A 57,671-nucleotide genomic window follows, 5' to 3' on the forward strand; every position below is an offset into this window, starting at 1 on the left:
CCAGGAGGACTCACATGACCCACGCGACACCTACTACTCGGGAGGACGAGCCGGGTCAGAAGATCTGGGCTCACTCCGGAGACTCCCATCTCATGGAGCCGGACGATCTCTGGACCTCTCGGTTACCGAAGCGACTCGCCGATCGTGCACCGCGTTCCGAGCGTGGCGAAAAGTACGAAATCGTCTACATCGATGGTACTCAAATCGACCGTCAGCTGAATGACTTCATGGACGCGATGCGCCCTCCGGGGGCCAAGGATCTCGACCTCCGACTTCAGGACCTCGACAAGGAAGGAATCCGCTCGCAGGTCGCCTTCCCGTCGATGGGGTTCTGGATCTGCAACATTCGAGACCCCGAACTGGAGAACGCCGTGGCCCGCGCCTGGAACGATTGGGCGCTGGAAGAAGTCATGAGCCGACAAGACCGGGTATTCGCTCCGGCCATCGTCCCGCTGATGGATGTCGAGAACGCAGTCGCCGAGGTAGAGCGTGTAGCCGAACTCGGATTCCAGGCGCTGTACTTCCCCTGCGGCATCTCGGACGACCGTGCCTGGGGCCTCGACTTGTGGGAGCCACTCTGGACCGCAGCCGAGGAACTTCGACTTCCCCTTGCCTTCCACATCGGAACCGGTGGAGAAAACGTGGTGTATCGCGGCCCAGGCGGCGCCGTCGTCAATTACACCGAGACGACGTACCCGGCTATGCGTGTTGTTACACATCTCGTCGCCGGCGGTGCACTCGACCGTCATCCCGACCTGAAGCTTCTCGTCGCAGAAGGTGGCGCAGGATGGGTGCCGGCAATCGGAGACCGAATGGACGAGGCGTACCGGCAGCACGGGATGTTCGTGCGTCCGCGGTTGTCGCGGTTGCCCAGCGAGATCATCCGCCAGCAGGTCTACGCCTCCTTTCAGCACGACATCAGCGCGGTGCAGGTGATCGAGGACACCAACTACGACAATGTCCTCTGGGGTGATGACTATCCGCACCTAGAAGGCACCTACGGGCACACCCAAGAGACACTCCGAGCCGTCTTTACGGATGTCGACACCGCAATCCGAGACCGAGTCCTTCACGGTTCGTTCGAGGAACTGTTTCCAGCGACGGCAGCGACGGCAGCGACGGCATCCTGACCACAGGAAAGACGCACAAACCAGTGATGCGTGGAGGCACCTAGTCGTCCGACCCCGAGGGTGGCCTGCACTCGCTTCCCGCAACAACGTAGCGTGAGCCCGGCGGCGCTGAGCCTTCCTGTCGCCCACAGTCCCGGAGCCATAGAATCCGAAACTTGCAGTTACAACTACACAGGTCCCGGAGACGCCAAGATTGCGGCACAGCAAAAATGCGAAGGAGACATTGTGACAGTGGATCTCAGTGATCTGAAGAATCGGTCGGTCCTTGTGACCGGCGCAACCGGGATGCAGGGCGGGTCCGTCGCACGTGCACTCAGCCGCGGCGGGGCTTTCGTGTCAGCTCTTGTCCGCGACCCTGGATCCGAAGCTGCCACGGAGCTCGAGAAGTCCGGGATACGCCTGGTCAAGGGCGAACTCGAGGACAGATCCTCGCTGCGGGCAGCATGTGCCGGACACGACTCCGTCTTTTCAGTTCAACTTGCTTCGAGTCCAACCAACCCAACTTCCGAGCGAGACCACGCACACAACCTGATTACGGCTGCGAGAGACTCGAAGGTCTCGCACTTCGTGCACAGCTCAGTATCCGGAACGGGCTGGCGAAAGTCTCATTCGCAAGCACATTCTGGTGGGACAGACGCCTATTGGGACAGCAAGGAGGCCGTCGAGGATGCCGTACGCAGCGCCGGGTTCCCAGTCTGGACCATACTGAAGCCAGCATTCTTCATGGAGAACTTCATGGCGCCCAAAGTCGCTCACATGTTTCCCTTCCTGAGCCATGGCGAGATCGTCGTAGCGTGTGGAATCACCACTACCCTGGCCATGGTCTCGGGTGACGACTTCGGCAAGGCAGCCGCCGCTGTTGTCGCCGACCCCGCCCGCTTTGCGGAGGCGGAAATCGAGCTTTCCTCCACGGCACTGAGCTTTGCGGAGATTGCGGACACCTACGGCGATGTAACCGGTGTTCGCACCAAGGTCTGTTCGGCGTCTCCAGAGGAGATCGAGGAGCGGTTGGGCAACAGATCCTGGTCCGGCATGCAAATTTGGCTCGCCGCTGTGGGCTACCCAGCTCGACCTGAACACGCTGCCGAATACGGGATCGATATCCGCACAAGCTTCCGAGATTGGCTTTCTGCACACCGGTGATCACCCATGGAAGTCTGTAACCGTCGAGCATCTCGAACACTCCGCTGTTGCACGCCAACGAGTCGAATGGTTCACTCCCGGGCGACTCTATCCTGACCTGTACGCAGAACCTCCTAGGGAGAAACCGTTGCGAAACATCAATTTCAGCGGCCGCGTTGCGATTGTTACCGGCGCCGGCCGAGGGCTGGGGCGATCCTACGCAGAAATCCTGGCCGCGCGCGGTGCGATAGTGGTCGTCAATGACGTGACGAATCCCGGCGAAGTCGCAGACGCCATCCGAGACGCCGGCGGATCATCTATCGCAAGCGACCATGATATCTCGACACCAACGGGCGCCAAAGGCTTGATCGATTTCACCGAGGCGCAATGCGGAGGCGTCGACGTCCTTGTCAATAATGCCGCTGTCGGTCGGTATTCCAGCTTTCTGAACGTAGAAATCGAAGAGTATGAGTTGGTGCGCCGAGTTGGACTCGACGGCACATTCTACGTCACGCGAGCTGCGTGGCCCATCATGGCCGCCCAGGGGTACGGTCGAATCGTTATGACCACTTCAGGCCACGGTCTGCTAGGCGGCAGAGATTCCATCAGTTACTCGGCTACCAAGGGCGGGGTATTCGGCATGATGCGTTCGGCTGCACTCGACGGCAAGCCCTTCGGAATCATGGTCAATTCCATCTGCCCAGCCGCGTATACGCCAATGGCCGAGTCTTACGTGAGCGAAGAATGGGCGGAGAAGATGCGAGTGGAGTCGCCCACCAGCCTGGTGTCCCCTCTCGTTGCTCTACTGTGCAGTGAGCAGTGCCCCACGACGGGCGCCAATTTTGACGTCGGGTCGGGTCGGGTTGGCATGGTCACTCCTTTCACAAACGCGGGATATTACGACCGAGACCAGACACCCGAGTCGATTCTCGAGCACTGGTCTGAAGTAACTGATACGGCGGTACAGACCGCGTATACCAGTTCTCGAGAATCCACCGAAGCAGTAGGAATAGCTCGAAGGAGAACAGGGGCAGACGCGACTCACTGATCCGTGAAGGCGACTAATACTGCTTCGTTATCAACTCCAATCGAGAGTCTGTCGAACCGCTTCGGCAGATTACCGCCATTAGGATTCCGCATCTATCGACCCTGATGCCACCTGGAAATGAAAGGAGCTCGACATGGGAGGTCGACTCGCAGGAAAGTCTGCGATCGTAACTGGTGCAGGTTCTGGTATCGGACGCGCCATCGCGTTACGATTCGCGACAGAAGGCGCTGAGGTTCTTGCGGCTGACATCAGCGATAGCGTCAGAGAAACTGCAGCTCAGTCGAACGCGATCACTCCGATCTTGTGCGATGTAAGCGACCAGGAACATGTTCAGCGCCTGGAGGAGGAGGCCCGAAAGCGATTCGGGGGCCTCGATGTCTTGGCAAACAACGCCGGCATCGGCGGCTTGAGCGGAGTGCCGCTTCACGAGTACCCGATCGAGGCATTCGACAGAGCGCACGCTGTAAACGTCCGCGGCGCTTTCATGGTGCTTCAGTCGGGGATCCGTCTCATGCTCGATAGCGGCGGGGGAACGGTCGTAAACACCGCATCGACCGCCGGATTCCGAGCCACCCCCGGGTCTTCTGGATACGTCATCGCGAAGGGTGGTGTAGTGATGATGACGAGACAAGCCGGTTACGAGTACGCAGACAAGGGAATCCGCGTGAATGCGGTCGCTCCTGGGACCATCCAGACACCCATACTCGACGGCATCTCGGACGAGCTCATGGAAGAGCTTCAATCCCGTTCACCGGAGAAGCGACTGGGTCGGCCGGAGGAAGTAGCCTCGCTGGCGCTCTTTCTCGCATCGGATGAATCGTCCCACATCATCGGGCAGTGCTACTTGATCGACGGCGGTCGTACTGCCGGCTAGATTTCCGACGTTTCGGAACGGTGGGTGTTTGCCCGGGCGATATCGGTGACCATTGGTAGGACTTGTCTGGTTCGACACTTCGAGGCGTGTGGGCTCGAGATCTCACATGATTTCCGGACCGCGGCCAGCGTGGATGCCGCAGCCCTGACCGATATCAGTGAAGTCACCGTGGGATGCCGCCCCGGTACGGAAAACCCTGTCCCGCAGGGTGTGCGACCTGAAGACGTCGGATGTGTGGGTGATAGACGACACCGGGTTCACGAAGGACGGCGACGCTCCACCAAGTGTGCCCTACAGTCTTCAGGCGCTCTTGGCAAGATCGGGAACCTGCAAGGTCGCGGTCAGTGTGCACGCCGCCACCGATGCCGCGTCCGCGCCGGTGGATTGGCGGACCGACTGACCACTGGTCGCCGATGCGGGCCTACGCCAGCAGGGACTGTTGCGTCGCGGGGCCGGAGTGCCCATAACGGGGGAGATTATGCGAACAGCCGTCTGAAGCAGGTGATGGCCGCGGCAGTGCGAACGGTCTCGCCGTGAACTCTTCGCGACCGCCGATCGAACGTTTCATCGTCTACCACAACACATCCCACACCTCTACATGAGACACGCTCCAACCAGGGGCCGGCTCTCGTCTCCAGCTCGACGCAGTTATCGTTACCGTCCGGCCGGTTCTGAGGCAGATCTGTCCTCGAGGTCCTGTTACCTGACACCCGAAAGGCGCTTACACGAATCGCGCTTGGTGCAGCGGAACGGATTTGGCTCACGGTCGCGGAGGCTGTGCCCGATCCCCCGAGTCGGGGCATAAGGGTGCGCGATCGTCCGTCCGAGCCCGGCACCGGAGGAAGAATGCACAGCTCCCGCCCGCCTTCGGAGTGCCGATAGGTTCCACCGCGGACGGGCGGCCCCATTCGCAGCGGCGTCGCACCTGGCTCTCACCGACCGTGCATGGAAACCGGCTTTCATTGCCCAACAGTCGATCCCGGTCTCTACTCGATGTCTCCCGAGGGCCGCGAGACCTGAGGCCGCCTTCCAGCCGAATCGCATTCCGAAGGTCCGCCCGAGGCCGTTATCCGATAGATACTTAAGCTTATTGAATCGTTGCTTGCGTCACATTACGCTATGTGTAGGTTTGCCGCTCCGCGTGCGGTTGGACGAAGCGCGCGACCTCTAAGCACCCACGGACGGAGTTGATCTTGACAGCACAACGTAGCCCACTCGCCGAAGGCAGGGTGAGTGCTCGGCGGCATGACAGCGGCGCACTGCTGGAGCCAGCGGTAGAGCTGGCTTCGCGTGCTGAGATTGAATCGAACCAGGAACAAAAGATCCTGGAGTTGGTCCAGTATGCCTGGGATCGTTCAGCCTTCTACCGCGAGTTCTGGGGCGCTAGTGGCATCACGCCGGACGACATCAAATCCGTTCGCGACTTCGTCGAGAAGGTGCCTCTGATGACGAAGGACGACATTCGCGCGTTTCGCGCACGAACTGGCGATCCGTTCGGTGGACTCCTGTGCGTCGATCCGTCCGAACTTACTTCTGTCATCACAACTTCGGGGACCACCGGTGAACCCGAGCCGGTGGCCGAGATCTGGGATGAGATTCCACCGATCCCGACTGCGTGCCTTCGTGACCAGTGGGAGTGGGGTTTGCGACCCGGCGATCGCATTATCGTCCCGGCGGGGACGTTCAAGAACTACTGGGACACGCTCTACAACGCCATGGGTCTGGTTCCGATCTTTGTGGATACGTGGATCGGGCACGGTGAGCGGGTCCTGAACGTGATCAAGCGCCACAACGTGGCGTACATGCTCCTGCCGATGCCTCTCATTCTCGAGTTCGAAGCTCTCGAGGATCGCTACAACCTGCGGGAGATGCTCTCGTCGCTCAAGTACGTGTCTTTCTCCGGTCAGCCGCTCGGCGCAGTACTCCGGCGGAAGATCACCGAGGACTGGGGTGTGGAGATCGCCACGTTCACGAGCGCCGGCGACTGCGGTTTGGCGTGGGAAGGCACAGATCAGGATGGGTTCTATCTCTGGGAGGACACGATTCTTCCTGAGGTGATCGACCCGGTCACTCACCTGGAGGTCGGGGACGACGAAGTTGGTGAACTGGTGACCACTGACTTCGACAATCGAGTCGCGCCGTACATCAGGTTTCGGTCAGGTGATCTCGTCCGCAGAACCAAGAAGAAATCGTCGCTCGGCCGCCACCAGGCTCGGATGTGGGTAATCGGACGAATGGGCGACCAGACGATGATCGACGGACGAGCCGTCGTCGTCAGCGACATCTGGGCAGCCATCGAGACCCTGAACGAAACCAGCGACGGAATGTTCCAGATCGTGCAGTATGCGTCGAAGATGGACCGGCTCAAGCTGCGCGTCGGCTATGCGCCGGAGCGAACCAGCGACATCGACGACCTGGGTGAGCGGGTTTCATCCCTCCTCGAGCAGAGGCTCCGGGTTGGCGTGGACGTCACTCTGATGACAGTCGACGAGATTCTCAAGTTCAGTTCAAGTGTGGCCAAGTTCCCGAGAGTGGTGAAGCAGTGAGTCGGCGTTCCATGGTTGAGGCGATCCGCAAAGTCCCCGCAGCCCCCATTTACGGCATTGTCGTTACTGATTTCGGCGGTGAGCCATACGAGTACGAGGTGGGCTGGGATGATGCTGAACGAGACTTCCAGTGGGCACTGCATATTCTGAGGCGCGCGGGCGTTGCCTCGGATGACTACATCCTGTGCACGACGCCCAACCACGAACTTCCATGGACCAGCCCGTTCATCCGCGCATTTCGCGAGATCGGCGCGACGTACGTTCCAGCGGAGCAGCATAGTTGGGACTCCCGCCGATTTCTTGCGATGCTCGACAGGCTTCCCGTCACGGTCGTGTTCGGACTGTGGCCAGAGACCCTGAATGCGATTGCGGACAGTAGGCCCGATCTTCAGGAGGTCTTCTCCGACACCCGGCTGATTTGGGCCAGGCCCGAGGCCCGTCGGCAGCTGTCGGCCGCGGGAGTGCAGTCTTTGCCGTTCGCACTGTTGGGTCCTGCCGTCGGGATCGGGTTGCCCGACGACGACGGCATGCAGGTCAACGGGAATGAGTGGGAGTTTCGCTCCCAGGACGGAGATCTGGTCGTCTCCGCCAAGACGCAGCGGAGGGCCAGGCTAGTGGAGGTTCCGACAGGGGTCCGCGCTACGGTCACCGCGACCGAGGGCGGCGGAACCCTGGTTCGGCTCTCCTGACTCCGGCTCCGGAACCCTGAGTGGGTGCAGCGGTGCGCCTTCGGGTATCCGACCCGTCGGCGCGGTGGATTCGACACAGGCAGCCAACCGAAGACGCGTCGCGTGTCTGTTTCTTCCCCGGAGATCGTGTCTGCTCCTCAACTCGGCAGCGCCTGAGTTGCACCAGGTGAACCGGTTCTCGGGGTGGTCCCGCGTATCTGCGCTGGTAGAGGCGGTGCGTGTTCGGAAAATGGCACACTAACGGCTCGATAGACTCCGCCCTGTGGCCGCCTACATCCGCAAAGTCCGCACCGCCTCGGGAGCAACCGCGGTGCAGATCGCGGCCAAGCAAGGCCGCCGGGACAAGGTCCTCGAGCACCTCGGGTCCGCCCACACCGACAGTGAACTCGCCGCCCTGCTCGAGATCGCTCGAACAAAGCTGCTCGCCGGCCAGCAAGAGCTCGACCTCGGCCTCGGCGCCACCAGCGGTGCACCGACGATCACCGGGAAACGATCCCGCTGGCTGATCGAGTCCATCGCTGCTGCGTGGCGACACCTCGGCTTCGACGTGGTCGACAACGAAGCGTTCTTCCAGCTGGTCGTGGCCCGGCTCGTCGAGCCGACGTCGGTGGCGGACGCGGGCAGAGTGCTGCGCGAGATCGGGATCGCCCCGGCGCACCGCAACACCTTCGTGCGGACCCTGCAGCGATGCACCGCCGACGGCTACCGCGACGACATCGCGCAACGCTGCTTCGCCCATGCCGCCACCGCAGGGGACCTGAACCTGCTGCTCTACGACGTGACCACCTTGTACTTCGAAGCCGACAAGGAAGACGACCTGCGCAAGGTCGGGTACTCCAAGGAGCGCCGGGTCGATCCACAGATCGTCGTCGGGCTGCTCGTCGATCGAACCGGATTTCCGTTGGAGATCGGGTGTTTCGAAGGAAACCACGCTTCAGACCCGCACCATCGTGCCCATCGTGCGGCAGTTCCAGGCCCGCCACAGTATCGAGGGTGTGGAGATGGTCATCGCCGCCGACGCCGGGATGCTGTCGGCGACGAACCTGAAGGATCTCGATGCGGCCGGACTGAAGTTCATCGTCGGCTCGAGGGTGACGAAGGCGCCGGCGGATCTGGCCAGCCATTTTCACTGGAACGGAGACGTGTTCACCGACGGACAGATCATCTTTCGCCGTGACCCCACGGCACGCCAAGAGCACGGTCAACGACATCGGTCGCCGCGGCGAGCCGGTGTGGGAGCCGACCGACACGTCGGCGTGACGGGCGATCTGGGCGTACTCGGCCACGCGTGCCGTGCGGGACAACCAGACCCTGAACGCGCAGGAAACCCGGGCCCGGGAGGTCATCGACGGCACCCGCACCACCCGCACACCGCGGTTCGTCAAGACCACCACGAAGGGCAAATCCCTCGACACCGACGCTCTGGCCGGGCGCGGTCACTCATCGGGCTGAAGGGCTACGTCACCAACCTGCCTGTCTCGCTGATGAATCCGCGGGAAGTGATGAAGAAGTACCACGATCTGTGGCACGTCGAGCAGTCGTTTCGGATGTCGAAGACGGATCTGCGGGCCCGCCCGATTTTCAGCCACACCCGGGAGTCGATCGAGGCGCACCTGACCATCGTGTTCACCGCATTGGCGATCTCACGGTATCTGCAGGATGCGACCGGGATATCGATCAGGAAGATCGTGCGGACCCTACGACCTCTGCAGGAAGTCACCGTCACCATCGCCGGCCACGAGCACACCGCCTTCGATCCGCTCACCGACGACGCCGTACACATCCTCGACTCCCTCGGCATCGCGAATCCCCGGTCGAGGTTGGCACACTAATCTGGTGCAACTCGGGCCGGAGATCGTGTCTGCTCCTCAACTCGGCAGCGACGAATCGTTCGAGCATGAACAAGGTGCATGTTCGGATGTGGTTCGAGACGCACACGAGCAGATCGTCGGTTCTTGTGCCGGCTGCTACATAGATGAGGTGATGTGCACGTGTGCCTTCCATCTTCCCGCTCGGCTCGATTAGTGGTTCCTCGACTCACACAACCTGTCCACTGGTTGCGTCGCGACTCGTTTGCTGGCTCTTTGCAGTGGTAGGTCGGGTGTCGACCGATCCCGTTGGCGTTTCGATGACTGAGAAAGGCCCGCGCCCCTTCTGCCGCCGTTCCGGGAGGGGAAACGTCTTCGGCCGGCCACCGGCGTTCTTCGGGTAGAGCGAGTCGAACCGTCGGTATTGAAGTTGTGGGTCACATCCCGGACGCGTTCGGCACTGGAGAAACTGACCTCGGCGATCTTCGGCACCGGCATGCGCTGCGCGGAGAGAAGAACCATCTGCGCCCGCCGCTGGGTCACCACCGACCCGATTCCGCTTCGGGTGATCCGCACCAGGCGTCGGCCTTGATCGTCGAATTCTTGCACTCGTAGTCGTTCTGCCACTCGACGAGGCTGGTCGATGCGGTGGCCGACACGCCGCAACCGGATGGCGTGTGGGCCACAACTGGGCAAAGGTTCACGGGTGAATGAGCGAGGTCTCCGGTATCTGGGTTCAGCAATCAAGCAAAACCCTGAGTACGAGACCTCATGCCCAGCCTAGCGGTGCCGGGCCGGGCAGACCTGACCGACGCGCAGTGGGCGCGGTCGGCTCCGCGGCTGCCCGGGGAAGAAGACAGGCCGCCGGTCGAAATGGACGAAACGCCAGTTCATCGACGGCATCCGGTGGCGGGCCCGCACGGGTACCTCCTGGTGGGACGTCCCGTCCCGGTACGGACCGTGGCAGACGGTGTACGGGATGTTCCGGCGCTGGCAACGCGTTGGACTGTGGGCACAGATCCTGACGGCATTGCAGGCACTCGCCGACGCTGCCGGCGCCATCGTGTCGGACGTCGGCGTCGACTCGGCCATCGCGGGCACATCAACATGCGGCCAGGGTCCGCGGGGACGGCGATCAGCAGCGAGCAGGGCCGCAAACCGTTGTCGATCGTCGTCACCGCCGGTCAGCGTGGGGACAGTCCACGGTTCACCGCGGTTGGGACTGCTGTAGGAACAGGTGACATCTGAACTGTGGTGCCGTGAGGCACTGCTGGAAGGATGGACCCCGTGCCCAAGCCTTATCCGAAAGAGTTCCGCGACGATGTCGTCCGGGTGGCCCGAGGTCGCGAACCAGGTCAGCACCTGCGGCAGATCGCCGCGGACTTCGGCATCAGCGAATCCTGCTTGACGAACTGGCTCAGGAAGGCTGACGTCGAAGAGGGCATCAAGCCAGGGACGACGAACGAGGAGTCCAGAGAGAACCGCGAGCTGAGAAAACGGATCCGTTTGCTCGAGCAGGAGAACGAGGTGCTTCGGCGGGCCGCAGCCTATCTGTCGCAGGCGAATCTTCCGGGAAAATGATCTACCCGCTCGTCCGCGAGCTGGCCGCCGGCGGGATCCCCGTCGCGGCGACGTGCCGGGTCCTGGGGATCGCCCGCCAACCGTACTACCGGTGGCTCGTCCGTCCTGTCACCGATGCCGAACTCGAGGAGGCCTATCGGGCGAACGCCCTGTTCGACGCCCACCGCGAAGACCCGGAATTCGGCTACCGGTTCCTCGCCGACGAGGCCCGCGATGCGGGTGAGTCGATGTCGGACCGGACGGCCTGGCGGATCTGCTCCGAGAATCGGTGGTGGAGTGCGTTCGGCAAGAAACGTGGCTCGAAGAAGGGTTGTTCCGGGCCACCGGTGCACGACGATCTCGTCGGCCGCGTCTTCGCCTCGAACGAGCCGAATCGCTTGTGGCTCACCGATATCACCGAGCACAGAACCGATGAAGGCAAGCTCTACCTCTGTGCGGTAAAGGACGCCTATTCGAACCGGATCGTGGGTTACTCGATCAGTGATCGGATGAAGTCCCGGCTCGCCGTGGCCGCCCTCGAATCCGCGGTCGCCCGGCGGGGCTCTGTCGCCGGATGCGTGGTTCATTCCGATCGCGGATCGCAATTTCGCAGCCGGAAATTCGTCCGCGCTCTGGACCGTCACGGCTTGGTCGGATCGATGGGACGTGTCGGTGCGGCCGGCGACAACGCCGCGATGGAATCGTTCTTCGCGCTCCTACAACGCAACGTTCTTGACCGGCAACGCTGGACCACACGTGAGCAGCTACGCATCGCCATCGTCACCTGGATTGAGCGGACCTATCACCGCCGGCGACGGCAGCTCAGACTCGGCAGATTGACGCCTGTTGAGTTCGAGACAATCATGACCACACCGGCCGCACAGGCCGCGTGACCGAAACTGTCACCGGATCGTGCATCAGTCCCGTTCTCGACGGGATCGGTGTGCCGCGGACCAGCCGCGGTCGGCTGCGTACCCGGCCGGATCGTGTGCTGTCCGACAGAGCATACTGCAGCACCGGAAACCGCGCCTACCTGCGCAAACGCGGTAGCGTGCGACCATTCCGGTCGAGGACGATCAGGCTGCCCACCGGCAGCGGAACGGGTCGCTCGGTGGACGTCCGCCAGAGTTCGACACCGAGCACTACAAGCAGCGTCATGCTGTCGAAGGCGGTATCAACAAGCTCGAGCAGAACCGCGCGGTGGCAATCAGTACGACAAGCTTGCGGTCCGCTATACCGCCACCGTCCGAATCACCGCTGTCAATCAGTGGCTCCGGCCCGACCGCTTGTGAAACACGCCCTAGATGGCTGGTGTCGAACGGCGCCTCGAGGCGCCGGATCGCTCACCTTCGCCGGGCAGGATGACCGCCGATGGTCGGTGTGATGCCCGGGTGACGGCGTCAGCACTCGTCCACGGGTGTGCGTCATGACCGCAACGAGGAGCAGAACCGGCCCGTCGTCCGGATCAGGCGATGGCCACGGTCCACTGTCCTGCCCGGTGGGTGATTCCGAAGGTGGCCAGACGAGCGAGGTTGACCGCTGCAGCGAGCAGACCGAAGTCAGCGGCGATCTTCGTGGTGCCCCGGACACGTACTCGACGACCGCCGTGGCGGCGACGCATGAGATGACCGATCTTGCGTTCGACTTTGGGTCGGGTGGCCCGGTACTCGGTTTTCCAGAGCGGATCCTGTTGCCGGATACGTGCTGTGGCCAAGTGCTTCTCGTGTGGGCCGACTGTGATGGTGCGGCCGTCGGAGGCCGAGGTGCACTGCGCTCGCAACGGGCACCGGATGCAGGCGGCACCGAACGAGGCCGCCCCGGCCACGCGGGTGCCGGCCCGGGGCCGGATCGGCACGGTCTCCCCGGCCGGGCAGGTCACCGACATCGCGTCGAGGTCGATTCCGAACCGGTCCTTGGAGAAATGGCCCTTCACCGCAGGTGACGGCTGCACCTTCACTCCGTTGTGAATCCCATTGTCGTCCAAACATTTCAACAACTCTCCGGCACCGTATGCCGCGTCACCGAAGACACGCGTCTCGGCTTCGGCTTCGGCTTCGGCTTCGGCTTCGGCTTCGGCTTCGGCTTCGGCTTCGGCTTCGGCTTCGGCTTCGGCTTCGGCTTCGGCTTCGGAAGGCAGGATGTCGGCAAGCAGGCCCGCCGCGAACTCCGCGTCGCCGCCGTTGCCCGGTGTGACCTCGGTCGCGGTGATGATTTCACTGTCGGGATCGATGGCGATGTGACCCTTGTAACCGTCGAAACCGCGGGCCCGGGTCTTGTGGCCGTGGCGAGACTGCGGATCGACGGTGGAGATGACCCGGTCGGCGGCGACCCTGCGCACGATTCGGAACACCCCGTCGTCGTCGGCAGCGAGGTCCTGACCCAGCACGGTGGCCAGCAGCGTCGAGGCCCGCTCGACCGAGTCGTCGAGTTCGCGGCCGTCGAGATACGCCAACACGGCCAGACCGTCGCAGGCCCGGGAGTCGATCAACTGTGCGCGGGCTGCCTCGTCGTCCCAGTCGATGGACGGTTTGGCGGCACTGGCGTAGTCGTCACCGCTGGTGAGTACCGCTCGCAGCTGCTGCGCCAGGTTTGCATCGACGGCCGCGAGCAGCCCTCGAATCGCCGAACGGACCAGCGTGATCGTGTCCATCGTGGCGACCGCGTCGTACAGCGGAGTCGAGTCCAGCACCCGCTTGCGGCCGATCACCCCGGCCTGGTGGGCCACCTCGAGCACCGCCTCGAAGACCCTGTTCGGCCGAGTCGAACGGGCCAACCTGGCCCGCATGTCCACCAGCACCGTGTGCACGAATCCTGGATAGTCGAAGTCCAATCCACCTGCGGCGTACTTCCACCGAGCATCGAACGCGAACCGATCGACCGCCTCACGATCGGACAGGCCCTCGAGTCGTTGCAACACCATCACCACCGCCACGATCATCGGCGGCACGCTACGACGCCCGACATCGGTGAACAGGTCGGCGAACATCTCATCCGGGAACAACCGGAAGCATTCCCGGTGCAGTACACCGTAAATCGAGTCCTTTCCCACCCGGTCCTGGCAATACTCCACCGTCGAGCGGAGCAGACTCGACTGACCGGACACCCTACCCAGACTCACCCCTTCATTCTGCTCGAGCCGCCTCGATCAGCGCGGCAACGCCACGCGAAAAACACCAGCCATCTAGATGGCTGGTGTCGAACGGCGCCTCGAGGCGCCTGATCGCTCACCTTCGCCGGGCAGGATGACCGCCGATGGTCGGTGTGATGCCCGGGTGACGGCGTCAGCACTCGTCCACGGGTGTGCGTCATGACCGCAACGAGGAGCAGAACCGGCCCGTCGTCCGGATCAGGCGATGGCCACGGTCCACTGTCCTGCCCGGTGGGTGATTCCGAAGGTGGCCAGACGAGCGAGGTTGACCGCTGCAGCGAGCAGACCGAAGTCAGCGGCGATCTTCGTGGTGCCCCGGACACGTACTCGACGACCGCCGTGGCGGCGACGCATGAGATGACCGATCTTGCGTTCGACTTTGGGTCGGGTGGCCCGGTACTCGGTTTTCCAGAGCGGATCCTGTTGCCGGATACGTGCTGTGGCCAAGTGCTTCTCGTGTGGGCCGACTGTGATGGTGCGGCCGTCGGAGGCCGAGGTGCACTGCGCTCGCAACGGGCACCGGATGCAGGCGGCACCGAACGAGGCCGCCCCGGCCACGCGGGTGCCGGCCCGGGGCCGGATCGGCACGGTCTCCCCGGCCGGGCAGGTCACCGACATCGCGTCGAGGTCGATTCCGAACCGGTCCTTGGAGAAATGGCCCTTCACCGCAGGTGACGGCTGCACCTTCACTCCGTTGTGAATCCCATTGTCGTCCAAACATTTCAACAACTCTCCGGCACCGTATGCCGCGTCACCGAAGACACGCGTCTCGGCTTCGGCTTCGGCTTCGGCTTCGGCTTCGGCTTCGGCTTCGGCTTCGGCTTCGGCTTCGGCTTCGGCTTCGGCTTCGGAAGGCAGGATGTCGGCAAGCAGGCCCGCTGCGAACTCCGCGTCGCCGCCGTTGCCCGGTGTGACCTCGGTCGCGGTGATGATTTCACTGTCGGGATCGATGGCGATGTGACCCTTGTAGCCGTCGAAACCGCGGGCCCGGGTCTTGTGACCGTGGCGGGACTGCGGATCGACGGTGGAGATGACCCGGTCGGCGGCGACCTTGCGCACGATTCGGAACACCCCATCGTCGTCGGTAGCGAGGTCCTGACCCAGCACGGTGCCCAGCAGCGTCGAGGCCCGCTCGACCGGGTCGTCGAGTTCGCGGCCGTCGAGACACGCCAACATGGTCAGACCGTCGCGGGCCCGGGTATCGATCAACTGTGCGCGGGCTGCCTCGTCGTCCCAGTCGATGGACGGTTTGGCGGCACTGGCGTAGTCGTCACCGCTGGTGAGTACCGCTCGCAGCTGCTGCGCCCGGTTTGCATCGACGGCTGCGAGCAGCCCTCGAATCGCCGAACGGACCAGCGTGATCGTGTCCATCGTGGCGACCGCGTCGTACAGCGGCGTCGAGTCCAGCACCCGCTTGCGGCCGATCACCCCGGCCTGGTGGGCCACCTCGAGCACCGCCTCGAAGACCCTGTTCGGCCGAGTCGAACGGGCCAGTCGGGCTCGCATGTCCACCAGCACCGTGTGCACGAATCCCGGATAGTCGAAGTCCAATCCACCTGCGGCGTACTTCCACCGAGCATCGAACGCGAACCGATCGACCGCCTCACGCTCGGACAGGCCCTCGAGTCGTTGCAACACCATCACCACCGCCACGATCATCGGCGGCACGCTACGACGCCCGACATCGGTGAACAGGTCGGCGAACATCTCATCCGGGAACAACCGGAAGCATTCCCGGTGCAGTACACCGTAAATCGAGTCCGCCCCCACCCGGTCCTGGCAATACTCCACCGTCGATCGGAGCAGACTCGACTGACCGGACACCCTACCCAGACTCACCCCTTCATTCTGCTCGAGCCGCCTCGATCAGCGCGGCAACGCCACGCGAAAAACACCAGCCATCTAGCATCATTCATCCGAGATGGCACGGTCCTCGTACGGCACTGCGATCGGATCCTCGAGACTCCCGGACCACCGCGGCGGACGCTTCTCCAGGAACGCACTTACGCCCTCGAAAGCGTCCGACTCGCGGGCCAAAGCGATGAACAAGTCCGATTCGTACGCCATCGACGACGCGAACCTGTCCTCGAGACTGTCGAGCAGGAGGCGCTTGGCAAACCCGACAGCCCGGGGAGCAGTCCGAGACACAATCTCCCTGGCCATCGCGAGTGCCTCCTTCTCAACTTCCTCCCGCGGTACCGCCCGAGTACAGATTCCCCAACGTTCAGCCTCAACACCTGAGAATCTTCTACCCGTCAGAATTAGTTCCGAAGCTACGGTCAGTCCAGCGAGGCGGGGAAGTGTCCAGTGAGATCCCAACTCTGGAACGACACCGAGTCGAGTCATCGGAATCGCCATACGCGCATCGGTTGCAACAATCCGGATATCGCACAAGAGGCTGAGAGTAACACCCATCCCAATTGCGTCGCCGTTGATTGCCGCTATCACTGGCTTGTCGATATGCCGCGGTGTCACCAAGTCGTGTAAGACGTTCTTCTCTCCGCTCTCTTCCGCGGAAGCGCCGAATCCCTCAGCCAAATCTGCTCCGACCGAGAAGAAATTCCCTGATCCGGTGAGGATTACAACCCGCACTTCGTCTGCATTCGCACACCAGCGGAGAGCATCGCTCAACGCCCGCACCATGGGGACGGTCCATGCGTTTCTGTGCTTCTCACGGTCCAGGGTGATCGTGGCGATCTGCTCGGACACTGCCAAACCTATGCCGTCTCGGTGATCGAGTATCCGCGGTGACATCAAACTCCTCCCATACCGACGGACGCGATCGTCTGTTCTCGCAACTCATGCTTACGCAGTTTTCCGGTCGGTGTCCGGGGTAGCTCTTCGACGATCCGCACTTCACCCGGCACCTTGAACCCGGCCAGCCTTTCCCGGGCATATACGATCAACTCTTCTTCGAGCCCCGACAGATCCTCCATCGAGGCCGGTTGAACGACTGCTACGAGTCGCTCGCCCATCTCCGGATCCGGCACTCCCACGACGCCGATATCAGCCACTCTCGGGTGCATGACGAGTGCGTTCTCGATCTCCTGCGGATAGATGTTGACACCGCCCGAGATGATCAGATGAGGGCGCCGGTCGCTGAGGAAGAGATAACCGTCCTCATCCAAATACCCGAGGTCGCCTACTGTGGCCCCGCCCCTCGAGTCGCGACTGTCCGCGGTCTTCGCCGGATCCTTGTGGTACTCGAATCTCTCACCACCCGTGAACCAGATGGTGCCGATTTCACCTGCCGGAAGAACGTTGCCTTCGTCGCCCTTGATGTACGGCGTTCCCATGACAGGTCGTCCTACAGAGCCTGGCTTGCGCAGCCACTCCTCCGAGGTAATCGCCGTAGACCCCATACCTTCTGTACTGGAGTAGAACTCGTACAGTATCGGACCGAGCCACTCGATCATGCGGCGTTTGACTTCGATCGGACAGGGCGCTGCCCCGTGGATCGCATGACGCAGGCTGGACAGATCGTAAGACGTCCGTACCTCTTCTGGGAGCTTGAGCATACGGACGAACATCGTGGGGACCCACTGCCCATGGGTCACCCGGTGTTTCTCCATGATTCGGAGGGAGTGTTCCGCCTCGAATTTGCGGAGAATCACGGAGGTTCCACCGCTTCGATGTGCCGACATCGACCATGCCAACGGCGCAGCGTGATAAAGAGGTGCCGGAGACAGGTAGACGTCACCGGGTCGGAATCCGAGCGTCTCGCGCAGCCACCGTCCGGGCAGATCGGGATACGTTCCCATGGGTCCACCAGGCAGTGGACGTTTGATCCCCTTGGGTCGCCCGGTGGTGCCCGAGGAGTACAGGAGGAAATCACCCTCACACTCGTCGTCGATCGGCGAACTCGGGTAGTCGGTCAGGATGTCTGCATAACATTCCCATCCCTCGCGCCTGTCGCCGATGACGATTCTGCGTAGCGAAGCCAGTTCCAGGCTACCCAGTACATCCTCGGACAGGTCGACGAACCGATCCGACACGAAGAACACACGCACACCGCTGTCCGCAACAAGATAAGAGACCTCCGGCGCGGTCAGGTGCGTATTGATGCCGACATAGTAGAGTCCCGCACGCTGTGCTCCCCAGGCGATCTCGAGATACTCAGCCGAGTTCTCGGACATGATGCCGATACAGTCGCCCGGCCGCAGCCCCGCCTCGCGCAGGTAGTGCGCGATCTGATTCGACCGCGATTCCAACTCACCGAATGTCACCACGTGCTCGTCCGGTTCGACGATGATCGCGGCCCGGCGCCGGTCGAATCGAGTCAGGATTCCTCTATCCTCCAATGTTCACTCCTCCAATCGTTCGGACCCGGATCGGTAAGAACCTGTGCATGAATCGGATCAGTAACCGATCGACAGAGTTTTTCGACCTCGTCCAGGATCCGTCCCATGTGTCGGGCACCCCAGCGCTTGCGCTATAGCCCGACACATAGTCGACGAAGACCTACGCGCGCGTCTCGGCCTCAGCGGCAGCCTGCGCCGCCAATGCCTTGGCGTGCTTTGCCTGGGCCGCTTCGACCCGTGCCGGCAACCATTCGGTCGGATAGTCGCCGGGCGCGGGCTCGTATCCGCGGAGAATCAGACGGGCCGCGGTGGTGGTGTGAACCTCCGTGGGGCCGTCCCAAATACCGTACGCGGCTGCAAGTGCCCACAGCTCGCCGAACGGCATCTCGTTGGAGACTCCGAGTGCGCCGTGCAGGTGCATCGCACGCTCGACTACGTCACGAACGACACGAGCCGACAGCACCTTTGCGACGGCGATGTCACGGCGGACATCCTTGCTGTAACCGTGGCCCTGGTCGATCATCCACGCGGTCCGCAGGACGAACAGCCTGAACTGCTCGATCTGGGCGTAGCTCTCCATGATCGCCTGCTGAACCAGCTGGAAGTCCCCGAGTCGGGATCCCCGGCTGATCCTGCTCAGCACTCGCTCGCAGCCCATGTCGAACGCGTAGCGCGCCTGGCCGACACCACGCATGGCGTGGTGGATGCGACCGCCCGAGAGTCGGGTCTGTGCAATTTCGAAGCCCTGACCGGGTTCACCGAGCAGGTTCTCCGCGGGGACGCGGACATCCGTGTAGCGGACCAGAGCGTGGTCCATCGCCGCTTCGGCCTCGCCCATGAACTGGGTACGGCGGACCGTCTCGATCCCTGGGGTGTCCCGAGGAACGAGGAACATCGACATGCGCTTGTAGGTCGACGCTTCGGGGTCGGTCACGGCAAGCAGCATGAGGAAGGCTGCTTCTTCGGAGTTCGACGTGAAGAACTTCTCCCCGTTGATCACCCAGTCGTCGCCGTCACGCTCTGCGCGGCAACGGAACCCGGTCGGATCCGAGCCTCCCTGAGGTTCCGTCATCGAGAACGCCGAGAACAGCTCACCATCCAAGAGCGGTTGGAGGTACCGCTCCTTCTGCTCCGGGGTCCCGTAGTGCGCGATTACCTCGGCGTTGCCGGTATCCGGACCCTGAACACCGAAGATCGTCGGCCCCCACTGATAGGGGGCGAGAATCTCGTTCATCAGGCTGAGCTTCACCTGGCCGAAGCCCTGGCCGCCCAGCTCGGGACCCAGGTGGCAGGCCCAGAGTCCACGCTTTCGGACTTCGTCCTTGAGGGGGTCGATGACCTCTTTGAGCCATTTCGCCGGGGCCTTGTGGTGGTCGTGCGGCCACAAGAGATCAAGAGGGGCAACTTCCTCGACCACGAAGGAGCGCATCCACTCCAGCTGTGCTTCGAACTCGGGTTCGGTACTGAAATCCCACATAATCGTGCTACTCCTCGTCAGTGGTTCTGTCGGTAGAGGCCGCCGTCGACCCGAATGTGGGTCCCAGTGACAAAGGCCGATGCCTGGGTGGCCAGCCAAAGGGCAGGCCCCACGAAGTCCTCCGGCGTGCCCATCCGGGCCAGAGGCATGCCGTCGACCGCACGGGCGCGAAGCTCGTCGCTCCAGCCGGACGAAATGTCCGTGGCGACCGGCCCCGGAAGCAGTGCGTTGACGCGGACCGTAGGTCCGTAAGCCTCCGCGAGGCCAACCGTCAGTGCGTTCAGTCCGGCCTTCGCGCAGGCGTAGACCAGCTCGTCCTTGCCCGGTCGCAGAGTTCCGATGGTGCTGACATTGATGATCGAGCCACCGTCACCGGCCTTCATCTGCTCGGCCAGTAGGACCGACAATCGGAACGGCCCCTTGAGGTTCACGCCGGCGACCTTGTCATAGTAGGCCTCATCGATCGAGGGCAGGTCCGCGTAGCGAGGGGTCATTCCCGCGTTGTTCACAAGCACGTCGCAACGGCCGAACTCGCGGTCAATCGTCTCGGCGAGACGGTCGGAGTCCTCCCAGTCCGCGGCCTGGTAAGCGACCGGAAGCGCCCGGACACTGTACTTGTCGCTGACCTGCTCGGCCGCGATCGCACACGCGTCGAGCTTCCGGCTGGCGATCACGACATCTGCGCCGGCCGCAGCGAATCCGTCGACGATGGCGCGGCCGATACCTCGGCTACCGCCGGTGACGACCGCCACCCGTCCTGTCAACTCGCCCATGTCAGACCCTTTCTCCGCGTGCGAACTCCGCAGCAGCAACCATGAGGCGCTCCACCAGCGGTGCCATAGTGTTGTCCTTGTCCGGAACCCCGTTCGCGATGGCACGGGCGACACGGCCCTCGAGGATCACCGCGAGCTTGAACAGGGCCAGGGACTCGTAGTATGGCAGGGCCGACAGGTCGCGGCCTGAACGCTCGGCATAACGGGCCGCCAGCTCGGCGCGGGTCGGGTAGTGATCGACCCCACCGGCCTGCAGGGTGAGAACCGGTTCCTCGCCGGGATTCGTCCAGCGAGCCAGCAGGTGACCGATGTCGAGCAACGGGTCGCCGATGGTACCCGTGTCCCAGTCAATAATTGCCGCCAGACGCGCCGGCGGCTCCGGAGCGACCATCACGTTGAATGGGCTGTAGTCGCCGTGAAGGATCGCTGCAGGACTCATCGTCGGCCGATTACGTTCCAGCCAGTCGGTCACGAAGTCCAGCTCAGGCAGGTCTCGCGTGCGGTACCGATCGAGCTGCGCAAGCCATCGCGACACCTGACGCTCCAGGAAACCCTCCGGTTTGCCCAGCCCCTCCAGACCTCGCTCCTGCCAGTCGACGGCGGCCAGTTCGACCAGCCCATCGACGTATGCCTCGGCGAGCCCCCGGCGCAAGCCGAGATCCGAGCGGAATGGCTCGGCCAACTCGTAACCAGGGGTAAAGCCGTCGACCCTGTCCATGACCAGGAACGGAGCGCCGATGACAGTGGGATCCTCACAGAGGAGCCGCGGGGTCGGGTGGGGCACAGCGGTGCCCTCCAGCGCCTCGAGGATGCGCCATTCCCGGACCATGTCGCCGGCGCTCTTGTCGTTGAGAACCGCAGGCGGTCGCCGCAGAACGAAGACATCGTCTCCCCGGCGCAACTCGTACAGCGCATTGGCGATGCCAGTCGCCGCGCCGATGCGTGTCGCGGTGATGGGCTCAGACGCATCACCGAGAGCGTCGCCCGCCCAGGCGGACAGCGCCGCCAGATCCAGCTGGGGATCGTCCACCGGAACTGCGTCCTCAGTGGTTCCACTCGAAGCCGACACCAGACCTCCAGAAAGATTGTTTGACGGTGACTGACACTATTGCCGGTGTACGGCAATAAGTCAAATGATTTACCCTTTCTGCCTATCGGTGATCAGTGACAGACTGGCGATTCGCCCCGCCCAATAACCGAGAAGGGAAGTGACGAGGACGATGCAGCAGCGCGATGCCCTGACGTCCGATCTGCAGTCCGCCGCCGTCGATCCGGTCGACGGCTCGCAGACCGATCGGTCCATGACACAAGACTTGCGCGCGCGCCGCCGACAATGGATGCAGGACGACCTGGCCCGGGTCGCCGTGCGCCTGTTCCTCGACCGCGGTTACGACGCCGTGTCCGTCGAGGAGGTGGCCGCCGCCGCGGGTATGTCGGAACGCTCGTTCTTCCGGTACTTCCCGTCCAAGGAGGCTGTACTTCGCCGATACCGGCGATCGCTTTCAGCGAGGCTCCTGCGGTCGTTCGAGGCGCGCCCGAGCGACGAATCCCCACTCGTTGCGCTGCGCGGCGCCTACGTCGAGAGCTCGCACGTTCCCGAGGCCGAACGACCCCGGGTCCATGCACTCGAGCGACTCCTGGCGACGACCGACATCTGGGCGAAGGACTTGGGCGAGACGGTCGCCGACACCTCAGTAGTTGCCGAGCTTGCCCGACGGATGGACATCGCTGTCGAAGACCTGCGGCCGGCCGTGCTGGCCGCGGCCGTGTCTGCAGCAGCCGCAACCGGGTGGAACAGCTGGGCGCGCTCCGGCGGCGAAGACGACCCCAGCACGATGGTGGCTGCCGCCATCGATCTACTCGGCCTGTCCGATTGAGATTCCCGACCCCGAAAAGCCACGAATCCCACTTGCGACATGCGGGTCCGCCATGAACATATCGGCGGCGACGAACACCACGCCGCGCAAGGCGGTGAGCGCACCCTCGAGACCGATGGCCGCTTGTGGGTGGAGCGGTCGCGTGCGGGCGTCGGCTCAGCGCTGAACGGTCCGCAGGATCCGATCGATCAGCGCCCTCCGGGCCTCGGGACCGGGAGGTTTACGCTCCGCGGAGGCCATTGTGCGGATGTACACGACCCCGACCAGGCTGTCTGCCATCAGCGCCCGATCGACGTCGGCCGGCAGCTCGCCGCGGTCGACCGCGGCCAGGAGGACCTCGTCGAACCGACGGGCGGTGGGATGCAGGAGCCGTTCTTGGTATCGGGCAAGCAGGCCCGGGTTCGCCCTGGCGTCCGCCATCACCCGCATTTGAAGGTCCATCGTCTCGCTTCCCATCTGCTCGGCGACGACGCCGAGCAGTACCACGAGGTCCTCCCGGAGAGTGCCGGGCAGATCCGGAACTTCCGGCAGAACGATGGAGTCGATCGCGTCGACGATCAACGTCTCTGCTTCCGTCCAGCGCAGCAACAGGCTCGACCGCGCTACCCCGGCCCGTTTGGCCACGCTGCGCATACTGAAGCCGGCGACACCCCGCTCCGTCAGTTCTTCGCGGGCCGCCTGCAGCACCCGCTGCTCCACCGAGGAGTCACGGGGCCGCCCAGCCCGGGAGCGCGAGAGGACTCCCTGCTGCCCCACTCCGCCGCTCATTCCACCTCCGAGTCGAGTTCCACCTCCGAACAAGGCGTTAGAATACAACCTTGACGAGTTCGTCTCCGTCGCATACCAATTGGCAGGCCAGCACGTCGCCGTTTGCGATGTCTTCCTCTTCGAGCAGGTTGTTGCCGTTCATGGCCACCTGTCCGGACGTGCAGGTGGCCAGGCAGGTGCCGCACTCGCCGTCTCGGCACAGGTACGGGACCTCGATGCCGCGGGAGAGCAAGAAATCGACCAGCGTGACACCCTTCGGCCACTCCAGTGAGTGAGACTCCCCGTCCACACTTACCTCCAGCGGCACCGTGCCTTCCGCCGTCACCTCCACGATGTCGGTGGGTTCCGCGAACGGGTCCCCACTGAGGGAGGTGAAGATCTCCAGATGTAGCGTGGAACGCTCACGTCCCGCCGCGGTCCACGCAGAGCGGACCGCATCCATGAAGGGACCGGGGCCGCAGGTGAACGCCTCCCGCTTCGGGAGCGATTCGACGATCCGTGCCAGGACATGCGGGCGTGGCAGTCCCTGGAGGGACTCCAGCCAGTGGTGGACCACAAACCGGTCAGGGAACTCCGCTTCGAGTGCACGGAGTTCGGCCGAGGCGATCACCGAGGCCTCGTCACGGTTCGCGTAGACGAGGTCGATGGCACCGGTGCCCTTGGTGAGCACGGACTTCGCGATCGAGAGGATCGGCGTGATGCCGCTGCCGGCGGCGAACAGCAGCAGGTCCACGTCCAACGACCGCGGGGTGAACCCTCCCGAGGGTGGCATAACCTCGAGCTCTGCTCCACTGACCAGGTTGTCGCACAACCAGTTCGAGGCGTAGCCGTCCGGGGTGCGCTTGACGATCACGCGCGCCGGCTCGCCGCGGTGAGGGGAGCTGGCTAGGGAATAGCACCGGGCGACCGATCCGGTTGATTCGCTGGGCACGCGCAGCACCAGGAATTGGCCGGGCCGGTAGTCGAGCGTCTGCCCGTTCTCCTCGAAGAGGATCGATACGGCGTCCGCTGTCTCGCGTACGACATCTGCCACCCGTAACCGCAGGGACCTTGTTGGCCCGCTCATAGCCACCTCCTCGAGGATTCGATGTACCAGTGTGGTCTAAAACATGAAATGTACCAGAGTGGTCTAGTAAATGACACGGGTGAATGGGCCCCTGTCACCCAAGTGGCACCGGAGGGCTGGCGGGCTGCCAGCCGAGCCCACCCGGCAGCCTCGTCGACAGCGTCAGGCCGGCAAATCCGCCTCGAGCGAGACGAGCCGGCGACGGATGAGGGGGCCGCTGTCGCGGTGTGTGACGATGCGCAGGGTGTCCGCCTCGATCCCCGCGAGTGTGATCGCAGCGACCGTCTCCGCATCCATAACCGAGTCCGAACGACGGGTTGGGGGTGCGACATCTCCGGAAATGAAGGTGGTGAAGTCCAGACCTTCAGGCGCGGTGTCTCGGCTGCTCCGCGCCAGCTCGGTTGCGACGACGCCTGGACAGAGCACGCTCACCCCGACTCCCGGGGCGACCTCGGCGAGCTCCGCGGCCAGCGTCTCGGTCAGTCCGACGACGGCGTGCTTGATCGCAGAGTAGGGCGCCAGCCCGGGGACCGGGACGAGCCCCCCGACCGAAGCGGTGTTGAGAACGTGGCCGCGGCCACGTTCGATCATGGCCGGCACGAACGAGTGGATGCCGTGCACGACGCCGAGCAGACTGACGTCGATCGACCAGCGCCACGTTTCCTCTGCGATCGTCCACGCTGCGGCAGGAGGAGGAGACACGCCGGCGTTGTTACACACCACGTCCACCCTGCCGTACGCTGCGACGGCCTGTTCTGCCAGTCGCTCGACTTCGTCGGCTTTCGATACGTCCGCGACGACGGGTGTGACCGTACCGCCCTCGCTACGGACCCTGTCCGCGGCCGCGGCAAGTCGATCGGCCCGAACGTCCGTCATCACTGCAGCGAGGCCGCGGGCGCAGAAGGCGCGGGCGAGCGCGAGTCCGATGCCGCTCGCCGCCCCGGTGATGACCACAACATCGTCGGTACGCAGGCGCATACATGCGTCCCTTCTCGTGGGGGTGTTGATGCCTCAGGTTCGCACCGATGTCTTACCGGGACGACGCCCGAATGTTTTGGCGGGAAGTAGATCTCGCCCCGCAATTGAATTAGACCACTCTGGTCCGGTAATGTCGAGGTGCCGGCCTCCCCGGCCATGAAGTTACGGTGAGAGGGGCGATTGTTGCCAGGACTACAGCTCGGTAGAGATCGCTGCAACCACCGGGAAACGGGCTCGACTGCGGACGCAGTCGCCACCGATCACTGCCACGGTGTCGCGCGAACCATTCGCGTCGAGACCGAGGACGTCACTCTTTCCGGGATCGCGGCCGACCCCGCGGGTCCGCCCCGCGGATTGCTGGTCGCCATGCACGGCGGCGGTTCTCGAGCGGCATATTTCGACTCGCCGGTGGCGCGGGAGTCCTCGCTCGTCGAGGTCGCCGCTGCAGCCGGTTGGCGGTCCGTGGCACTGGACCGGCCCGGCTACGGAGAGTCGGCCTGGCTCCATGAGCGGCGGCTGGACACGGCCGCACAGGCCTGGCTGCTGCGGGGCGCTGTGGGACAGCTCGGAGAGGGACTCCCGGTGGTGCTGGTGGGCCACTCGGTGGGGGCCATTGTCGCCCTCCAACTCACCCGGCTGCTCGAACGGGAACCGGGCAGCATCCGGCTGCTCGGCACCGCCGTTGGCGGTGCGCCCCTGGTCTATACGCGTGAGCAACAGGCGATGCATGCCGCCGTCGACGCCAGCGGACCGACCATCCGTCGGCCACCGGGCACCCGTCCGGACCCGGAAGAATGGCTCGGCCCGACAGGCACCTACCCCGAACAGCTACGAGAACGGCGCCACGAGGTTCTCGCCAAGGTCCCCTCCGGTGAGATGGCAGATGCGGCGGGAGCACCGGAGCTCCTTTCCGCACTACTCGCCGACGTTCAGCTCCCGATACAGTTCGCCGTGGCCGAGTACGAGTCGACCATGGCCTCCGCCGAACAACTACTCGCCCGTGCTCTCGAAGTCTTGCCGCAGGTCCCGGGATCGGAGTTGCTGACGGTGCACGGCTCGGGGCACAACCTGTCTCTGAGCCACCGCGCGCGTTCCTATCACCTGCGTGTGTTGTCCTTCGCGGAGCAGGCACTGGCTGCCTCGACGTGCAGTCGGCTGAGCGACGAGGGCGCTCTTTGGGCGGGACCTGCCACATGGAGATCCAAGTGCGAGCAATAGTCGCGACCGACGTGAAGGGTGACGCCCACTGGACGTCACCCTTCACATGTACGTGGTGATACCCACGCGGGACTGCTCGATCCACATTCCGACGTGACGTCCGAATCCCATCCCGGATCAGTAGGCCGACCGGATCGGCTCAGCGTTCTGCATGTGCCCGGCTTTTCACTCCCCGTCGGTGGGCGTGGACTGTCCGAGAATCCTTTCGAGTCGGTCGAGTTCAGCCCGCACGGCAATGGCGGCTTGCTGGGCCTCGCCCAGCGCGGCAGAAGTCGCTGCCGATGGGGCAAGCAGACCCGCCACCGTCATCGTGGCCATCTGATCGGCGACTTCCTCAGCGCTGAGCCGACCATGTTCGTCGAACCAGGTGGCCGCCGAACGAGTCATCGACGCGATGGACTGAGCCGCCACACCGGGATCGATGTCCCGGAAGCCCCCGGCATCGATCCCGGCCGCAATCATGGCACGCAGCGACGCGAAGAAGCTCCGGTTGAGGTCACGGACGATTTCTCTGGCATTGTCCGGGAGAACCAGCCAGATCGTGTCGAGCATCCGGGTGGTCTGCGAATATTCGATGGCGAATTTGGCGAGGCGCCGGACCAGATCGTGCAGACGTACCTCGGGCGACACATCCTGGATGCCCTCGGAGATGATCTTCGCCGCCCTCTCGGAGTGCTCAGCGATGATCTCGCTGAACAGCGCGTCCCTGTTCGGGAAGTAGCGGTAGAGCGCAGTTCTGCTGATGCCCATTCTGTCCGCGACGTCCTGCAACCCGATCGTGTCGGACACGCTGTTTGCGAACACCTCCACGGCGACCCGCCGCACCTCGGCTCGCATCAGCTCCGTACGGGCGGTCGACCGGCTGAGATCGCGGGGTTCGACGGACTCGTCCGGTGCCGCCCCGACCGGATCAGCCGAGCCAGTCACGGCGGACCGCATCCGCGTCCACGTTGAATTCCGGCGGCGGCGGGAGGTCGTCGCCGGCGCGGGTTCCAGTGTGGTGCCAGCGGATTGCCGTGGCGACTGTGGGCCACTCACCCTCGGGCCCGGACATGATCTGGCGAGCCGCGAAATGGTCGCTTGCCATGAAGCCCTGAACGTCGAGGACCGGGCCACCCGGCACGTCCCAGGACCGGAAGCGCTCCATCCAGGTGGCCGCGTCCTCCTTGGCAAACACGGTCTCGAGCTCCGCTTCGAGCGCGGCATCGGAGTCCCCGTACTCGAGCTCGGCACCCGCGTGATGAGAGAGCAGGTCCTCCCGGCCGATGCCCTCGCAGAAGCGGATCCAGAACTTCTTCTCGAGTGCACCGATGAGGACGGGGATCCCGTCCGATGAGAGGTAGGTGGTGTAGAGCGCCTGCCGAGGGGTGTCGCGGTACGAAAACGCCTCCCCCGTCCGATGAGTCATCGCAATCTCGGTGCGGTGGGTCTCGACCAGTGCATCCCAGCACGATACGTCGACCCAGGCGCCTTCGCCGCCGGCTTTGACAGACGCCAAAGCAGCACAGGTGCCGGCAACGGCCGAGAGCGCCCCGAGTTCGTTGCCCCAGGACGTGAACGCCCAGCCGCGGTGGGGCTTGCCGTCCTCCCAGACGAGATTGATGCCGTCAGCGAGCGCATCGACGTTGAGCCCGTGCGCCGGCAGACCCGCCCAGGGACCGGTCTGCCCGAAGCCGGTGATCGAGCAGATCACCAGTTCGGGTCGCTCTTTCCGGAGGCTGGCGAAGTCGACACCCGCCTCCAGCCAGAACCCGGCGAGCTGGTTCTCGACGACGACGTCGGCGGCCCGGACGAGGGCGATGAGGGTCTCCCTGTCGGTCTCGTCGCGGACATCGAGTGCGATCGAGCGCTTACCCCAGTTCTGACTCATGTGCTGAGGGCTGAGGTCATCCGGTGCGAACGGGGGGATCTTGCGAATACGGTCACCGCCGGGCGGTTGCTCGACCTTCACGACGTCGGCGCCGAGCGCCGCCAGCTTTCCGGAGGTCAATGCCGCAGGGATGAGAATGCCCAGGTCGAGCACCTTGATCCCCGCAAGGGGCTGGTATCCAGTCATGGTGACAACTCTGTTGCACTTGCGACATCGATGTCAAGTCAGTAATGTGGATCACATCGCGGTGCACAACTCGTGGGCCCGGTCATTCGTGAACATTGCTCTAGTTGATCCCGACGCGCGCACTCGGATCGACGGATACTTGGCCGTCGACGGGCCGTCGTGACGTAGTTGCCGATGCCAGGGCAGGACGTGCGCAATCGCGCAGATCCGCCACCATTTCGGTTCCCGCTTCATCCCTCCTCTTCGGCTTCCCCTCACCCCTGGAGTGATCAATGTCGAGTACCCCCACCAGCGAGACCGTTCCAGCCTCGCTGGATGCTGCCTCCACAGCCGCACGCCTGTCCCGACTGCCTGCACGGGGCATGGCGCTGCGCGTCATGGTCGCTACCGCCGCTGCCTACTTCTTCGACCTGTACGACCAGTCGGCCTTCGGCATCGTGGCCCCCGCGATGCGAGTCTCGGAAGGTTTCTCGCTCAACAACATCGCGACCCTGGTCTCGGTGACCTTCACCGGCATGCTGATCGGCGCGCTGATCGGTGGCCGTATCGCCGATCGGCACGGCCGACTGCCGATCCTGCGAGTGGGCCTCGTCCTGGCCTCTCTGGGCTCGCTCGGCCACGTCTTCGCCAGCGGCCTTATCACCTTCGGCGCCTTCCGTCTGGTGACTGCCATCGGCATGGGCATCATCTTCGTCGTGGCGATGACCTACCTGGCCGAGGTCTCGCCCGTCCACCGCCGCGGCTCACGTATTGCCCTCACCGCCTTCTTCGGCGGCATCGGCGGCGCCACGGTGGCGGTCCTGGGCCGGACCATCATTCCGCTGGACCCCGACGCCTGGCGCTGGCTGTTCGCCATCGGTGGCCTCGGATTGCTCGCGCTCGGCTTGCTGGTCCGTCTCCCCGAGTCGCCGCTGTGGCTGCTCTCCCGAGGTCGCGCAGACGAGGCCGAGCAGGAACTGCAGCGCCTCGAGCGCGGCGTCGAGCGGGCCGTCGGCACCCTTCCCCCGGTCGTGATCGAGAACATCGTCCACGAGGTCGCTGCCGACGAGGAGTCGGTCGAGGGAAGCGGCTGGCGGGGCGCCTTCCGTGGCAAAATGCTCCGGCCGACAATCCTCCTGATGGCGATCTGGATCGTGTACTCGACTGTCACCCAGGTGTTCTCGGTCTGGTTGGCAACCATCCTGCAGATGCGCGGTTTCGACAGCGAGACGCTCCTCACCATCACCATGGTGGCCATCGTCGGTGCCCCGGTGGGCATGCTCCTCGCCACCGCGTTCGCCGACCGACTGCCTCGCAAAGTCCAGTTCTTCGGCGTTGCAGTGATCGCCGGCATCGTGGGCCTACTCTTCGGTATCGTTCCCGCCGCCGGCGTCATTGGGGCGCTGGCCTTCGCCCACTTCATGTTGATCGCCTGGTTCTCGCCGGTGTTGAATGCTGCAATGATGGACGAGTACCCCTCGGCACTACGCTCGACCGGTGCCGGCGTAGCATACTCCTCTGGTCGGCTGTGGAGCATCATCTTCCCCTTCACGGTCGCGGCCGCGCTCAGCGCGTACGGCGCCGGCATCATCGGCTGGGTTCTGTTGACCGCATGGATGCTCGTCGCGATCCTGGGACTCGGGCTGCGCGGTAGCGTCACCTCCCGATCGACCGAGCCGGCCTCCTAATCCCCTCCAAGATCCTTCCCTGCGAGAGGTTCGCCCCATGCACCTTGTCAACCTCACCGACCCCGACGAACGGGTCGTCACCACCGTCCTGCGCCGACAAGCGGAGGCCGTACCGGACCACATCTTCCTGGCCGGCGAATACGGCGCACACAGCTACGGCGAGGTGTGGGAGCGATCCCTGCGCTACGCAGGAGCGCTGGCCGACCTCGGGGTCGGTCGAGGTGACACGGTTGCCATGTTCATGGACAACTCACCCGAGATGGCGATCGCCGCCTTCGGAGCCAACCAGGCCGGCGCAATCTGGTCGCCGGTCAGCACCGAGTACCGCGGTGAGTGGTTGCAGGAGCTGTTGCAGGACATCTGTTCCCGCGTCTTGATCGTCGATGCCCACCTCCTGCCCACGATCACGAGCCTGGCCGAGACGAATTTCGATCATCTGGTCGTGAAGGGCGACCTTCCGGCCGACGTTGACACGCGGCTTCCGGGCGTCACCGTGCATCGGTTGGCCGACTTCGCCGAGCATACCGAGATCGCGACCACCCCGGACTGGTTCTACGGCGACACCAACTCGATCATGTGGACCTCCGGCACCACCGGCCGCTCCAAGGGAGTCGAGCAACCACACAATGCCTGGATCTCCCATGCCCTGCACCACAACGACATTCGTGGCGGCGTGCGCGAGGGCGAGAATTTCTACGGCTGCGTTCCGATGTACAACTCCAGCGGCTGGTCGATGAACGTCTACGCTGCGCTGATCACCGGCGCGAAGGCCGGCATCGACAAACGCTTCTCGGTGCGCGACTATTGGAACCGCATCAAGTTCTACGACGCGCACCACACCATGATGCTGGGAACGATGCACGTGTTCCTGTCCCAGCAGGAGCCGAGTGCCGCGGAACGCGAGAACACCCTACGGACCCTGGTGATGAATCCGCCGGTCCCCGATCTGATCGAGGTGGCGAAGGATCGCTGGGGTGTCGAGACCGTCTTCTCCGGCTACGGACAGAGCGAGGTCCTGGGCGCGGTCATGTACCGGGACGACTGGGGCCTGAAGGCCGGAGCCTGCGGGGCTCCCAGGCCGGACGACCTGGTCGAGACGGTGCTCCTCGATGCACACGATCAGGAAGTCGGCGTCGACGAGGTCGGCGAGTTCTGCGTGCGGCCGCGCCAGCCCTTCACCATCTTCAACGGCTACTTCCACGCACCCGACAAGACCGCCGAGGCCTTCCGCAATCTCTGGTACCACACCGGCGACCTCGGGCGGAAGGACGCGGACGGCGAGATGTTCTTCGTCGACCGCAAGAAGGACTCGCTGCGGTTCAAAGGCCGGAATCTGTCGTCCTTCGAGGTCGAGCACATTGCGCGGGGCTTCCCCGGCATCGTGGATACTGCGGCGGTGGGCGTCCAGCCCACCGAAATCGAGTACGCATCGCAGTTGCACGAGTACGAACTGCTTCTCTACGTGCTCCCGGAGCCCGGGTCGACAATCGACCCGCTCTCGCTGTGCCGCTATATCGACGAACACGCGCCGTACTTCTTCGTCCCACGCTACGTCCACCAGGTCGAGGAGTTCCCGATGACACCGACCAGCAAGGTTCAGAAGTACAAGCTACGGGAAAAGGGTCTTCCCGAGAACGCGTGGGACAGGCTCGTCGCGGCACCGGACTGGAGCCCGACGCGATAGGCCCCTGATCGTGGTGGCGAGCACCCCCGTATGCCACCACGATCAGGGGACGGTCGATACCCCGTCCCGATCATTGGAGTCGTTGACTCCACCGGCCGCAAGCGGCCTACTTCGCACTATTTTTCGAGAGGATCCCACTCCCATGGTCAAGCCTGCACTGTCGATGAAACCGACCGGCTGGTTCCAAGTCGCTTGGTCGGCCGAGGTCGAGCCCGGACAGGTCCATCGGATGAAGTACTTCGGTCAAGAGCTGGTCGCCTGGCGATCGACGTCCGGCGAGCTGACGGTCATGGACGCCTATTGCGAGCATCTGGGCGCCCACCTCGGTTACGGCGGCCGAGTGGAGGACGACCGGATCGTCTGCCCGTTCCACGGTTGGGAGTGGAACGGGCAGGGCCGTAACGTCTGCATCCCTTACCAGGACCGCCCGAACCCGACCCGCCGGATGCGGACCTGGCCGGTGGTCGAGAAGAACGAGAGCGTCTACATCTGGCACGACCTCGAGGGGCGCGCGCCGTACTTCGACGTGGTGGACGTCTTCGAGGGATTCGGGGACGGCCGGACCGCCGACGACTACTACCTGACCTACCCGGAAGGCACCCTGTCCCACTCCGGTCTCGAACTCCATCCCCAGTACGTGATGGAAAACAGTGTCGATCTCGCGCACTTCAAGTACGTCCACCGGGCCGCCAACCTTCCGATCTCGCTGCGCCAGGAGTTCGAGGGCCCAACTGCGTACGTCGACTTCGAGATGGTGTTCGGCGCCACCAAGGACAAGACGGTCCTGACCCCGAACGGAGCCGTCCACGGCTACGGTCACGTGATCAACGTCGGTATCGGCATCGGCATGGCCGCCTTCGAGGGCCCCGACAACCAACGGGTCATCGTGGCGGTGACGCCGGTCGACGAGGAGACCTCGGATATCCGATCGTCGGTCTGGCTCGACCGGATCCCTGGCGACGACTCGCCGCATCAGCCCGCATCGCTGGAGCGACGGCAGCGGTACGCCAACAACCAGTTCGAGGCCGACATCGTCATCTGGAAGCACCAGAAGTACTCCGACCCGCCGGCGCTGGCCACGGCCGAGGGCAAGGGCTTCCGCGCGATCCGAAAGTGGGCCATGCAGTTCTACCCGGACGGCGAGCTCGGCAGTGCATCGACACCGCACCTGCAGACCGCCGGCACCGACGCGGGCCCTGATGTGCCCGAGAATGCGGGCTCCGAAGCCCAAAGCGCCGCACTCTGACCGATGTGGTGGGCACTCGGGTTTCCGGGTGCCCACCACTGTTTTCGCCACCCGGGGCGGTCGCGACGACCTGCGGACGACGCCATCGGTCCCCCTGTCCAGTGAAGGAATCGAAATGAAGTTGACCGGTCGTACCATCGCGATCACCGGAGGCGGAGCCGGACTGGGTGCCGAGGCCTGCCGCATCGCCCGGGAACGCGGCGCCGCGCGCATCGGGGTGATCGATCTGAACCCCGAGGCGGCGGAAGAAATCGCCGACGAGGTCGGCGGGATACCGATCACCGCCGACGTCACCGACGAGGCGCAGATTCGCGCCGCCGTCGATCGACTCGGTGCCGTCGACATCTGGGTGCACAATGCCGGTATAGGTGCGCAAACCACCCCCTTCAGCGAGGACGGCATCTGGCAACGGATGTGGAACGTGCACGTCATGGGGGTCGTATATGCCGCCCGTGCCCTGCTCCCCGCCTGGATCGAGAGCGGCGAGGGACACTTCGCCATGGTCGCCTCGGCAAACGCACTGACGACCAACCCCATGTCCGCCGCCTACGCGGCCTCCAAGCACGCCGAGCTCGCCCTTGCCGAGTGGATGGCGATGACCTACGGTCCGCGGGGGGTGATCACCAGCTGCTTTTGCCCGAAGGGCATGCTCACCCCGATGCTCATTGCCCACTCCGACGACAACGAGTACGTGCGGGAGTCCGTGCGCACTGCGGTGACCTCCGAGGCCGCCGCAACGATGTTGATCGATCTCATCGAGAGTGATCGCTTCCTTTCGACCACCTACCCGCCGGTGATGGACGAGTACGCGCTGCGGGCCACCGATCCGGACGCCTACATTGCCGGACTGCAGGACACCCATCGCAGGCTGGTGCCCGGCTTCGGGCTCCCCGCTACCTGCTGACCGAACCGGTCGAATCGTGTGAGAGAAGGGACGAATGGAGAAGTCGGACGTCGTACTGGTGACGGGCGCTACCGGAGCGCAGGGCGGCGCCGTCGTCGATGCACTGCTCGATGCGGGACGTGCCGTTCGAGCGCTGGTCAGAGATCCTGCGTCGGCACCGGCACGCGCACTCTCGGAGAGAGGTGTCCAGTTGTGCGAGGGAGACTTCGACGACGTCCGGAGCATCCGGGCCGCAGTGGACGGTGTCCACGGGGTCTTCTCGATGCAGATGCCGGTTCACGCCGCAGACCTCCACAGCGAGACACGGGCCGCCGTCAACCTGGTGCAGGCAGCCGCCGCCGCGAACGTGGAGATGTTTGTGCACACCTCGGTGGCACGAGCCGGTGACCACACAGCGTTCACGGGGTGGAACGAGGGCCGATGGTGGGCCCCGTACTGGACCAGCAAGGCTGCCGCGAACGACGTGGTGAGATCGGGGTCGTTGGCGCACTGGGTCATTCTCAAGCCCGCCTTCATGATGGACAACTTCGTGCCACCGAAGTCCCACAAGATGTTTCCCCAGTTGTCCGGTGGAGCGATCGTCACCGCAATGGCACCGGAGAGCCGCCTGGACCTGATTGCGGCAGAGGATATCGGGCGGATGGCCGCAGCTGCGTTCGACGATCCCGCCCGGTTCGATAGGCGCGAGTTCGACCTTGCTGCAGAGTCTTTGACCATGACCGAGATCGCGGCGACGCTGACCGCAGTCACCGGTACAGCGGTGCGCGCCCGCCATCGCGAGCTGGATGCGGTCGTTGCCTCCGGCACCCCTGCCGGCGTGGCGGAGAATCAGGAATGGGTCTCTGCCGAGGGGTACCGGGTCGATCTCGGCCGAGCGCGGCAGTACGGAATCGACCTCCGCTCCTTCGCCGACTGGGCACTGGCCCGTAGGGATGACTTCGAGCTGGGCGATGCCCGACGCAATCGGCCGGACACCTTCGGATGATCGATCCATCGGTGACATCCGGTGCCAATCACGAACTCGAGGAATCACAATGAATCTCTTGGACGGTAAGGTCGCCTTCGTCACGGGTGCGGGGCAAGGGCTGGGCGAAGGAGCGGCTCATGCACTGGCGGCAGACGGGGCCGCTGTGGTGCTCGCCGACATTGCGCCCGCGAAGGTGCAGAGGGTGTGCGACGACCTCACCGCGGCCGGCCATGACGTTCTGCCCGTCACCTGTGACGTCAGGGACCGCGCCTCGGTCGACACCGCCGTCGCAGCGGCGGTCGCCGAGTTCGGACGACTCGATATCCTGATCAACAATGCAATGACGTGCCGGTTCGTCCCCTTCGACGAGGCGACTGCCGACGACCTTCTCGACGCCTACGAGTCATCGGTCCTGGGGACCTTCAACTGCATGAAGGCCTCCTTTCCGCATCTCCGAGAGCGCGGTGGCAAGGTCGTCAACTTCGGTTCTTCCGCCGGCACCGAGGGGGTTGTGAACATGGCGACCTATGCCGCCGCGAAGGAAGGGGTTCGTGGCCTGACGAAGGCGGTCGCGACAGAGTGGGGGCGGTACGGCATCACGGTGAACGTCATCGTCCCGACGGGTTCGTCACCCGCGTGGGAACGAGTCAAAGCCGGTCTCAGCGCCGAGGAGCTCGACAAGATGTTGGAGCGTCCGATCAAGCGCATGGGACATCCCGTGGATGACATCGGCCGTATTGTCGTGTTTCTCAGCAGTCCATATTCCGACTACATGACGGGACGCACGCTGTTCGCCGACGGCGGCCGGTCGACGTTCCGGTAGACCCGGAAGACATCGACACCGGACCTTGTCGCCGTCGGTCACCCTCCCGTCCGATCGTTCTGCCCCCTGTCACGCACCGTGCGTCTCCACGTCCGGTGCGTGACCTCGTCGCGACATAGGCCGGGGACCCGAGCGGACTCTGGGGCTTGCCTTGACCCGCGCTAATCCGGTAGATAGTTTGTCTTATTGAGGGCGCCGCGGTTCGACTGCGATCCGTACCCCCGGTCTAATCGAGCCGAAGGGAGAAGACCATGACCTCGACAGACCTGTCCGGAACCGCCGCCATCGTCATCGGTGGGGCCGGGGGCCTGGGCGAGGCGGTGGTCCGCCGCCTGCACGAACATGGGGCCGCAGTGGTCATCGCCGACCTTGACGGCGACCGGGCCCGCGAATTAGCCGACGAACTCCTCGATTCCGTGGTCCATATCCGTACCGATGTGACCGATTCCGACAGCGTCTCGGCGGCAATCGAGGCGGCCTCCCGTCTCGGCCCTCTGCGTTCGGCCGTCCTCGCCCAGGGCGGGTGGGGGGTAGCCGAGCGCATCGTCCAGCGAGACGGCTCCCCGGCTTCCCTCGAGGGATTCACCAGGACGCTGGACCTGTATCTCACTGGGACCTACAACGTCCTTCGCCTGGTCAGCGCACACATGGCGACCAACGATCCGGACGGCGACGGCGAGCGCGGTGCCATCGTGCAAACGGCATCGATCGCCGGGTTCGAGGGCCAGATCGGTCAGAGTGCCTACGCCGCAGCAAAAGCCGGCGTCATTGGCCTGACCCTGAGCGGCGCCCGCGACCTTGCCACCTTCGGTATCCGACTCAACACGATCGCCCCTGGCACCATGCAGACCGCGATGATGGAGAGCGTCGGCGAACCCGCACTGGAAAGGTTCCGCGCCAACGTCCCCTTCCCGAAAAGGCTCGGGAGGACGTCGGAATTTGCCGATCTCGCACTCGGAATGTTGACCAACCATTACCTCAACGGGGAGGTCGTTCGCCTCGATGGGGCGCAACGGTTCACCCCCCGTTGACCGGTGTCCACCGAGATCCCGACGACCATAGTCGACACCGACGCACTACACCCTACGAACAGGACGTCGCCGCAATGGCAATCGCCTCTACCGACCCAGACATCTTCTCCATGACAGGTCGCGTCGCCCTCGTCACTGGATCCACCCGCGGCATGGGCCTCGCCGCGGCGCACGAACTCGCCCGACACGGCGCCGACGTGATAATCGTCGGGCGTGACACCGAGAGCACCGACGCCGCTGCAGCGCAGGTCAACGAGGCGGTCGGCGCTCACCGTGCCCACCCGATCGTCGCCAACATCGGCCACCGTGACGCGGTCATCGAACTCCTGGCCCGAACACGTGCCGACGTGGGACAGATCGACGCGCTCCTGCTGCATGCCGGCATGAACATCTGGGTCGGCGACACGACCGATCTCGAGGATCGCACGCTGACCAAATTTCTCGACAGCAGCATCATGTCGGCCCACTGGTTCTGCCGCGAAGTACTGCCGCACATGGTTGAACAGAATTGGGGCCGAATTATCTTCACCTCCTCCGTCATCGGATCGACCCTCGGTAGCTCGGACAACGGACCCTACGGCATCACCAAGGCCGCCCTGGCACAGATGGCTCGCAATCTGGCGTGCGAGTACGGAAAGCACGGAATTCGCGCCAACGCGATCGCCCCCGCCCTGTTCGAGACGCGGCAGGCCGAGGCGGTGCTGTCCGACGAAGACCGCCTTCGCCGGTATCTGGATCGCTGCCCTGCGGGACGAGTGGGCAAGGCACGCGAGTTCGCCGGCCTTGCCCTGCTTCTGGCCTCCGACGCCGGTGGCTACATCAACGGACAGACGATCAACGTCGATGGCGGTTACTCCGTTCTGTGGGATGCGTACCGATGAGCGAACTTCTCGTCCAGGGATTGCCCGACGGCGTCGAGGTCTGGACCCTCAATCGACCCGATGCACGCAATGCATTGACCAGCACGCTCGCCGAGAAGATCGTCACCGAGATAGACCGGGCAGCGGCTGATTCCGCCGTCCACGCCGTCGTGCTGATCGGCGCAGGCAAGGGCTTCTGCGCGGGACTCGATCTGGCCGAGTTCAGCAAGCCGGATGCGCCCCGCGGTGTGGTCGGGGACGCCATCCGACGCGCGCACTGCTTCCCCAAGCCGCTGGTGGGCGCCATCAACGGGCCCGCCGTCACGGGTGGTCTGGAACTCGCCCTGGCATGCGACATACTGGTTGCCTCGCCCGACGCGGTGTTCCGCGATACCCACCTGAGGATCGGCGCGATGAGCGGGAGCGGGCTCACCGTTCACCTGCCGCGGGCCGTCGGAAAAAGTTGGGCGAGACGAATGATCCTGGCAAACGATCCGCTGCCGGCGGACATCGCGCTGCGGGTCGGGTTGGTGACCGAGGTCGTTCCGGCGGAGAGTCTCCTCGATCACGCTATCGCGCTGGCGAGCCGGATCGGAGGAATGGATCCGACGCTCGCCTCGACTGTCAAACAGCTGTGCGTCCACATCGACCGGGTTCCGCCGGCGGAAGGGCTTCAGTTGGAGGCGGCAGCGCTTCGAGAACACCGTAAGAAGGGTCGAGCATGGAAGACAGCGACATGAGCAACAATTCCTCGGGTCCGATGGTGGCCGACGACTTCAACCCGATGGCGGCGGAGATTGCGGACGACCCGTTCACCGCATTCGGCGTGGCACGTGAGGAGTGCCCCGTCCGCCACACGGCGCAGTTCTCCCCCGAGTTCTACAGTCTGACCCGATTCTCGGACATCTTCGCCGCACTGAACGACGCCGAGGCGGAGCAGTGGTCCGCCCGCTACGGCAGCAGCCCGCAGTACCACCGCGCCATCGGGTTCAACCAGGACGCCGAGGACAGCCGGGCCTTCCGGGCGCTGTTCCGAACCTGGTTGCCCGCCAACGCCGGTGTGGTCTACGCCGATCTCATCGAGTCGACGATCAACGATCTCATCGACGAGATGACCGCCGGTGGCCGAGTTCGGGGAGATTTCGCCTCCGAGTTCGCGGTCCTGCTTCCGATTCGGATCATCGCCCAGCTGATCGGGGTTCCGCCGGAGGACGCTCACGAGATCAAGGAAATGACGGACGAGTTCCTCGGGGCATTCTGCATCCCCGAGCAGAACGGTGTCGCCGCCGCCGCCCGTCGACTCCATGGCTACTTCGAGCCGCACCTGGAGCACAGGCGGAAACTGCTTCGCGAGGCCTCGGTCGAGGTACCCGACGAATCCCACCTTGGTAGCGTTCTGCCCAACGACCTGCTGAGCTTCATGCTCGTCAAGAAGTACGGCGACCGAAATCTGACGCCGGCGGAGATCGACTATGTGCTGGCCACCGCCCTCACCGGCGGCAACGACACGACCACCTCGATGCTCACCAACGTGATTTATCGACTGCTCTCGGCGCCCGAACTGTGGGACCGAATCGTGGCAGATGCGAAATTGATCCAACCGGCCGTCGAAGAGAGTCTGCGGATGGATCCACCCGTCCTCGGCCTGTTCCGCACTACCGCTGACGAGGTTACCGTCTCCGGCTGCCCAATTCCCGAGAAGTCGAAGGTCATGCTGCTGTTCGGCTCGGCGAATCGCGACCCTCGACAGTGGGAGGACCCGGACGAGTTCCGCCTGGACCGCCCCATGAAGTTCCTGCGCCGGCACCTCGCCTTCGGCGGCGGCGCCCACTTCTGCCTCGGTGCGCCGCTGGCTCGTGCGGAGGGCAATCGTGCTCTCGAGGTCCTGCGGACGCGGCTTCCCCATCTCCGGCTCGACGGAGAACCCGAGCGAATCCCCCAGTCCCATCTCTGGGGACGTCAGACCCTTCCGGTCCGGTGGGACGCCCCGCACCTCGAGCGGGAAGGAGCCTGAACCGTGGCCGAGGAACCTGAGATCATCATCGAGTCCGACGGCCCCGTGCGAATCGTCACCCTCAATCGACCGGAGAGCCGCAACGCCACCAGCGTCACGATGCATCATGCCTTTCTGTCGCTGTGGCGGCAGCTCGCCGACGACCCCGAAGCGCGGTCGGTAGTGGTGACCGGAGCGGGCAAGGCGTTCAGCGCCGGTGGCGACTATGAGATGATGCAGCTGTCTCTGGATCCGGTGGGCCGCTGGCGCAACGTGGACGAGGCCCGCCGACTGCTCGTCGAACTCGTCCACTTCCCGCTGCCGATCGTCGCCGCGGTCAACGGTCCCGCCGTCGGCCTTGGTGCGAGCTTTCTCGCCTTCAGCGACTTCGTGGTTATGGCGGAGTCCGCGTTCATCGCCGATCCGCACATCGCCGTCGGACTCGTCTGCGGAGACGGCGGAGTAGCCTGGCCGCTGCATGTCGGTCTGCTGCGGGCCAAAGAAATGCTCCTCCTGGGCGGCCGGATCGGCGCCGAGGAAGCGAAGTCGATGGGCATCGCCAATCGGGTCGTCTCGACGAGCGATGTTCTTGCCGAAGCCACCGCGATCGCGCACCGTTTGGCTGCGCAGCCGGCGGGAGCACTCCAAGACACCAAACGCGCCCTGAACCTGTACCTCGAATCGAGTCTGGCCGGCCCTGTCGGCCATTCCCTGATGACCGAGCGATACAGCATGGCTTCCGATGAGCACCGCACCTTTGTGGAAGGGCAGACGAAGTCGTGACCGCCGCCATGCACTCTCGAATCGAACTGGAGCTCCCATGATCAGGACCGGACTGACCGATCTGGTCGGCATCCGCCACCCCATCGTCCAGGGCGGAATGCAGTGGGTGGCAACCGCCCCCCTGGTCGCCGCCGTGGCGAATTCCGGCGCGCTGGGCTTCCTGTCCGCACTGACTCAGCCCACACCCGCGGACCTGCGCGAGGAGATCGAGCGCTGCCGCTCCCTTACCTCCGAACCGTTCGGAGTGAATCTGACAATTCTGCCGTCCATCTCCCCGCCACCCTATGCCGAGTACCGGCGGGCGATCATCGAATCCGGAATCAAGATTGTCGAGACTGCCGGCTCCAACCCGGTCGAACACCTCGACGACTTCAAGGCGGCCGGGGTGACGGTAATCCACAAGTGCACCACCGTCCGTCATGCGGTCTCCGCTCAGCGACTCGGCGTCGACGCCGTCAGTATCGACGGGTTCGAGTGCGCGGGTCACGCGGGAGAAGACGACACCCCCGGTCTGGTGCTGATCCCGGCCGCGGCGGACGAACTGGAGATCCCGATCATTGCCTCCGGCGGGTTCGCGGACGGTCGTGGCCTCGTCGCCGCGTTGGCGCTGGGTGCGGACGGCATCAACATGGGCACCCGATTCATGTGTACGACCGAGGCGGAGATCCACCCGAACGTCAAGAATCGGATCCTCGTGTCCGACATCCGGCAGACCGACCTGATCTTCCGTGAGCTCAAGAACACCTCACGCGTGGCCCGCAACGCCATCAGCGAGCGCGTTGTCGAGATGCTCCGCGGTGGCGCAAACTTCGACGACGTCCGTGACCTGGTGGCAGGCAAGCGGGGCCGACAGGTGTACGAGACCGGAGATCTGGACCACGGTATCTGGACGGCGGGCATGGCGCAGGGCCTGGTCCACGACATCCCCAATGTCGCCGATCTGGTGGCCGGAATCGTCGGCGACGCCGAGTCGTTGATCCGTTCGCGTCTTCTCGACTTGGTCGCCGCCGACGCCCCTGTCTCGGCCTGACTCGCGCGATCCGAGTACTCGACCCGGCTCGATGCTATCGGTCCGCGCAGGCGCGACGAACCCTTCAGATTCCGCAACAGTCCAAGGAGCCCTCATGGCAGTACCCGGTCGAGACGAGGCCCACCTTCACCTTCGGGTTCGGCGGCGTGACGCTGCCGCCGAGGGCGTTGTGGTACTCGAACTCGAGAACCCCACCTCCGACTCCCTCCCCTCCTGGGATCCAGGCGCCCATATCGACCTGTGCCTCCCCAATGGCCTGACCCGTCAATACTCCCTGTGTGGAGATCCCGCCGACGACGGCACCTACCGGCTCGGGATCCTGCGGGAACCTGCGAGTCGTGGCGGCTCGTCGTACATCGTCGACGAGATCGTCGTCGGCGCCGACATCGAGGTGCGGGGGCCGCGGAACCACTTCCCCATGCTGGTCGCCGACCATTACGTTTTCGTCGCCGGGGGCATCGGTATCACCCCACTGCTTCCGATGATCGCTGCGGCGGAAGCTGCCGGTGCGGAGTGGGAATTGCACTACGGTGGCCGATCGCGGCAGTCGATGGGCTTCCTGGACGAGATCACCGCGCTGCCGAGAGATCGGGTCCGGCTTTATCCGGAGGACGAGGTAGGCCTCATCGATCTGGCCACCGTGCTGGCCGAGTACCGCGTCGGAACGCTCGTCTACACCTGCGGGCCCGGCAGTCTGCTGCAGGCGATCGAAGAGCGCACCGCTCACTGGCCTGTCGGCTCGGTGCACATGGAGCGATTCGAACCGAAGGAGTTCGAGCAGTCCGCGTCCACAGACTCGTTCGAAATCGAGTTGTCCGACAGCGGTATGGTTCTCGTCGTACCTCCGGACCGGTCGGTTCTCCAGGTCCTGCAGGACGCCGACGTCGAGGTGTACTCCTCGTGCCAGGACGGGACCTGCGGAACCTGCGAGACCACGGTCCTGGCCGGTGAGGTCGAGCACCGGGATTCGATCCTGAGCGCGGAGGAACAGGCAGCGAACGACCGCATGTATATCTGCGTCTCGCGTGCAGCGTGCCCTCGGCTCGTGCTCGAGCTCTGACTCCCGTGTGGCCCCGTCGACGTCGCGGGGCCACACGAGGAAGTGCCCGGCCCGCATTCGCGGAGCCGGGCACTTCTCTGTTCGGCGGCCGGCGATGGTCCGGTCGCGTGGCGCACCGGCGCTCAGACCTCGGGACGCTCCCAGGCGGGGGAGTCGTCGACATCGATCCGATGGTGTTTTCCGGAGGTGAACTTCGGATCGCGCTTGCCGATGAACGAGGCCACACCCTCCGCTGAGTCGGGCTCTCGCCCCAGAGCGCGAAAGATCTCCCACTCCTGGTGGAAGGCCGCTTCCCGGTCGTCCTCCGACAGGAACGAGTAGATCAACTGCTTCGTCAGGCCGACCGCCGCGGGGCTGGTGCAGCGGGCGATCTCCGACGCCAACTCCATGGCGGTGTCGAGCACTCGGTCGGCGGGGACTGCGTGTGTGGCGATACCCATCGTCCTCGCCTCGGTACCGCTGAAGAGCCGCCCGGTCAGCAGAAGTTCCGTCGCGGTCGCCAGGCCCACCAGCTTCGGCAGCAGCCACAGCGAATTCTGCTCCGGTATCAGCCCCCGGCGGGTGAAGACGAATCCGTATTTGGCGGCTTCGTTGACCACCCGGATGTCCCACTGCAGCGGGAAAGTCAGTCCGAGGCCGACCGCTGATCCGTTCATCGCGGCGATGATCGGGGTGCGCATCTTCCACGGGCGGGGACGATCGCGCATCATCATCCGAGCCTGCCGGGTGCGCTCCTCGTCGAACGCGAAGTTGGTGCCCTCTGGGTCCATGTCGGCCCCGGTGGAGAAGAACCGTCCGCGGCCGGTGACGACGATCGCCCGGATGTCGTCGTCGCGGTCGAGCAGATCGAGTTGCGCGTGCAATTCGATCTGCATCGCCGATGTGAATCCGTTGCCGCGGTCGGGGCGGTCGAGCCACACGACAGCGACCGCCCCATCCCGCTCGACGCTGATCCCGTCGGTCGGCATTGTCAGGCGCTCACGCGCGGGTTGCCGGAGCCGTCGGAGTTAGGTCGAGCAGCGGCCACCAGACGGGGGATGACCTCGCCGAGCTCGGCCGGATCCCACTTCGCGAACCGCTCCTCCTCCGGTCCCGCGACCCAGGTCTCCGCCACCCCGATCTTGCCACCCTTGACGTTGAAGACACGCCCGGTGATAGACGCCGCCTCCGGCGAGGACAGCCACACCACCGGCGGAGCGATGTTTGCCGGCGAACCGGCGTCGAAGCCCGTCGCCTCCTTGATCTGCTCGAGATGCGCGACATAGGCGTCGAGTCCGGCAGTCATCTGGGTGAGTGCGCTCGGGGCGATGCAGTTCACCGTCACGCCCAGCCGCGCGAGTTCGTCCGCGAGGATGACCGTGAGCCCTGCGATCGCCGCCTTCGCCGTACCGTAGTTGGCCTGGCCGACATTGCCGTACAGGCCGGACGGCGAGGAAGTGTTGACGATGCTGGGGTTCTGCACCGGTGCGCCCTCTTTATGCTTGGCACGCCAGTAGTTCACCGCATGGCGCGTCGGGCAGAAGGTTCCTCGCAGGTGGACCCGCATGACGTCATCCCACATGTCGACGTCCATGTTCACGAACATCTTGTCCCGCAGAATTCCAGCGTTGTTCACCAGAACGTGCAGATCACCGAAGGCGTCCAGCGCAGACCGAACGAGGCGGCCGGCACCCTCCCAGTCCGAGACGTCGTCGTTGTTGCCGATTGCTTCGCCCCCGAGGGCGCGGATGTCGGCGACCGTATCGTCCACCGGACCAAGGTCGTTGACAACGACCTTGGCGCCCTGACGGGCGAACTCGAGGGCGTGCTCTCGGCCGATACCGCGGCCCGCACCCGTCACGATGACGACGCGATTGTCATGCAGACCCATATATCTACTCCTCGTGTATATCGAACTCGTGGGTTTCCCGAACTCGGGATCGACTGAGATCGGCCCCTGGTCATTCCGGCACTCTGGGAGCTGTCAGCTACTCCGCCGCATGCGGCGGGATAAGCGGCCGTCCACCAGGAGACTAATCAGTTAGTTGTTTATACCTTATCGCGAGGGTGGTGCCAACCGCGGATCTCGGCCGAGAATGACGGGAACCGCTTTCCGACAGAGAAAAAGGGGCGCGCGATGTCATCGCGCACCCCTTCGATCGAAGACTCCTACGACAGGACCTCGACGAGGGTGGTTCCGGACTCGTCCAACATGTGCGTCGCCACCTTGTGAAGGTGACGCTGCCAGTGGGTCACCGCACTGTCGACATCTCCCGCGCCCAACAGCTTGAGAAGTCGGCGGTAAGACCGGTACGCCAACTGGTCGACAGCGAGTTCATGCTCGGGTCCGTGCGTGCGGATATACAGCCGATTGTGCGCGTCCATGATGTACAGCAGCATCCCCATCATGACCGACATGGTCCGAGACCCGGCCGAATCGACAATCGCCTGATGAACCCGGGTATCAAGCTTCGCAAACTCAACCGGATCCCCGAGCAGTCCGCGCCCCTCCTCGACGAGCTCGGTCAGCTTCTCGAGATCCGACTCGCTGCCGGACCACGAGCGCAGTGCTGCGATCTCGATTTCGGTACGAGCGCGATAGACATCGGCCAGCGCCACCCCCTGGTACTGCAGGAGCAAGCCCATGTGACGGGCCGCCACCGACTCGTCGGGAGCCAGAACGCGCGCGCCGCCGTGGGCACCACGCAGCACGACGATGATCGACTCCGACTCGAGGATGCGAAACGCCTCGCGCAGAGTGGGCCGCGACACGCCATATCGCGCCATGAGGGCGGACTCGCTCGGGAGCGGCTCCCCCTCCTCCAGTTCGCCGGTCACGATCTGCCGCCTCAGCTGGGACGCGACCAGCTCTCCGGCCTTCGGGATACGCACCAGAGACGATTCGGCACCTACCGACACCATGCCCTCCCTCCATTCAGCGGTTATTCGCACAATAAGTTCAACTCACAAGACGATAGCCCGGACAGAACGACTTCACTCCGTGCCTCAACCTGGAAGGCAGACAAGGCGCCGGATGCCATGCCCGACCGGGCGATGATCACCCGCCGCGACGGTTCGATCAGCTGAGGCGCTCCAGGATCATCGCCATACCCTGCCCGCCACCGACACACATCGTCTCGAGCCCGAACTGCTTGTCGTGCCACCGCAGAGAGTTCATCAGCGTAGTCGCGATTCGCGCGCCGGTCATACCGAAGGGGTGACCGGCGGCGATGCTCCCACCATTGACGTTCAGCCGATCGAGCGGGATTCCCAGTTCCTTGTAGGACGGGATCACCTGGGCTGCGAAGGCCTCGTTGATTTCGAAGAGGTCGATGTCCCCGACCGACATCTCGGCATTGGCGAGCGCGTCGCGCGTGGCGGCGATGGGCCCGAGCCCCATGAGTTCGGGCGACAGACCGGACACGCCCGTCGCGACGATTCGGGCCAGCGGAGTGATACCGAACTCGGCCGCCTTCCGATCGGACATGATGATCAGCGCCGCCGCCCCGTCGTTGAGTGGGCAGGCGTTGCCCGCCGTCACGGTGCCATCCGGGCGGAAGACCGGGGAGAGCGCGGCAAGCTTGTCGAGAGTGGTTCCCGCGCGCGGACTTTCGTCGTGATCGAGGACCTCGCCCCCGGGCAGCGTGATCGGAGTGATCTCCCGCTTCCAAAAGCCCGCCTCCGCGGACTGCTGATACAGCGTCTGGGAACGCAAGGCGAACTCGTCCTGTTCCTGCCGAGACACGTTGTAGACTTGCGCGACGTTCTCTGCGGTCTGTCCCATCCCGATGTACACATCGGGGAGACCACCGAACGTGCGCGGATCCTCCCAGACGGGTGCGTTGCCGAGCGAGCGTGTGCGGGTCAGCTCCTGCGCTGCCGAGAAGGCCGGGTTGGTCCACGGGTTGGTCGAGCGATCCCGAGGGTCGGCATTCTCGTCCACCGGCGGGGTGTCCGCATGGCCGCGCCGGCCCCGGCTGATCGCCTCGACCCCCGCGGCAACGAAGACGTCGCCTTCCCCCGCGCGGATCGCGTGCATCGCCATCCGAGCCGTCTGCACACTGGACGCGCAGTACCGGGTGATGGTCGTGCCCGGTACGGCGTCCCAGCCCAGCAGTGTGGCGACCACTCGTCCCATGTTGAAGCCCTGCTCGCCGCCCGGAGCCCCGCATCCGAGCATGAGGTCCTTGATCTCACGCGGGTCGAGCGCGGGTAGCTGCGCTGCGGCTGCCCGAACCGCGGTCGCGGCCAGGTCGTCGGGGCGCATGTCACGCAGCGCTCCCTTGTACGCGCGTCCGATGGGTGTGCGCGCGGCGGCGACGATCACTGCCTCTGTCATTGGTCTCCTCCGATTGGGGTAAGTCGTCGATGGAAGCGGTCAGTACCGCATGTGCGATCCGGCCGAGATGTTCACGATCTCGCCGGTGATGGACGCGGACCGGTCCGAGACCAGGAACGCCGCGGCCTCGACGATGTCCTCGACGCGCGGCAGCCGTCCCAGTGCCGTCTTGACCCGCTCTCCCTCCTGCATCTCCGGGTGCAGCGTGTCGGTGAAGCGGGTCCCGGTGACCATGCCCATCGACAGGGTGTTCACGCGGATACCGTGGGGCCCGCCCTCGTGGGCGCAGCACCGGGTCAACACGCTCAGACCTCCCTTGCTGACCGCATAGGGGGTCTCGATCCCCTCGCCGCCGACGTCCGGGGCGTAGGTCGACACGTTGAGAATGCACCCGGGCGTACCGGAATCGCGCATGTGGTTCATAGCCTGCCGAGAGAGCATCCACGGACCAGTCAGGTTGACCGCGAGCACCCGATCCCACGACTCCGGCTCGTAGTCGAAGATCGACCCGATGACGTTCACGGCAGCGTTGTTCACGAGGATCGAGATCGGTCCCAGTTCCGCACGAACGGCATCGGTCACGGCGACGATCTGCTCGCGGTCACCGGCGTCGAGTACGTGCCCAACCGCGGTCGCCCCGGTCGCCTGACGGATGTCGGTGACCGCCTCGGTCAGCCGACGTTCGTGTGAATCCGTGACGACGACGGTTGCGCCCTCCGCTGCCAGCCTGGTGGCGATCGCCTTGCCTATGCCGGCCCCTGCGGCACCTGTGACCAGGGCAATGCGTCCGGACAACGACATCTGCACTCCTCGTTTCATTGGTTCGATCCGACACTCCCGATCGGCACCGGAACAGGGCCCGTGGTCGTGCCCTCCCGAAGGACGCTCGCGGCGCCACTCGAGTCGAGGCGGCAACCCCTGACCCAAGTTATGGATTAATTATTGCACTAATAGAGCGCGGGTCTCCGGCGCCTGCTCCGTCAGTGAAGATGCCTGACGAGGTCGAGTCGGCGTACCTTCCCAGTGGAGGTGCGCGGAAAGTCCTCGACGAGGAACCACTCGGTCGGCTGCTTCTGTCGGGGCAGCCGTACGGCCGCGTACTCTGCCAGATCGGCCTCGGTGACTGTCGATCCCGCCGCGGCTCGAACCGCCGCGACGAGCCGCTCCCCGAGCCTGGGATCCGCCGTGCCGAACACCACCACCTCCGCCACACCCGCCATGCGGGAGATCACCGACTCGATCTCCGCGGGATAGAGGTTCTCGCCGCCCCGGATCACGACCTCACGGATGCGCGAATGGAAGGTGATGACGCCATCCCGCATCGAGCACAGGTCACCGGTCCGCATCCACCCGTTCTCGTCACACACCGCGATCGGCCGTCCCTCGGCGCCGAGATAGCCGGTCATGATCAGAGGTCCACGCACGCACAACTCGCCGACGGCGCCCTCCGCGACGAGGTGCCCGTCCTTCAGCACGCAGTAGTCCCGCCCGGGCAGCGGCCGGCCGAGGGTACGCGTCCGTTCGTGCAGCGGGTCGTGGGGCGAACTCATCGTCAGACACGGCGCTTCACTCTGCCCGTACGCCACCAGGAAACGAGTGTCGAGTCGCTGCTCGATCGAATCGATCAGCTCCGGGTCGACACTCGTGGCGCCACCGACCACGGCGGAGACCGAGGCGAAGTCCTCCGGGACGACCCCGTCCAGCGCCAGGATGTCGATGACCATCGTCGGCACGAGCCCGACGATGGCGGGACGGAGCGTCCGAATGGCCTCCACGGTCGATCGAGGGTCGAATCGGCCCACTGCGACGTAGGTACCCGCAACGGCCAGCGCGCTTACCACCCCACCGACTATCCCACCGACGTGCTCGAGTGGAAGGGGGTTGAGCAGCACCGATCCGTCGGTACCGCCGGCCGCGGTTGCATAGTGGTGGGCCGATCCCAGCACCGCTCGGTGCGACAGCACGGCGAGTTTCGGGCGACCGGTCGTCCCGGAGGTGAACTGCAGGAGGAACTCGTCGTCGGCGCGCGGGCGATCCGGATGATCGCCGGGCTCACCGCCTGCTGCCTCGAGTCCGTGCACATCGACGACCTCGAGCCCGGGCAGACCGGCGCAGTCGACCGTCACCTCCCCCACCGTGACCAGCAGGTCGATGCCCACCTGGGTACATCGCTCGGCGAGGCCATCCGGGGTCTCACCGGAGGGCATGGGCACGATCGCACATCCGGCGCGGACTGCTCCGTACATCGCCACGATCCACGGAACCCGTTCTCGGCCGAGCACTCCGATCCGGCGATGGACCAACGGGCGGTCACGCAGGGCCGCAGCAACCGCCCCGGCCCGGGCGAAGAGTTCGCCCCAGGTCACCTCGCGGACGGTGCCCTCGTCGAGCCAGGAGATCGCGACCCGTTCGGGGTACCGCCGCGCGACATCCGAGAACCGCTCGTCGACGGTGCCGAACGAGTCGGCCGGGTCGGCTGCACTACACGGCAGGTACGACCAGCCCGGGCGGATCCCGGCTCCCGGCCCGGGTGGACTGCCGGCTTCTGTCACAATTTGCTCCAACTCGCTCGGGAGCCGATCACGGGTTCGCAGATTCCGCTGTCGGGCAAGTCATTTGCCGGTGATGGTGCCGCCCGCACTGTCACCGGCCCTCGAACACCGGTGCGCGGTGCTCGAGGTAGGCAGACATCGCCTCCCTGGAGTCCGCGGTGTTCACCGCGAGAATCTGGGTGCGGTTCTCCCGGTCGACCGCCTCGGCGAAACCACAGTCCTGGTTCGCCCAGAATGCTTCCTTCGTCGCAGCGAGCCCGAACGGTGAGAAACCCGCGATCTGTTCGGCCATGGCGATCGCGGCAGAGACCAGGTCCGCGTCGGAATGCACTGCGGTGACGATCCCCCGGCGCTCCGCCTCTTCTGCCCGGACCAGCCGATTGGTGAGCATCAGTTCGAGCGCGTTGGACGTCCCGACCAGGCGCGGCAGGCTCCAGCTGATCCCGCCTTCGCAGGCGCTGAGCCCCATGCGAATTGCTCCGTCCCGGAATGACCCCGACTCACCAGCGATCCGGATGTCCGCCGCCAGTGCGAGGCCGAGGCCCGCGCCCACCGCCGGGCCGTTGATCGCTGCGATCACCGGCTGTCTGAGTTCACGTACGGCGAGACCGAGTCCGGAGGTGCGGCGCTGCGCCTCGAAGCGGGTCGGGATGCCCAGGGCGCTTCGGTCCCGAGCGCCTCCGACGTCGGATCCGGCACAGAATGCCCGGCCGGCTCCGGTCAGAACGACCGCGCGTATCTCGGAGCGCTGATGCAGCTCCGACAGCACCTGGTGCAGCTCGTCGATCAGCGGCCAGGTGAGGGCATTGAGGCTTTCGGGCCGGTTCAGGGTGACCAGCGCCACGCCTGTAGCGGGTTCCGACACCAGTACCAGGGGCTCGTCGGCGTCCATGATCGATCCTTTCGTCAGTTGCGCGGAAGTCAGCGCGGAAGTCCGAGCAGACGTTCCGAGGCGATGTTGCGTTGGATCTCGGCGGTGCCTCCGTAGATGGTCTCCGCACGAGTGGACAGGAACAGCTTCCGCATGTCGGCGGCAGCACCGGACCCCCCGGTTCCCTCGAACAAGGACTCGGCACCGAGAATGTCCATGGCGAGTTCGCCCATCCGCTGGTGGTGCGTCGAGGCGAACAGCTTCGTCGTCATGGACGCGGCGGCGGTGGCGGCGCCGGACTCGGAGGCATCCTCGTCGAGCAGATCGGCGACGACGCGCAGATTCGTCGCCCGCATGAGCTTGATTCCGATGTGCACGTCCACCAGACGCCGACGAATCGACGGATCGTCGATCGCTCCGCCACGTCGGGCGAGATCGAGCATGATCTCGAATTCGCGTTCCATACCGAGCTGAATCGGCATCAACGCGCTGCCGCGCTCGAATCCCAGCGTGGTGATCACCACCGGCCATCCACCGTTGATCCCGCCCACGGTGAGGTCGAGCGGGGTCAGGGCGTCGTTGAAGAAACACTCACTGAACTCGGTCGATCGGACTATATTCTCGATCGGCCGGATCTCGACCCCCTCCTGGGCGACGTCGATCAGGAGCAGCGACAGCCCCCGGTGCCGCAGGGACAAGTCCGGATCGGTGCGGCAGAGTACGTAGAGCCAGTCCGCATGATGTCCGAAGGTGGTCCAGATCTTCTGACCGTTGACGTGCCATACATTCTCGGCATCCAGCGTCGCGCGGGTGCGCACATCGGCCAGGTCCGAACCGGCACCCGGTTCACTCCATCCCTGGCCCCACATCTCTTCCACGGAGAGGATCTTCGGCAGGAAGCGCTGCCGCTGCTCCTCGGTGCCACAGGCGATGAGCGTCGGGCCGAGCAGATCGAGTGCCTGGGTACTCACCCTCGCCGGGGCAGCGGCGCGTGCGTACTCGTACTCGAAGACGATCTCCTCGGCGAGCCCCAGCCCTCGACCGCCGTAGTGGGTGGGCCAGGTCAGCCCGAGCCAGCCCCCTCGGGAGAGTTCACGTTCCCACTCGACCCGGAGATCCCATGCGGTGTCGTCGGTGGGACTGCCGACACCGCGGTGCGCGGCGAAGTCTCCGACCAGATGCTCGGAAAACCACGTTCGAACCTCCTCGCGGAAGTCGGCGACGTTCGGAGCGATATCGATATCCATGTCGTGGAATCCTGATCCTAGGCGGTCGGTGGAGCGATCAACTCGGCTTCCCGAAGACCTCGGCGGCGTTGGCGCCGAGATAGCCTTCGCGGGCGGCTCCGGTCAGGGGCAGGGCACGGCCCTCCACGATGGTGCGTTCGATCGGCAGGATCGGGTAGTCCGAGGCCCACATGAGCTTGCCGGGATTGCGCCGCTGCGCGAAGGTGAGAATCTGCTCGGGAACGTATTTCGGGGCCCAGCCCGCCGTCATCGCGTAGACATTGGGGTGCTTGATCAGCATGGCGACGGTCTCGCTGATCCACGGATCACCCAGGTGACTCATCACCAGCTTGAGGTCCGGGAAGGTGAGGGCGACCTCGTCGATCAGGATCGTGCGCTGCAGCTTCGCCGGCTTCATCGGTCCTGGTACGCCGACATTGATCGAGACGACCGCTCCCTCATCGCAGGCCGCCGTGTAGGCAGGGTAGGCGAGCTTGTCGTCGATCGCGATTCCGGTGAACATCGGGATGATGCGAATACACTTGATCCCATACTCCCGCACTGCGATTCGGACATGGCGAGCAGCCTCGTAGCCCAGCCGGGGGTCGATGCCGACCGAGGTGACGAAGCGGCCCGGGTGGTCACGCTGAATCTGGGCCAACCGCTCACAGGTCTCTCGCAACACCTGCTCACCCGACTTCGTTCCATGCACGAACGGTGGCGTGATGTCACGCGGTACCTTGGTCAGCACGCCCGCCGCGATGCCGAGTCGGTCCATATCGGCCAACACGTCGGCGATGGTCTCACCGCCCTCGTAGGCGCTGTTCCCGCGCTTGAACCTCGCCACCACGGAGGGATCGGGCGTGACCTCCCCCGGGAGGTACGGCAGGTTGATCCATGCGTCGAACACTTCCGGCTCCGCGGACGCTGCCGTCTGATCTGTCATGTCATCTCCTCGCACTCGTCGGGGTCGCTGCATCACTGCACGATCCCCGTTTCCTGACCGTCTTCACGGCGGTCCCCGCCGAAGCCCTACCGACCTCGATAGACCGGTACCCGCTTCTCCTTCATCGCCGACAACGCCTCGGCCGAGTCCTCGGTCGCCGCAACGACGGCGAAGTGTGAGGACGCGAGGTCGAGTGCGGTGTGCAGATCCGCATCGGCGGACTGGTAGGTGATCCGCTTGATCATCCGGGTCGTCAACGGTGCATGCCGGGCGATGGACTGCGCGAATGCGTGTGTCTGGTCCGCGAAGAGTTCCGCAGGCGCTACCCGATTGACCAGTCCGATCCGAAGAGCTTCGTCCGCTGCGACGAAATCGCCGGTCAGCAACATCTCCAGAGCCTTGGAGGTACCGACGATTCGCGGCAGGTAGTAGGCACCGCCGTCGCCCGGGGTCAGACCGACCCGGATGTACCCCTCGGACAGCGTCGCGGTGGACGACATGATCCGCATGTCACACATCAGCGCCATGTCCAGGCCGGCGCCGACCGCGACTCCGTTGATGGCCGCGATCACCGGCTTGTCCAGAACCGCCATCGCTCGCGCGACCCGGTGGATTTCATCGTGCAGCTGAGACTTTCGCTGAATCGGGGTCAAACCGGAATCCGCGTTGGAGATCTGACCAAGATCGACCCCGGAGCAGAACGCTTTGTCGCCGGCACCGGTGAGCACCACGACGCGCACCCGGTCGTCGGTGGCCGCGTCCAGAATCAGACGCTCCCACTCCCTGATCATGGCAAAGGTGAACGCATTACGGGCATCCGGCCGATTGAGCGTGATCGTTCCGACGCCCTCGTCCAATGTCCAGCTGATCTCCTGCATCGAGCACTCCTTCACAGCACTCCGCCGGGTCGTTACCCGGAACTCCGGCCGATCCACCGATCAATCTCGTTTAATTCGATAACTGATTGTACTATACGGCTATGGATGCCTCAGTAGACAGTTTCGGCGGACTTGACCTGACCGACGCCGACCGCGACTTCCGCGAGGAGGTGCGGGAGTGGTTCTCCGACCACCTGACCGGGGAGTTCGCCGGCCAGGCGGATCGTGGCGGTCCGGACGACGACGACAACTGGGAGTTGCGCCGGGCATGGGAGCTCGAACTCGGCCGGGGAAACTGGCTCGGTCTCTCGTGGCCATGCGAGTACGGCGGTCGAGGCGCGACGATGACCCAAGAGATCATCTTCGCGATGGAGTATGCGCGATCGGGCGCACCACCGCGCGCCGCCTTCCACGGCGAGACACTGATGGCACCGACGGCGTTGAGCTACGGCACCGAGGAGCAGAAGCGGCGGCTCCTGCTCCCGATGTCCCGAGGCGAAGTGGTGTGGTGCCAGGGATACTCCGAACCCGACGCCGGGTCCGATCTCGCCAATGTGGGCACTCGGGCGACGCTGGACGGGTCGGAATGGGTGGTCAACGGGCAAAAGATCTGGACCACCTTCGCGCACCACGCGGACTGGATGTTCGCTATCGTTCGAACGGATCCGGACTCGGTAAGGCATGCCGGTCTGTCCTATCTGCTCATCCCGATGGACCAGCCGGGCGTGACGGTTCGCCCGATTCGAACCATGCTCGGCGATAGCGGGTTCAACGAGGTCTTCTTCGACGATGCCCGCACCTCACGGGACAATGTCCTGGGTCCGGTGGGGAGCGGCTGGAGCGCGGCGATGACCACCCTCGGGCACGAGCGCGCAACATCGGTGCTCAACTATCAGTTCTCCTTTGTCCGCGAGATGAAACACCTGGACACGCTCGCACGGCAGCGCGGTGCGCTCGACGACCCCGCACTGCGGAGCCGGATCGTCGACTCCTACATCGGGCTCCAGATCATGGCGTACAACAATGCGCGAACCTTGAACACAGCCTTGCGGGAGGGCGAGTTCGGACCGGAGGCCTCGATCGGGAAGTACTACTGGTCGAAGTGGCACCAGAAGTTCACCGAGGTGGCCATGGATGTACTCGGCCCTGAGGCCCTGCTCGGGACCGAGTGGGGAACGAACGGGGGCTCCGATGTGACCATCGACGAGGCGACGGCAATGCGGCGGGCCTTTGTTCGCGCTCGCGCGGAAACCATCTACGCGGGCGCCAGTGAGATCCAGAAGAACATCATCAGTGAGCGTGTGTTGAACCTCCCCAAGGAGCCCCGCCGATGACCGACTCGTCCACTCCCCCGACAGGCGCACTGAGCGGAATCCGGATCCTCGACCTCAGCCGCATCCTGGCCGCCCCGTTCGCCACCCAACTCCTCGGCGACCTCGGCGCCGACGTCATCAAGGTGGAGCGCCCGGGCGCGGGTGACGATGCCCGCGAGTACGGACCGCCGTTCCTCGGCGACCCCGCCGATCGCATCTCCGGTTTCTACCTGAGCACCAATCGGAACAAGCGCTCCATCACCGTCGATCATTCTCGACGGGAGGGTGCGGACCTGATACGCGCGCTGGCCGCGGAATCGGACGTCCTCATCGAGAACTTCCGCACCGGGGTGCTGGCCAGATACGGACTCGGCTACGAGGATCTGCGCGCCGTTAATCCGGGGTTGATCTACTGTTCCGTGACGGGATTCGGTCAGGACGGGCCCTACGCGGCACGTGCCGGATACGACGGCGTGTTCCAGGCCATGTGCGGCATGATGAGTGTGTCCGGGATCCCTGACGGGGAGCCCGGCGCCGGACCGATGAAGGTCGGCGTCTCGATGGTCGATATCCTCACCGGTCTCTACACCACCACCGCCATCCTGGCCGCACTTCGCCACCGTGACGCTTCGGATGGGGACGGTCAGCACATCGACATCTCCCTGCTCGACTGCGGTCTCGCCTCCCTCTCGCACTACGTGCAGAACTACCTCGTCTCCGGTGTTCCCGCCCCACGCCGGGGCAACGGCGGGTTCGGCGGAATCCCGTCCCAAGCGTTCCGGTGTGCGGACGGCCAAGACATCTTCGTGGTCGCGAGCACGCCGCACCAGTTCTCGTCCCTCGCCCGGGCTCTCGGACGCGAGGAACTCGTCGACGATCCCCGTTTCGCCACCGTCTCGGCGCGCATCGCGAACCGTGACCTCGTGCTGAGTGAGCTGTCGGCCATCTTCCGGGAACGGCCGGCATCGTACTGGGTGGCGCAACTGGAGGATGCCGACGTCCCGTGCAGCCCGGTGAACTCGATCCCCGAGGTGTTCACCAACCCACAGGTGATCCATCGTGGGATGCGTCAGCGTGACGAGGAGGACGAGGTCGACCTCATCCGGAACCCGATTCGTCTCTCGCAGACGCCTATCCAGCAGTACCGTCGCCCACCGGGTCTCGGGGAGCACACGGACGAAATCCTGACCGCCGTCCTCGGCCGAGGCCGGGACGAGGTCGCCCGGCTACGGGATGGGGGAGTCGTCCAGTGACCTCCCCGGCGGGCCGCGCCCCGACAGCCGTGGTCAGTCACCAACGACAGGAAGAACCAGAGATGACCTACACCTTCATCCGCTACGAGACGGTAGGTGCGGGCAACATCGCTCGCATCGTCCTCGATCGTCCCGAGACGAGGAACGCGCAGAACCGAGGGCTCCTCGTCGAGCTCGACGATGCGTTCCGGCGAGCCGAACAGGACGACTCGATCGACGTGATCATCCTGTCCGGCAGTGGGGCGGGGTTCTCGTCGGGCCACGACATGGGCTCCGAGATCGCGGCGCTCGAGGAGCTGCCCGGTCCGCACCAGCACCCGACCTTCGGCATCGACGGCGGCACCGCGGAGTCCCACGTCGAGCGCCGCATGCGTCAGGAGTGGCACTACTACTTCGAGTGCACCCGGCGGTGGCGGGAGCTGCGCAAGATCACCATCGCGCAGGTGCACGGCAAGGTGATCTCCGCCGGCCTGATGCTGATGTGGGCGTGCGATCTCATCGTCGCGGCCGAGGACACGCTGTTCGCCGACGTCGTCGCCGTCCGGCTCGGCATGCCCGGGGTGGAGTACATGGCACACCCCTTCGAACTCGGTCCACGCCGGGCCAAGGAACTGCTGCTGACCGGGGACGCCATCGACGCCGAGGAGGCACACCGCATCGGCATGGTGTCCAAGGTCTTCCCGGGCGAGGAACTCGATGAGCACACCGTCGAGTTCGCCGAGCGAATCGCGCGCCGACCGGCCATGGCCCGCCTGCTGATCAAGGACTCGATCAACGGCGCGGTGGATGCGATGGGATTTCAGGAATCGCTTCGGCACAGCTTCGGTCTGCACCAGCTGGGGCACGCGCATTGGACCGCGCTACACGACGACAAGTTCCCGGCCGGAAAGCCGGGACCTGACATCGAGGACTGGAAGGCCGCTGGACCGCTCCGGATCGCGAATCGACAGCGGCCGTGACCGAATCGTTCCTCGACTACGCCACGCTTCCCGGTCGGGCCGCCGAGCGGTGGCCCGACCGAGTCGCCCTGGAGTTCGAGGGCGAACGCTGGACCTTCGAAGAGTTCGACCGGGCGATCCGGCGAACGCAGACGCTCCTGTCCGAGGCCGGGGTCCGCACCGGCATGCGGACCGTGCTACTGATGGAGAACAGCCCCGAGTACCTCGTCGCACAATTCGCACTGGCCCGGATCGGCGTCGCGTTCGTCACTCCGAACCCTTACTGGACCGACGGCGAACTGTCCCGCACTCTCGCACCCGTCGATGCTCATGCGGCGATCGTTTCGGACCGACACCGGCACTGGGCGGACGAGTACCCGGTCCATCTACGCGCCGCGGAGATCCGCCGCGAACTGCTCAATTCCGGAAGCGCGGCGGCGCGATCCACCGCCCCCGGGGACCCGGAGCGGGAGCTGTGCATCCCGTTCTCCTCGGGTACGACCGGGCTTCCCAAGGGGGTGGTGCACACTACCGCCAGCCTGTCCGGCGGGGTGGGCCAGCTCGTCCGGCATCTGCGGTTGTCGGCCGACGATCGGCTCCAGGTGTCTCTGCCGCTGTGCCACATCTTCGGCACGTCCATGGCGGCCGCGGCGATGGCCGCAGGCGCCCGGGTCACACTCTTCGAGCGATTCGAGTTCGATCGGTGCTTTCAGCAGCTCCGGGAGGGGGCGGTCACGGTCTGGCCACTCGCCGGTGCGGTGGCACACCGGCTGGCCGAGCTCCCCGATCTGAGCCGAGACCACGTCCCCGCCCTGCGCTTCTTCATGTGGGGGGGCAGCGCTGTCCCACGCCACCTCGCTTCGCTGATTACCGAGCGGACCGGCATCGG

Annotated in this window: 50 protein-coding genes and 3 pseudogenes (1 of these 53 cut by a window edge); 30 read left to right on the plus strand and 23 right to left on the minus strand. The window is 64.8% G+C overall.

Annotated features, from left to right (window positions below):
* Window positions 1-14: 14 nt before the first annotated feature.
* The 8 genes from HFP48_RS29365 to HFP48_RS29400 all read left to right on the plus strand — a co-directional run bounded on the left by HFP48_RS29365 (window position 15) and on the right by HFP48_RS29400 (window position 9,241).
* Complete coding sequence (locus HFP48_RS29365) at window positions 15-1,130, plus strand: amidohydrolase family protein (protein WP_168580863.1); 1,116 nt, start codon at window positions 15-17, stop codon at window positions 1,128-1,130.
* Between the two features lie 225 nt (window positions 1,131-1,355).
* Window positions 1,356-2,273: an NmrA family NAD(P)-binding protein gene (locus HFP48_RS29370; RefSeq protein ID WP_168580864.1), complete on the plus strand. Its 918-nt coding sequence runs from the start codon at window positions 1,356-1,358 to the stop codon at window positions 2,271-2,273.
* Between the two features lie 127 nt (window positions 2,274-2,400).
* Complete coding sequence (locus tag HFP48_RS29375) at window positions 2,401-3,300, plus strand: SDR family NAD(P)-dependent oxidoreductase (RefSeq protein WP_168580865.1); 900 nt, start codon at window positions 2,401-2,403, stop codon at window positions 3,298-3,300.
* 133 nt (window positions 3,301-3,433) lie between these two features.
* Entirely contained in the window at window positions 3,434-4,174 is a 741-nt protein-coding gene (locus HFP48_RS29380; protein ID WP_168580866.1) for an SDR family oxidoreductase, read from the plus strand.
* 157 nt (window positions 4,175-4,331) lie between these two features.
* Window positions 4,332-4,574 carry a transposase gene (locus HFP48_RS29385; protein WP_168580867.1) on the plus strand — a complete coding sequence of 81 codons (243 nt, stop codon included), beginning with the start codon at window positions 4,332-4,334 and terminating at the stop codon, window positions 4,572-4,574.
* Between the two features lie 793 nt (window positions 4,575-5,367).
* Complete coding sequence (locus HFP48_RS29390; RefSeq protein WP_246872625.1) at window positions 5,368-6,720, plus strand: phenylacetate--CoA ligase family protein; 1,353 nt, start codon at window positions 5,368-5,370, stop codon at window positions 6,718-6,720.
* Window positions 6,721-6,731: 11 nt separating this feature from the next.
* A complete protein-coding gene (locus HFP48_RS29395) occupies window positions 6,732-7,409 on the plus strand; it encodes a hypothetical protein (protein ID WP_168580868.1) in 678 nt (225 codons plus the stop codon).
* A gap of 1,001 nt (window positions 7,410-8,410) precedes the next feature.
* Window positions 8,411-9,241 carry a transposase gene (locus HFP48_RS29400; protein ID WP_246872626.1) on the plus strand — a complete coding sequence of 277 codons (831 nt, stop codon included), beginning with the start codon at window positions 8,411-8,413 and terminating at the stop codon, window positions 9,239-9,241.
* 322 nt (window positions 9,242-9,563) lie between these two features.
* Here the strand turns inward: HFP48_RS29400 and HFP48_RS31875 are convergent.
* A pseudogene (locus HFP48_RS31875) lies at window positions 9,564-9,844 on the minus strand (IS630 family transposase); the annotation flags it as partial.
* A gap of 144 nt (window positions 9,845-9,988) precedes the next feature.
* Here HFP48_RS31875 and HFP48_RS29410 point away from each other — a divergent pair.
* The 3 genes and pseudogenes from HFP48_RS29410 to HFP48_RS31880 form a co-directional block, all read left to right on the plus strand.
* A pseudogene (locus HFP48_RS29410) lies at window positions 9,989-10,426 on the plus strand (transposase); the annotation flags it as partial.
* 78 nt (window positions 10,427-10,504) lie between these two features.
* Window positions 10,505-11,670 (plus strand): IS3 family transposase gene (locus tag HFP48_RS29415; protein ID WP_168580870.1). Its coding sequence is split into 2 segments (ribosomal slippage): window positions 10,505-10,777 and window positions 10,780-11,670, totalling 1,164 coding nucleotides; the frame shifts between segments, so codons are not numbered across the junction.
* A gap of 32 nt (window positions 11,671-11,702) precedes the next feature.
* Window positions 11,703-12,069: pseudogene (locus HFP48_RS31880) on the plus strand (transposase); the annotation flags it as partial.
* 173 nt (window positions 12,070-12,242) lie between these two features.
* Here HFP48_RS31880 and HFP48_RS29420 read toward each other — a convergent pair.
* The 7 genes from HFP48_RS29420 to HFP48_RS29450 all read right to left on the minus strand — a co-directional run bounded on the left by HFP48_RS29420 (window position 12,243) and on the right by HFP48_RS29450 (window position 21,506).
* Window positions 12,243-13,895: a transposase gene (locus tag HFP48_RS29420; RefSeq protein WP_168580171.1), complete on the minus strand. Its 1,653-nt coding sequence runs from the start codon at window positions 13,893-13,895 to the stop codon at window positions 12,243-12,245.
* Window positions 13,896-14,123: 228 nt separating this feature from the next.
* Complete coding sequence (locus HFP48_RS29425; protein WP_168580871.1) at window positions 14,124-15,764, minus strand: IS1182 family transposase; 1,641 nt, start codon at window positions 15,762-15,764, stop codon at window positions 14,124-14,126.
* Between the two features lie 69 nt (window positions 15,765-15,833).
* Window positions 15,834-16,634, minus strand: a complete 801-nt coding sequence (locus HFP48_RS29430; protein WP_168580872.1) for an enoyl-CoA hydratase/isomerase family protein — start codon at window positions 16,632-16,634, stop codon at window positions 15,834-15,836.
* 44 nt (window positions 16,635-16,678) lie between these two features.
* Window positions 16,679-18,226, minus strand: a complete 1,548-nt coding sequence (locus HFP48_RS29435; RefSeq protein ID WP_246872627.1) for an acyl-CoA synthetase — start codon at window positions 18,224-18,226, stop codon at window positions 16,679-16,681.
* Between the two features lie 160 nt (window positions 18,227-18,386).
* Window positions 18,387-19,703, minus strand: coding sequence for an acyl-CoA dehydrogenase family protein (locus HFP48_RS29440; RefSeq protein WP_168580873.1), 1,317 nt, complete (start codon window positions 19,701-19,703; stop codon window positions 18,387-18,389).
* A 17-nt stretch (window positions 19,704-19,720) separates the two neighbouring features.
* On the minus strand, window positions 19,721-20,476 hold the full coding sequence (locus HFP48_RS29445) for a glucose 1-dehydrogenase (RefSeq protein WP_168580874.1): 756 nt from the start codon (window positions 20,474-20,476) through the stop codon (window positions 19,721-19,723).
* Between the two features lies 1 nt (window position 20,477).
* Entirely contained in the window at window positions 20,478-21,506 is a 1,029-nt protein-coding gene (locus HFP48_RS29450; protein ID WP_210432853.1) for a phosphotransferase family protein, read from the minus strand.
* A 190-nt stretch (window positions 21,507-21,696) separates the two neighbouring features.
* Here HFP48_RS29450 and HFP48_RS29455 point away from each other — a divergent pair, with 190 nt between their 5' ends.
* Window positions 21,697-22,353, plus strand: a complete 657-nt coding sequence (locus HFP48_RS29455) for a TetR family transcriptional regulator (protein ID WP_168580875.1) — start codon at window positions 21,697-21,699, stop codon at window positions 22,351-22,353.
* A 156-nt stretch (window positions 22,354-22,509) separates the two neighbouring features.
* Here HFP48_RS29455 and HFP48_RS29460 read toward each other — a convergent pair whose 3' ends face one another.
* From HFP48_RS29460 to HFP48_RS29470, 3 genes are all read right to left on the minus strand, one after another.
* The gene (locus HFP48_RS29460) at window positions 22,510-23,121 is read right to left on the minus strand and encodes a TetR/AcrR family transcriptional regulator (RefSeq protein WP_168580876.1); all 612 of its coding nucleotides are present in this window, start codon (window positions 23,119-23,121) and stop codon (window positions 22,510-22,512) included.
* Window positions 23,122-23,158: 37 nt separating this feature from the next.
* Window positions 23,159-24,187, minus strand: a complete 1,029-nt coding sequence (locus tag HFP48_RS29465; RefSeq protein WP_168580877.1) for a ferredoxin--NADP reductase — start codon at window positions 24,185-24,187, stop codon at window positions 23,159-23,161.
* A 162-nt stretch (window positions 24,188-24,349) separates the two neighbouring features.
* Entirely contained in the window at window positions 24,350-25,165 is an 816-nt protein-coding gene (locus HFP48_RS29470; protein ID WP_168580878.1) for an SDR family NAD(P)-dependent oxidoreductase, read from the minus strand.
* 354 nt (window positions 25,166-25,519) lie between these two features.
* On the opposite strand from HFP48_RS29470, the gene HFP48_RS29475 reads away from it, so the two are divergent.
* Window positions 25,520-26,383 (plus strand): alpha/beta hydrolase, encoded by an 864-nt coding sequence (locus tag HFP48_RS29475; protein WP_168580879.1) that lies wholly within the window; start codon window positions 25,520-25,522, stop codon window positions 26,381-26,383.
* Between the two features lie 165 nt (window positions 26,384-26,548).
* Here HFP48_RS29475 and HFP48_RS29480 read toward each other — a convergent pair whose 3' ends face one another.
* Together HFP48_RS29480 and HFP48_RS29485 are read right to left on the minus strand one after the other, a co-directional pair.
* On the minus strand, window positions 26,549-27,322 hold the full coding sequence (locus HFP48_RS29480; RefSeq protein ID WP_168580880.1) for a TetR/AcrR family transcriptional regulator: 774 nt from the start codon (window positions 27,320-27,322) through the stop codon (window positions 26,549-26,551).
* The gene (locus HFP48_RS29485) at window positions 27,294-28,439 is read right to left on the minus strand and encodes a CoA transferase (protein WP_282597487.1); all 1,146 of its coding nucleotides are present in this window, start codon (window positions 28,437-28,439) and stop codon (window positions 27,294-27,296) included. The genes HFP48_RS29480 and HFP48_RS29485 overlap by 29 nt, the downstream gene beginning before the upstream one ends.
* A 272-nt stretch (window positions 28,440-28,711) precedes the next feature.
* Between HFP48_RS29485 and HFP48_RS29490 the strand changes: the two genes are divergently transcribed.
* From HFP48_RS29490 to HFP48_RS29550, 13 genes are all read left to right on the plus strand, one after another.
* A complete protein-coding gene (locus HFP48_RS29490) occupies window positions 28,712-30,106 on the plus strand; it encodes an MFS transporter (RefSeq protein WP_168580882.1) in 1,395 nt (464 codons plus the stop codon).
* Window positions 30,107-30,143: 37 nt separating this feature from the next.
* Window positions 30,144-31,790, plus strand: a complete 1,647-nt coding sequence (locus tag HFP48_RS29495; RefSeq protein WP_168580883.1) for an AMP-binding protein — start codon at window positions 30,144-30,146, stop codon at window positions 31,788-31,790.
* Between the two features lie 142 nt (window positions 31,791-31,932).
* Complete coding sequence (locus tag HFP48_RS29500) at window positions 31,933-33,036, plus strand: Rieske 2Fe-2S domain-containing protein (RefSeq protein ID WP_168581150.1); 1,104 nt, start codon at window positions 31,933-31,935, stop codon at window positions 33,034-33,036.
* 115 nt (window positions 33,037-33,151) lie between these two features.
* A complete protein-coding gene (locus tag HFP48_RS29505; protein WP_168580884.1) occupies window positions 33,152-33,940 on the plus strand; it encodes an SDR family NAD(P)-dependent oxidoreductase in 789 nt (262 codons plus the stop codon).
* A gap of 34 nt (window positions 33,941-33,974) precedes the next feature.
* Window positions 33,975-34,925 carry an NmrA/HSCARG family protein gene (locus HFP48_RS29510; RefSeq protein ID WP_168580885.1) on the plus strand — a complete coding sequence of 317 codons (951 nt, stop codon included), beginning with the start codon at window positions 33,975-33,977 and terminating at the stop codon, window positions 34,923-34,925.
* A 49-nt stretch (window positions 34,926-34,974) separates the two neighbouring features.
* Window positions 34,975-35,730 carry an SDR family oxidoreductase gene (locus HFP48_RS29515; protein ID WP_168580886.1) on the plus strand — a complete coding sequence of 252 codons (756 nt, stop codon included), beginning with the start codon at window positions 34,975-34,977 and terminating at the stop codon, window positions 35,728-35,730.
* Between the two features lie 251 nt (window positions 35,731-35,981).
* A complete protein-coding gene (locus HFP48_RS29520) occupies window positions 35,982-36,761 on the plus strand; it encodes an SDR family NAD(P)-dependent oxidoreductase (RefSeq protein ID WP_168580887.1) in 780 nt (259 codons plus the stop codon).
* A gap of 74 nt (window positions 36,762-36,835) precedes the next feature.
* On the plus strand, window positions 36,836-37,642 hold the full coding sequence (locus HFP48_RS29525) for an SDR family oxidoreductase (protein ID WP_168580888.1): 807 nt from the start codon (window positions 36,836-36,838) through the stop codon (window positions 37,640-37,642).
* Window positions 37,639-38,361: an enoyl-CoA hydratase-related protein gene (locus tag HFP48_RS29530; protein ID WP_168580889.1), complete on the plus strand. Its 723-nt coding sequence runs from the start codon at window positions 37,639-37,641 to the stop codon at window positions 38,359-38,361. Before HFP48_RS29525 ends, HFP48_RS29530 begins: the two co-directional genes overlap by 4 nt.
* Entirely contained in the window at window positions 38,358-39,635 is a 1,278-nt protein-coding gene (locus tag HFP48_RS31885; protein ID WP_246872628.1) for a cytochrome P450, read from the plus strand. The genes HFP48_RS29530 and HFP48_RS31885 overlap by 4 nt, the downstream gene beginning before the upstream one ends.
* Before the next feature lie 3 nt (window positions 39,636-39,638).
* A complete protein-coding gene (locus HFP48_RS29540) occupies window positions 39,639-40,397 on the plus strand; it encodes an enoyl-CoA hydratase/isomerase family protein (RefSeq protein ID WP_168580890.1) in 759 nt (252 codons plus the stop codon).
* A gap of 37 nt (window positions 40,398-40,434) precedes the next feature.
* The gene (locus HFP48_RS29545) at window positions 40,435-41,427 is read left to right on the plus strand and encodes a nitronate monooxygenase (protein WP_168580891.1); all 993 of its coding nucleotides are present in this window, start codon (window positions 40,435-40,437) and stop codon (window positions 41,425-41,427) included.
* Between the two features lie 94 nt (window positions 41,428-41,521).
* Entirely contained in the window at window positions 41,522-42,487 is a 966-nt protein-coding gene (locus HFP48_RS29550; RefSeq protein ID WP_168580892.1) for a PDR/VanB family oxidoreductase, read from the plus strand.
* A gap of 122 nt (window positions 42,488-42,609) precedes the next feature.
* Here the strand turns inward: HFP48_RS29550 and HFP48_RS29555 are convergent, their stop codons facing one another.
* The 10 genes from HFP48_RS29555 to HFP48_RS29600 form a co-directional block, all read right to left on the minus strand.
* On the minus strand, window positions 42,610-43,455 hold the full coding sequence (locus tag HFP48_RS29555; RefSeq protein ID WP_168580893.1) for an enoyl-CoA hydratase-related protein: 846 nt from the start codon (window positions 43,453-43,455) through the stop codon (window positions 42,610-42,612).
* Window positions 43,456-43,457: 2 nt separating this feature from the next.
* On the minus strand, window positions 43,458-44,357 hold the full coding sequence (locus HFP48_RS29560) for an SDR family NAD(P)-dependent oxidoreductase (protein ID WP_168580894.1): 900 nt from the start codon (window positions 44,355-44,357) through the stop codon (window positions 43,458-43,460).
* Between the two features lie 278 nt (window positions 44,358-44,635).
* Window positions 44,636-45,388, minus strand: coding sequence for a GntR family transcriptional regulator (locus HFP48_RS29565; protein WP_168580895.1), 753 nt, complete (start codon window positions 45,386-45,388; stop codon window positions 44,636-44,638).
* A 157-nt stretch (window positions 45,389-45,545) separates the two neighbouring features.
* Window positions 45,546-46,805, minus strand: a complete 1,260-nt coding sequence (locus HFP48_RS29570; protein WP_168580896.1) for an acetyl-CoA C-acetyltransferase — start codon at window positions 46,803-46,805, stop codon at window positions 45,546-45,548.
* A 39-nt stretch (window positions 46,806-46,844) separates the two neighbouring features.
* The gene (locus HFP48_RS29575) at window positions 46,845-47,606 is read right to left on the minus strand and encodes an SDR family oxidoreductase (RefSeq protein ID WP_168580897.1); all 762 of its coding nucleotides are present in this window, start codon (window positions 47,604-47,606) and stop codon (window positions 46,845-46,847) included.
* Window positions 47,607-47,785: 179 nt separating this feature from the next.
* Window positions 47,786-49,357: a class I adenylate-forming enzyme family protein gene (locus HFP48_RS29580; RefSeq protein WP_168580898.1), complete on the minus strand. Its 1,572-nt coding sequence runs from the start codon at window positions 49,355-49,357 to the stop codon at window positions 47,786-47,788.
* Between the two features lie 91 nt (window positions 49,358-49,448).
* Complete coding sequence (locus HFP48_RS29585; RefSeq protein ID WP_168580899.1) at window positions 49,449-50,249, minus strand: enoyl-CoA hydratase-related protein; 801 nt, start codon at window positions 50,247-50,249, stop codon at window positions 49,449-49,451.
* Between the two features lie 29 nt (window positions 50,250-50,278).
* Window positions 50,279-51,475, minus strand: a complete 1,197-nt coding sequence (locus HFP48_RS29590) for an acyl-CoA dehydrogenase family protein (RefSeq protein WP_168580900.1) — start codon at window positions 51,473-51,475, stop codon at window positions 50,279-50,281.
* A 37-nt stretch (window positions 51,476-51,512) separates the two neighbouring features.
* Window positions 51,513-52,400, minus strand: coding sequence for an amidohydrolase family protein (locus HFP48_RS29595; protein WP_100054969.1), 888 nt, complete (start codon window positions 52,398-52,400; stop codon window positions 51,513-51,515).
* Window positions 52,401-52,486: 86 nt separating this feature from the next.
* Window positions 52,487-53,278 (minus strand): enoyl-CoA hydratase-related protein, encoded by a 792-nt coding sequence (locus HFP48_RS29600; protein WP_168580901.1) that lies wholly within the window; start codon window positions 53,276-53,278, stop codon window positions 52,487-52,489.
* Between the two features lie 101 nt (window positions 53,279-53,379).
* On the opposite strand from HFP48_RS29600, the gene HFP48_RS29605 reads away from it, so the two are divergent.
* The 4 genes from HFP48_RS29605 to HFP48_RS29620 form a co-directional block, all read left to right on the plus strand.
* Window positions 53,380-54,612, plus strand: coding sequence for an acyl-CoA dehydrogenase family protein (locus HFP48_RS29605; protein WP_168580902.1), 1,233 nt, complete (start codon window positions 53,380-53,382; stop codon window positions 54,610-54,612).
* Window positions 54,609-55,844, plus strand: coding sequence for a CaiB/BaiF CoA-transferase family protein (locus tag HFP48_RS29610; protein WP_168580903.1), 1,236 nt, complete (start codon window positions 54,609-54,611; stop codon window positions 55,842-55,844). The genes HFP48_RS29605 and HFP48_RS29610 overlap by 4 nt, the downstream gene beginning before the upstream one ends.
* Window positions 55,845-55,906: 62 nt before the next feature.
* Window positions 55,907-56,803: an enoyl-CoA hydratase gene (locus HFP48_RS29615; protein WP_168580904.1), complete on the plus strand. Its 897-nt coding sequence runs from the start codon at window positions 55,907-55,909 to the stop codon at window positions 56,801-56,803.
* Window positions 56,800-57,671 carry the 5' portion of a class I adenylate-forming enzyme family protein gene (locus HFP48_RS29620; protein ID WP_168580905.1) on the plus strand. It continues 580 nt past the right edge of the window, so 872 of the gene's 1,452 nt are visible here — the first part of the coding sequence; it begins with the start codon at window positions 56,800-56,802; its stop codon lies beyond the right edge, outside the window. Before HFP48_RS29615 ends, HFP48_RS29620 begins: the two co-directional genes overlap by 4 nt.

The organism is Rhodococcus sp. DMU1, from assembly GCF_012272955.1.
Classification (GTDB): domain Bacteria; phylum Actinomycetota; class Actinomycetes; order Mycobacteriales; family Mycobacteriaceae; genus Rhodococcus; species Rhodococcus aetherivorans.

What these genes read in the sequence shown, in the direction of transcription:
- HFP48_RS29365 (WP_168580863.1), top strand. Translation starts at nt 15, where the DNA reads ATGACCCACGCGACACCTACTACTCGGGAGGACGAGCCGGGTCAGAAG.
- HFP48_RS29380 (WP_168580866.1), top strand. Translation starts at nt 3,434, where the DNA reads ATGGGAGGTCGACTCGCAGGAAAGTCTGCGATCGTAACTGGTGCAGGT.
- HFP48_RS29395 (WP_168580868.1), top strand. Translation starts at nt 6,732, where the DNA reads ATGGTTGAGGCGATCCGCAAAGTCCCCGCAGCCCCCATTTACGGCATT.
- HFP48_RS29400 (WP_246872626.1), top strand. Translation starts at nt 8,411, where the DNA reads ATGGTCATCGCCGCCGACGCCGGGATGCTGTCGGCGACGAACCTGAAG.
- HFP48_RS29440 (WP_168580873.1), bottom strand. Translation starts at nt 19,703, where the DNA reads ATGTGGGATTTCAGTACCGAACCCGAGTTCGAAGCACAGCTGGAGTGG.
- HFP48_RS29445 (WP_168580874.1), bottom strand. Translation starts at nt 20,476, where the DNA reads ATGGGCGAGTTGACAGGACGGGTGGCGGTCGTCACCGGCGGTAGCCGA.
- HFP48_RS29455 (WP_168580875.1), top strand. Translation starts at nt 21,697, where the DNA reads ATGCAGCAGCGCGATGCCCTGACGTCCGATCTGCAGTCCGCCGCCGTC.
- HFP48_RS29460 (WP_168580876.1), bottom strand. Translation starts at nt 23,121, where the DNA reads ATGAGCGGCGGAGTGGGGCAGCAGGGAGTCCTCTCGCGCTCCCGGGCT.
- HFP48_RS29465 (WP_168580877.1), bottom strand. Translation starts at nt 24,187, where the DNA reads ATGAGCGGGCCAACAAGGTCCCTGCGGTTACGGGTGGCAGATGTCGTA.
- HFP48_RS29470 (WP_168580878.1), bottom strand. Translation starts at nt 25,165, where the DNA reads ATGCGCCTGCGTACCGACGATGTTGTGGTCATCACCGGGGCGGCGAGC.
- HFP48_RS29480 (WP_168580880.1), bottom strand. Translation starts at nt 27,322, where the DNA reads ATGCGGTCCGCCGTGACTGGCTCGGCTGATCCGGTCGGGGCGGCACCG.
- HFP48_RS29485 (WP_282597487.1), bottom strand. Translation starts at nt 28,439, where the DNA reads ATGACTGGATACCAGCCCCTTGCGGGGATCAAGGTGCTCGACCTGGGC.
- HFP48_RS29490 (WP_168580882.1), top strand. Translation starts at nt 28,712, where the DNA reads ATGTCGAGTACCCCCACCAGCGAGACCGTTCCAGCCTCGCTGGATGCT.
- HFP48_RS29495 (WP_168580883.1), top strand. Translation starts at nt 30,144, where the DNA reads ATGCACCTTGTCAACCTCACCGACCCCGACGAACGGGTCGTCACCACC.
- HFP48_RS29500 (WP_168581150.1), top strand. Translation starts at nt 31,933, where the DNA reads ATGGTCAAGCCTGCACTGTCGATGAAACCGACCGGCTGGTTCCAAGTC.
- HFP48_RS29505 (WP_168580884.1), top strand. Translation starts at nt 33,152, where the DNA reads ATGAAGTTGACCGGTCGTACCATCGCGATCACCGGAGGCGGAGCCGGA.
- HFP48_RS29510 (WP_168580885.1), top strand. Translation starts at nt 33,975, where the DNA reads ATGGAGAAGTCGGACGTCGTACTGGTGACGGGCGCTACCGGAGCGCAG.
- HFP48_RS29515 (WP_168580886.1), top strand. Translation starts at nt 34,975, where the DNA reads ATGAATCTCTTGGACGGTAAGGTCGCCTTCGTCACGGGTGCGGGGCAA.
- HFP48_RS29520 (WP_168580887.1), top strand. Translation starts at nt 35,982, where the DNA reads ATGACCTCGACAGACCTGTCCGGAACCGCCGCCATCGTCATCGGTGGG.
- HFP48_RS29525 (WP_168580888.1), top strand. Translation starts at nt 36,836, where the DNA reads ATGGCAATCGCCTCTACCGACCCAGACATCTTCTCCATGACAGGTCGC.
- HFP48_RS29530 (WP_168580889.1), top strand. Translation starts at nt 37,639, where the DNA reads ATGAGCGAACTTCTCGTCCAGGGATTGCCCGACGGCGTCGAGGTCTGG.
- HFP48_RS31885 (WP_246872628.1), top strand. Translation starts at nt 38,358, where the DNA reads ATGAGCAACAATTCCTCGGGTCCGATGGTGGCCGACGACTTCAACCCG.
- HFP48_RS29545 (WP_168580891.1), top strand. Translation starts at nt 40,435, where the DNA reads ATGATCAGGACCGGACTGACCGATCTGGTCGGCATCCGCCACCCCATC.
- HFP48_RS29550 (WP_168580892.1), top strand. Translation starts at nt 41,522, where the DNA reads ATGGCAGTACCCGGTCGAGACGAGGCCCACCTTCACCTTCGGGTTCGG.
- HFP48_RS29555 (WP_168580893.1), bottom strand. Translation starts at nt 43,455, where the DNA reads ATGCCGACCGACGGGATCAGCGTCGAGCGGGATGGGGCGGTCGCTGTC.
- HFP48_RS29560 (WP_168580894.1), bottom strand. Translation starts at nt 44,357, where the DNA reads ATGGGTCTGCATGACAATCGCGTCGTCATCGTGACGGGTGCGGGCCGC.
- HFP48_RS29565 (WP_168580895.1), bottom strand. Translation starts at nt 45,388, where the DNA reads ATGGTGTCGGTAGGTGCCGAATCGTCTCTGGTGCGTATCCCGAAGGCC.
- HFP48_RS29570 (WP_168580896.1), bottom strand. Translation starts at nt 46,805, where the DNA reads ATGACAGAGGCAGTGATCGTCGCCGCCGCGCGCACACCCATCGGACGC.
- HFP48_RS29575 (WP_168580897.1), bottom strand. Translation starts at nt 47,606, where the DNA reads ATGTCGTTGTCCGGACGCATTGCCCTGGTCACAGGTGCCGCAGGGGCC.
- HFP48_RS29585 (WP_168580899.1), bottom strand. Translation starts at nt 50,249, where the DNA reads ATGGACGCCGACGAGCCCCTGGTACTGGTGTCGGAACCCGCTACAGGC.
- HFP48_RS29590 (WP_168580900.1), bottom strand. Translation starts at nt 51,475, where the DNA reads ATGGATATCGATATCGCTCCGAACGTCGCCGACTTCCGCGAGGAGGTT.
- HFP48_RS29595 (WP_100054969.1), bottom strand. Translation starts at nt 52,400, where the DNA reads ATGACAGATCAGACGGCAGCGTCCGCGGAGCCGGAAGTGTTCGACGCA.
- HFP48_RS29600 (WP_168580901.1), bottom strand. Translation starts at nt 53,278, where the DNA reads ATGCAGGAGATCAGCTGGACATTGGACGAGGGCGTCGGAACGATCACG.
- HFP48_RS29605 (WP_168580902.1), top strand. Translation starts at nt 53,380, where the DNA reads ATGGATGCCTCAGTAGACAGTTTCGGCGGACTTGACCTGACCGACGCC.
- HFP48_RS29610 (WP_168580903.1), top strand. Translation starts at nt 54,609, where the DNA reads ATGACCGACTCGTCCACTCCCCCGACAGGCGCACTGAGCGGAATCCGG.
- HFP48_RS29615 (WP_168580904.1), top strand. Translation starts at nt 55,907, where the DNA reads ATGACCTACACCTTCATCCGCTACGAGACGGTAGGTGCGGGCAACATC.